Genomic DNA, 57,671 nt, shown 5'->3' on the forward strand with positions numbered 1-57,671 from the left:
CAGATTAAACAATACCGGCGTGGTTTTAATGAGCGTCGCGACGCCCGCGTAAGAGAGGAACATCAGCACAGCGTCGCCAATAAAGACCGCCAGCGCTGCCATGTAGCCGCCACGAATACCGTGCGCTACGCCCGTTTTCAGGACAAAGAAGGTATTTGGCCCTGGCACCAGAATAATAAAAATCGCCCCGACCACATACGTCCAGTAATTTAGTACGCCAAAATCTGCGAACACCCTGCTCTTCCTTACACTATATTAACCATGGTGGCGTTATGGTAACGCACGCCACATGGCCAATAAAGGACTATTCAGTTAACTTATGATTAACCCCGTTTACGCGGCATCATGCGCAGTAGCGTATTGTCTTTCCAGACATAATGATGCGCCAGGGCCGCCAGGGCGTGCAGGCCAATCAGCCAGTAACCAATATTCGCCAGCAAAATATGATATTCCTTCATCATATCGACAATTTCGAAGTTCGATTCCGCCGCATGCGGCATGGTTAGCCCAAAAGCAAACCATGGATTCCCCCGGTTATACATCATCACCAGACCAATAACGGGCAAGGCGATAAACAGCAGGTAAATCGCCAGGTGCCCCAGATGTGCCATTCCTGTCATCATCGGCTTGGGTTTCGGCACAATCGGCGGTGCCGGACGTTTCAGGCGAATCAGCAGACGCGCCACCATCAGAACCAAAATAGCGATGCCGCAGGAGACGTGCACCATGTTGATAACCGGACGCGCGCTACGCGGAAAGTAACCACGGAATTCCATCGCACAATAGGCAATGATTACCAGTAAGAAGACCAGCCAGTGAATGCCTATTTGCAGGCCTGAGTATTTATCGCGCATCGCGCCCCCTGATAAGTAACTAACAAAAAAGCAAAATAGCCGCTTTTACTTAAAAATTCATTAACTTTTCAGCAGTTACTTACGTCCTGTTCATCTGATTGCTGCGTGACTAACAAAATGGGGTTGCCCATCCGCAGATGGTGGACTAAGCCTGGATAAGTAAAAAAACCGTATCACCCCGAACTGACGGAGAATATCATGAGTAAAATTGGCATTAACGGATTTGGGCGTATTGGTCGACTGGTCTTGCGCCGTTTGCTGGAAACCTCAAGCAGCAATGAAGTCGTCGCCATTAACGATCTTACGTCGCCAAAAGTACTGGCATATTTGCTGAAGTACGATTCCAACTACGGGCCGTTCCCGTGGAGCGTTGATTTCAATGATGATGCACTTATTGTTAACGGTAAAACAATCAAAGTCTTTGCTGAAAAAGAGGCAAAAAATATCCCCTGGAAATCAGAAGGTGCTGACATTATCGTCGAATGCACCGGCTTCTACACTTCGGCTGAAAAATCACAGGCGCATATTGATGCCGGCGCAAAAAAAGTGCTGATTTCTGCCCCGGCGGGCGACATCAAAACGCTGGTTTACAACGTGAACGATGACACCCTTAACGCCAGCGACACGATTATTTCGGTGGCCTCATGTACCACTAACTGCCTGGCGCCAATGGCAAAAGCATTGAATGATGCATTCGAGATTAAAGTGGGCACCATGACCACCATCCACGCCTATACGGGAACACAGGCACTGGTCGACGGGCCACGCGGGAAAGATTTGCGCGCCTCTCGCGCCGCGGCAGAGAATATTATTCCGCACACCACCGGCGCAGCGAAGGCGATAGGCCTCGTTATCCCTGCTCTCGTCGGCAAGCTAAAAGGACATGCTCAGCGCGTACCGACGAAAACCGGTTCGGTGACCGAACTGGTTTCGATTCTGGGTAAAAAAGTCACCGTCGATGAAGTCAATGCTGCCCTGAAGAAAGCGACAGAAAATAATGCGTCGTTTGGCTACACCAACGATGACATCGTATCGACCGATATTATCGGCACGCACTTTGGTTCGGTCTTTGACGCCACCCAGACCGAGGTGACCGAAGCCGGCGACCTGCAACTGGTCAAAACCGTAGCCTGGTACGATAACGAGTACGGGTTTGTGACCCAGTTGATTCGCGTACTGGAAAAATACGCCAAACTGTAAATAGCCATCGCCCGGAAATATTCCTTTCCGGGCGTTATTCGTGGTCATTTAGCGCAGAGCGCGTGTGGTCGACATTTCCCGCAGCGTGGCATCTTCCGTTAACTGTTTCCAGGCCTGCTCAACCGCTAGCGGTATATCCACATGAGCAATAAAGTTTTTACCGCGTGGCCCATATCCCTGAGCATCATCACGTATACGTGGCAGTTCTCCGATGATTAATGAGAGATATCGTTCTACCGGCCACAACCCGGTGTCATCCCCTTTAAACGCCACGCCGTTTTCGCTGTTGAAGAGCGCCGGCTGGCAGCCGGGATAACTCCGCCAGAGCGGCCTGTTTTCCACGTCCTGCCAGACATGTTCAAACGTCGCCATCGTGCGACGCTGCATAGTGGGGTCTTGTACGACGATCCCCTTACGAAGGGTAATCCCCTGCGCATCTAACATTCGACGGGTAAAACGCGCATTTTCCCCGCAGTTGGTCGATGTATCTTCAACCAGAATATTCTCGCGGGGGATTTTCCAGAATTGTTGGGCAATCTCCGCAAGGATAGCTGCTTCGGATAACCCAGTGGTACGCAAGGTGTTATATCGCGGGTGCCGGGCTATGGCGGCATAAAGAAAGGTTGTTGAGTGGCCGATACCACCGCTAATCAAGAGCGTTTTCCCCTCCTCCATCGCCAGCTGACAGGCCGCATCGATAACCGGAATAACGGCGTTCCCCGCGAGCACCACCAGCTCATAATCATCGGGTTGAGGCCGGGAGGTAAAATCGTTTTGCGCAAGCCAGCTACCCAGTACATTGGCAGCCTCCAGTGTGCAATCGGGTAATTGTGGTAATGGTGTTAGCATAATCCTCCCTCTCTGTGAGTCTGTTAGCACAGGGTAACGCGATTAAGGCTCCGTGACAGAGGATCACTCCGAAAGCGTTATTTTTACCTGGCCTGCATCTTTGTAACATTCTTGAAATAACCAGAAACATCTAAAAACCACGCGGTTGCACCTGAATAAATCACTTATTAAATACCAAAACAAAGATAATAAAACTACATATCACTCACTCAACAAATGATTAGTTCAGCATAATGCCTGCTTTTTGCGCATAACTATCCCGTTCGCGCTTGCTAAAAATGACAGCCACCTCTAAGTTGCTTAACAAACAAGCAACCTTTTTAACATTTTGCAGGTTGCACCTTTGAGATCTCAGGTGGCACCTGATTCTAACTTAATGTGGCGGGAGTTTTCCTTCATGACGACGCAAGAAAGCAGCAGTACGATCCTGAAAAAAAACAAACGAGTCCTGATTGCCAGTTTAACCGGCAGCTCCATTGAATGGTTTGATTATTTTTTATACGGCACCGCCGCAGCGCTGGTGTTTAATAAAATCTTCTTCCCGATGGTCGACCCGGTTATTGGACTCATCCTCTCTTATCTCTCCTTCTCGCTGACGTTCTTTATTCGCCCGATTGGTGGCGTTCTCTTTGCCCACATTGGCGACCGTATTGGCCGCAAAAAGACGTTGGTGTTGACGCTCTCGTTGATGGGCGGTGCAACCGTCATGATTGGTCTGCTGCCGACCTACGATCAAATTGGCATTTGGGCACCTATTCTCCTGATTCTGATGCGTATTATTCAGGGCATGGGGATAGGCGGTGAATGGGGCGGCGCGTTGCTGCTGGCCTATGAATACGCGCCAGAAAAACGCAAAGGATTTTTCGGCAGCATTCCGCAAGCGGGCGTGACCATTGGTATGCTGATGGCAACCTTTATCGTGTCGCTGATGACGCTATTCAGTGAGGAGCAGTTCCTCTCCTGGGGCTGGCGTATTCCATTCCTGATGAGTGCGGTGCTGGTGTTGCTGGGGTTGTGGATCCGTAAAGATATTGATGAAACGCCAGAGTTCAAGAAGGTAAAACAGTCAGGCCAGGTGGCAAAAGCGCCGCTGCGCGATACGCTGACGCATCACTGGCGTGAAGTGTTGATCGCGGCAGGCCTGAAAGTTGTCGAAACCGCGCCGTTCTACATCTTTTCGACCTTCATCGTGAGCTATGCCACGACCACCCTCACCTATCAGAAATCACAGGTGCTGGAAGCCGTTACGCTCGGCGCACTGGTGGCGACGGTGATGATTCCGCTGATGGGGTTGTTGTCGGATAAAATTGGCCGCAAACGTATGTACGCAGGGAGCGTCACACTGCTGGGGCTGTTTATCGTGCCGTGGTTTATGTTGCTGGACACCGGTACCACCTGGGCGATTATGCTGGCGACCGTCGTGATGTTCGGTATTCTCTGGGCCCCGATCACCGCCGTGCTGGGCACACTGTGTTCGGAAATTTTTAGTGCTAACGTTCGCTACACCGGCATTACGCTGGGTTATCAGATTGGCGCCGCGCTGGCTGGGGGTACCGCCCCGCTTATCGCAACGGGTCTGCTGGCGAAATACGACGGGGATTGGGTGCCGGTTGCATGGTATTTGGGCGCAACGGTCACCATCTCGCTGATCGCTATTTTCTTTGCCAGCCGTAGTCGTCGAATTGATGCAGTGAATGCACAGACGTCTGGGTTGTAGTCATGCGTTATGCGGCCCGATACGCAACGCGTTATCGGGCCGTACTTCTCACGGTTATCACACCTACGCGCTAATCTGCTCCATCGCCTGCAGCACACGTTTATCGGAAATTGGATACGGCGTACCCAACTGTTGAGCAAAGAAGCTGACGCGCAGCTCTTCAATCATCCAGCGGATTTCCTGAACATCCTCATCATCCCGGCGCGCAGGCGGCAGTTTATTCAGCCACTGCTGCCATGCCTGCTGCACGCTTTCCACTTTCAGCATCTGAGCACGGTCACGGTGTGGATCGATAGCCAGTTTTTCCAGTCGTTTCTCAATCGCCTGCAAATAGCGCAGCGTGTCACCGAGTCGTTTGAAACCGTTGCCGGTAACAAACCCGCGATAAACCAGGCCGCCCATCTGTGCTTTGATATCCGAAAGCCCCAGCGCCATGGTCATATCCACTCGCCCTTTCAGGCGTTTGTTGATATTGAACACCGCGGTGAGGATCTGCTCGACCTGTTTGGCAATGTCGACGACGGTTTCGTTCAGTTCTGCACGCACTTTGTCATGCAGCTTTGAGAAGCCCTCTTCAGTCCATACCGGGCCACCCGCTTCATCGATCAGTTTGTCGACGCCGCAGGAGATGCAATCATCAATGAGATCCAGCACTTTGCCATACGGGTTAAAGTAGAGCCCCAGTTTGGCTTTATTCGGCAATTTCTCGTGCAGATATTTAATCGGCGACGGAATGTTCAGCAGCAGCAAGCGGCGCAAACCACGCCACATTGCCTGCTGCTGTTCCTGCGGGTTATCAAACAGCTTAATTGCCACGCTTTCACGCTCATCCACCAACGCCGGCCAGGCCTTCACTTTATAATTACCGCGTTTCTGCTCGTAGTGATCCGGCAAATTACCAAAGCTCCAGATATGGAGCCCGCTTTGCTCAATACCATCGTCGGCAACGGCGGAAAGCGTTTCCTGAACTTTCCCTTTGAGGGTATCTTTCAGCGCCTGAAGAGAACGTCCTTCCTGAAGTTTCTTGTTTTTGTCATCCACCACCCGGAAAGTGATTTTCAGGTGATCGGGTACCTGATCCCACTGCCAGGCGTCGCGGTCGACGGTCACACCGGTCATGCGCCGCAGTTCACGTTCCAGGCTGTCAAGCAGCGGCAGTTCCAGCGGTGTGGCGCGACCTAAAAACGCTTCCGCGTAGTTTGGCGCTGGCACAAAGTTACGACGCACCGGTTTCGGCAGCGATTTAATCAACGCAATTATCAGTTCACGTCGCAGTCCGGGTATCTGCCACTCGAACCCACTCTCCTCTACCTGGTTAAGCAGCGGCAGAGGAATGTGTACGGTCACACCGTCCGCATCCGCGCCCGGTTCAAACTGGTAGCTCAGGCGCAGTTTGAGGTTGCCCTGATGCCAGAAATTCGGATAGTCCAGCTTGCTGACCTTTTCCGCCCCCTCTTTGATGAGCATACTCTTTTCAAAATTGAGCAGGTCAGGGGTTTCGCGGCTGGCTTTTTTCCACCAGTTATCGAAATGTCGGGCGGAGATCACGTCGTGGCTGATGCGCTGGTCGTAGAACTCAAACAGCGTTTCGTCATCGACCAGAATGTCACGACGACGCGATTTGTGCTCAAGTTCTTCAATTTCGTTGCGCAGTTTCAGGTTATCGCGGAAGAACGCATGACGCGTCTGCCAGTCACCTTCCACCAGCGCGTGGCGAATAAAGAGTTCGCGACACAACGCCGGGTCAATCTGGCTGTAGTTCACCTTACGCGCCGCGACAATTGGCAGCCCGTAAACGGTCACTTTTTCAGTCGCCATCACCGCCCCCTGCGCCCGCTCCCAGTGGGGTTCACTATAAGAACGTTTAATCAGGTGCTGGGCAACCGGCTCCACCCATTCCGGGTCGATGCGCGCAGCGATACGGCCCCACAGGCGACTGGTTTCTACCAGCTCGGCAACCATGGTCCATTTCGGCGGTTTTTTGAATAAACCGGAACCGGGGAATATCGAAAAGCGCGCATTACGTGCGCCGGTAAATTCCTGTTTATCGGCGTCTTTCATCCCGATATGAGAAAGCAGACCGGTGAGCAGCGCAATATGGATTTCGCGATATTCAGCCGGTTCGCTGTTGACAGGAATACCCAGCTCTTTCACCACCTGGCGCAACTGAGTGTAGATATCCTGCCACTCGCGCACGCGCAAATAGTTGAGGAAATCCGTGCGGCACTGGCGGCGGAAGGCATTCGATGACAGCGCTTTTTGCTGTTCGCCGAGATAGTTCCACAGATTCACGAATGCCAGGAAGTCAGACTCTTTGTCGTGGAAGCGACGATGTTTCTCATCGGACGCCTGCTGTTTATCCATCGGGCGTTCACGCGGATCCTGAATAGAGAGCGCAGAAGTGATGATCATCGCTTCGCGCACGCAGCCATGTTTCTGCGCTTCCAGCACCATACGGGCCAGACGCGGGTCAACCGGCAGTTGCGAGAGCTGACGGCCCAACGGCGTCAGTTTATAGGCGGTGTGCTGTTCGTCCGTGGTGATGGCACCCAGCTCTTCGAGAAGACGCACGCCATCCTGAATATTGCGTTTATCCGGCGCTTCCACAAATGGGAAGGCGGCAATATCCCCCAATCCCAGCGCGGTCATCTGCAAAATAACCGATGCCAGGTTGGTGCGCAAAATTTCCGGGTCGGTAAATTCCGGGCGCGACAGGAAATCATCTTCCGAATAGAGTCGAATACAGATCCCTTCCGAGACACGCCCGCAGCGTCCTTTACGCTGGTTTGCGGATGCCTGGGACACGGGTTCAATCGGCAGACGCTGCACTTTGGTGCGGAAGCTGTAGCGGCTGATACGCGCAGTGCCCGGGTCAATCACGTATTTTATGCCTGGCACGGTCAGCGAGGTTTCAGCAACGTTGGTCGCCAGCACAATACGACGCCCGCTATGCGGCTGGAAGACGCGGTTCTGTTCACTGTTGGAGAGTCGTGCGTACAGCGGCAGGATTTCCGTATGGCGCAGATCTCGCTTGCTGAGCGCATCGGCGGTATCGCGAATTTCACGCTCGCCGCTCATAAAGATCAGAATATCACCCGCACTTTCACGCCCCAGCTCATCCACGGCGTCAAAAATGGCCTGCAACTGGTCACGCTCGGTGTCATCCGCCTCTTCGACAATCGGGCGATAGCGCACTTCCACCGGATACGTGCGCCCCGAAACTTCGATGATTGGCGCGTTATTAAAGTGGCGCGAGAAGCGTTCAGGATCGATGGTCGCCGATGTGATGATAATTTTCAGATCGGGACGGCGCGGCAGCAGCTCTTTTAAGTACCCGAGCAAAAAATCGATGTTCAGGCTGCGTTCGTGTGCTTCATCGATGATGATGGTGTCGTACTGCATCAACAGTCGATCCTGCTGGATTTCCGCCAGCAGGATACCGTCGGTCATCAGCTTCACCATGGTGTTGTCGCTGACATGATCGCTAAAACGAACTTTATAGCCGATACAGCCGCCCGGCTCCGTTTTCAGCTCTTCCGCGATACGATTCGCCACAGTACGCGCCGCCAGACGACGCGGCTGGGTATGGCCAATCAGCCCTTTGATTCCGCGCCCCAGTTCCATACAAATCTTTGGCAACTGGGTGGTTTTCCCGGAACCCGTTTCCCCGGCGACAATCACCACCTGGTTGTCACGCACCGCCTCAAGAATAGCCTGTTTTTTCTGGCTAACCGGCAGGTTATCCGGGTAGGTAATGTCAGGGCGTGCGGCTTCGCGCAGCAGGAATTTACCTGCTGCCTGTTCAATCTCTTTCGCCATTTCCTGGTAAATGGCCTGTTGTGCATCAGGATTTTGAACCTTCTTCACACCGTGCAGGCGACGGGCAAAGCGCTGTTTATCGCGCAGCGTCAATGTGTCGAGCCGCTGATTCAGCGTCGCGAAGGTAAGTTTTTGTTGTTCTGTCATAGCGTTATCGGGCATCAGTGTGCCGGAAATGTTCTCGTCATACGTTCCCTTCAGGATACCACACCTGGCCTGACATCGAACGGTTTTCCCGGTGTGCGACATAAAGAGGAAACTCAGTTATTCAAAAAAATCGAACAGAGGATTCGATATATTGCGCTATCCCTGTGGCAGGATTGTGAATAAAGTGTCTGCAAGCAACCGGGCAAGGCCCGTCACTCAAAGTATAAAGGAAACACCCATGAGCAAAGTATTGGTTCTGAAATCCAGCATCCTGGCAGGCTATTCTCAGTCTAATCAGCTGTCCGACTATTTTGTTGAGCAGTGGCGTGAAAAACACAGCGCGGACGAAATTACCGTTCGTGACCTGGCGGCTAACCCAGTCCCGGTACTGGATGGTGAACTGGTTGGCGCACTGCGTCCGAGCGACTCCCCGCTGACGCCGCGTCAACAGGAAGCTCTGGCCCTGTCTGACGAGCTGATTGCTGAACTGAAAGCCCACGATGTTATCGTTATTGCGGCGCCGATGTACAACTTCAATATCTCGACTCAGTTGAAAAACTATTTTGACCTGGTAGCTCGTGCTGGCGTGACCTTCCGTTACACCGAAAAAGGCCCTGAAGGCCTGGTTACCGGTAAGAAAACAGTGGTGATCACCAGCCGTGGCGGCATCCATAAAGATACCCCGACTGACCAGGTTACCCCGTATCTGTCTACCTTCCTGGGCTTTATCGGCCTGACCGACGTGAAATTCGTCTTTGCGGAAGGCATCGCATATGGCCCGGAAATGGCGGCCAAAGCGCAGGCAGACGCAAAAGCGGCCATTGACGCCGTGGTTGCAGCGTAAGCATTCAGAGGCCTCCCGCGAAAACGGGAGGCTTTTTTATTTAACCCGCATTTTTCGCAATGCTGTCCAGCGTTGCCAGTACGTCTTCAGAGAGCACTAAATCCCCTGCCGCCATATTTTCCCGCAAATGCCCCACCGAAGAGGTGCCAGGAATCAACAGGATATTAGGCGAACGCTGCAACAACCACGCCAGCGCCACCTGCATTGGCGTCGCGCCCAGACCTGCCGCCACGTCAGAGAGCGTTGAGGATTGTAGCGGCGTAAAACCACCGAGCGGGAAGAACGGCACGTAAGCGATACCCTCCTGTGCCAGCGCATCGATTAACGCGTCATCGGCGCGGTGTGCAATGTTGTATTCGTTCTGTACGCAGACGATTTCCGCAATTTTACGCGCTTCAGCAACCTGCGTCGGCGTGACGTTGCTCAGGCCGATATGCTTCACCAGCCCCTGCTGCTGTAGTTCAGCCAGCACGGTAAAGTTGGCTTCTATAGACCCCTCTGCCGGGCCATGACCGTCGCCGAGCATCACGCGCAGGTTAACCACATCCAGCACATCAAGGCCAAGATTGCGCAGATTATCGTGTATCGCCTGTTTGAGTTCTTCCGGTGAAAATGCCGGAAGCCATGACGCATCCTTTCCGCGACGGGCACCAATTTTGGTGACAATGGTCAGGTCATCCGGATACGGGTGCAAGGCTTCACGGATAATCTGGTTTGTCACGTGCGGCCCGTAAAAGTCACTGGTGTCGATATGGTTTACACCCAACGCCAGCGCTTCACGTAATACCGTAATGGCAACATGGCGATCTTTTGGTGGCCCGAAAACGCCGGGCCCTGCCAGTTGCATTGCGCCATAACCCAGTCGTTTTACCGATTTTGTACCAAGAGTAAACGTTTCACTGTTGTTGCTCATAACACCCTGTCCTGTATAAGGCAGATTAAGAGCCCACAGTATAGAAATGAACGTGCGGGGAGGAAATGTGTAATAAATGCGAATGTGTAAAAAAACATGCCGGATGTGGCGCTCGCGCCACATCCGGCACAACAACCATTAGAACGTTTTCTTGACGTTCAGCATCACACCTTTATCGCTGATGCCGTCCTCTTTCCAGTGGTAAGCATCCAGGTTCAGCGAACTTTCTTTGCTGCTGTACTTCACGCCAACGCTCGCCAGGCTGTTGATGCCGCCGCCCTTCTGACCATCATCGACGTTAAAGTGCTGGCTACCTGCCCCGGCAAGACTTGCCGTACGCTGACTCCTGGCATAGCTCAGGTTTGGCCCACCCTCGAACGTGGCGTTTGCGCTCCAGCCCTCTTTCCCTGCGTAGTCCAGTTTCAACCCGACGATGCTGTCCACCGCCGTTTCGCTGCCACTGTTCATATTCAGGTTAAAATCACCGGCGTTGCGTTCCTGATAACCGCCTTCCAGCGTGTGGCGCAGTTTCATGCCAACATATGGCGTGATTTTCAGCCCTTCGCGAGGTTCAAAGGTTTTCGCCCCTTCGCTGCGGAATTCAAGGTACTGCTGCTTGACGTTGGTATCGGCTGTTTTGCTGATGTCACCGTAAGCCACGGTTCGGCTACTGTCGAGCTGGTGAATATCGTAGCGCAGCGCGTTATTCCAGATCATACCATTGTCAAAGGACATCTGATGTTTCAGGCCGAAGAACTGGCTATAGCCGCCTGTCACGCCATTGTCGCCTGCTTTCTGAGCACCATCGCCGTCCAGACGTGCAATACCATATTCCATGCTCAGACTCTGGCTTGCACTCAGATCGAGCGTTTTACGCAGTGCCAGCATGTCGTACTCGGTGTTATTGCCCAGCTCCGCACGCGGATCACCTTTCGCCACGACGTTGAAAGCCAGACCGTTGCCCATCTTCGGTGCCGCATCGGCCAGCATGCTGAAGCGGTTACTTAACACGCGCGCTTCTCGGAACACGGTGGTGGCCTGGCTGCCACTGATTTGCTTCAGGGCGCTGTTCAGTTCAGCAGTCGTGCCAACGTTGAGACTGGTGTACAGATCGTTGTTGGTGTAGCCCGCGTCCAGCGCCTTTGCCACGTCATTTACACTGCCATCCGTCACCACGTCGGTGTAAGCATTTTTCGTCATCTTCACATCGACGTTGCCGCTGGCATCGGTGCTGCCCTGTGCATTCCACACCACGGAGGTGGACGTGATGGCGTCGGCATCCGTCAGGTTGCTGCCCTGCACCACGTTATCGAAGGTGACGGTGGTCGCTGACGTACCAGCGGTGAAGCCGGTGTTAATCTCTACGCCATTCATACTGGCGTTGTTAACTTTGAGCTTACCGGCGCTGCCGTCAGCGTTGGTTCCCACAACGTAGCCGTTGAGGTTGTTGGTCGCGCCAGCTTCGCCACTTGAATTATCAGCAAACGATGTCACCGTGGTGTTCGGTACATCCGGCAATGTGTAATCACCATAATGGACTTCGGTGTTATTACCGTTGTTGCCATTAATCCCTTCCACGTTCACGCCGTCACCCTGTTTAATCAGGCCAGACCCGGTTACGCCATCAGCGATCACGACTGTACCGTTGTTAACAACATGCCCCTGTGAACCCAGCACACTGAAAGCAAAAGTATCATTGGCATAAATATTAATAGTGCCGTTGTTCTCAATAACCGCGTCAGCCGTAGCGTTAGCATCCAGTTGCATACCAATCAGGCCGGTATCGGTCGAGCCTTCTGTTCCCAGGTTAATGGTGCCGTTGTTAACCAGTTGCGCATTATTGCTTCCTTCCATCGCGACGGCATTGTTGCCGCTGATATTCATGGTGCCGTCATTTTGCGCGACATAGTTGTTATGGGTGAATTTAACGGCGCTGGCGTTGGCACGGTCGAAATTAATCTCACCTTCACTCATGTTCCAGAAGAACGCGTCGGTCGCCGCTGCATTACTGGCACTAACAACGACAGATTTAGCGGTTGAATCCACTTTACCGTTGTTGATAAAGCGCCCATTGCCGCCCCATATATTGACCGCGCCGTTATTGGAAGAGTCCTTCAACGACATATGCCCGGTGTTGTACAGCGTACCTGACTGGTTCAGGTGGATGGCATTTTTGTTGTTATCGAGAACAAATTCGCCGCTGTTATTAAATACGGCGTTATTGTTGATTTCTAACATGCCAGCATTGGTGCCGCCACTGCTCTCGCCAAGAATCCATTCACCTTCGTTATTCACCACCGCGCCGTTGGCTAATTTAGAACCGTTTTTAACCGTACCACCCTGCTGGTTATTAAAGGTGCCGTTCTGCTGGTCAATACGACCGGTGATGGTGCCGCTATTGTTAAAGACGCCCGCTTTCTGCACCAGTTTATTTAAAGTACCCGTATTGTTCACCAGTGATTTATTGGCACCGGCATACATTGTCACCTGGCCGGTCACCGTCGCGTCATTGTTCAGAGTACCATTGGTAATATCGATATTTGTCAGCGTGCCCTCGTTATTAACCACCCCACTTTCGTTAAGTTTAATCAGACTACTGATACTCCCTGTACTGGTATTATCAAGCTCACCACTCATCACGGTTATCATCTGACCGGTTATGGTCCCGGCATTTGTTACTGCGCCTGGCGTATCATCTGTGATAATTACCGGTTTCGTGAAATTAATTGACTGACCTTCTGCTGTGATACTATCGCCACCGGAATAAAGCAAGCTTACAAACGGATCGGTTGGATTATATTCGCTACTGCTCTGACACACACCAAAGGTACAAATAGTGCCGTAATTGATAATTATCCCTGAGCCATCAGAATAAAACGCCTGGCCAACATCGGTGTCGATATTAATAGTCCCAGTTTTGTCATTAATTGCAACACCCGAATTAATAGCACCCATGGCAAACAATTGATTATTCTGTTGTTTAGTGGCTCCTTCATCAGACGTCAGGTTGATCTCACCCTGATTAATGACAGTACCGTCTGCCATTGCCAGCATACCAAAGCCTTCGTTATTGACATTGATTGTGCCGGTATTAAGCCCAGATCCGTCTCCCCACCCATAACCACTGCTTGACGTGCCAATCAGCATGCCACCGCTCATCAGATATACTGTATTCGTCTGCCAGTAGGCTTCGCTGATAATGTTACCGTTGTCATCAAGCGTTGGGGTAAATCCGTCAACATTGATTTCGCCCGCATTGGTCGCTGTGCCTTTTGCTGCGGCAACACCGTAGGTTCCTGCACCATGCAGATTGATAGTTGCACCGCTCTGATTTTCGACTTCCCCATAGCTGCTTGCAAGCATCGCGTAGTAGGTTCCTTTAAGCCATCCCAGCGGATAAGCTCCTTCACCCCCGTCACCACTTGGAGAAACAGTGGATGTGAGATTAATAACCCCACCCGAAGCATTGGTGGCGTGGCTATCCTTACCATTAGAGCGCATTACCGCTGTTTTACCGTCGCTCGCACTGCCAGCTCCGGTTCTGACACTCATGGTTCCAGAATTTATGATCCTGGCACCGCTAACGGCAGTCATGATTTCCTTCGCCGTCGAGGCATTAATAGTTCCTTTATTCGCTGCGCTGGAACCAACACCATTTGCCATTATGATCGAGTTATCACCAAAAAAAGCAGGATCGCGAACCGGGCTAAAAATATCCGTAACGGAATTTTCGTCAAGTGTAACCTGCCCGCCTCCCGTGACATAAAAAAGCCCGGTTGTACTGCGCACCGATGTAATATCAAGAACAGAGTGCCCACTGATATTTACCGTACTCTTACCTGAGACATAAACACCATTAATAACATGACCACCGGTATCCCCAGTTATGTTAACACCGCCACTCAGATTAATGACATTATCATCCCCGGTGACAACTACACCATCCAGTTCAGGCTGTTCGTCGTGTGCAGCACCAAATAAAGGTGAGTAGGCTTCAATATTTAAATTACCATTTAAGTTAATGATATTATTTTCACCGGTAATAACTAATCCGTTGAGATTGTCATCCGATTTAGTCGGCAATGTGCTCATATCTGAGGCCAGGTTGATGTCACCCTCCAGCGTGACCAGGCTGTCATTTCCGGCAATACTTATACCCGTCGCCCCCTGGAAATTACCGCTGTCATCCCGCTCATGCGTGACATTCATATCTCCACGCAGAGATACCAGTTCACGATCGCCAACAAGGGAAACACCGGTAGCATTTTGCGAAACACTAATTTCACCGATGTTACCGAACTGCTCATCATCGCCGTCGATCAGCACACCGACCGAATCTTTGTCGATAACGGTGATTTTACCGGTATTGCTAATTTTGGCGCGTTCACCTTTGATATCAATGCCGTGCGCGGCACCGCTGACGTAAAGATCGCCGTTCTGAAGAACGCTGGCATCATCACCCATGACTCGCGTTCCAACCGTATTTTTCCCATCGACGGTCATATCTCCGGAAATTTCAAGTTCGTTGCTATTGCCCGATATTTCTACGCCCGTCGCATTTTCACCTGCAATACTTAGCTCATAAGTTGTCAGCGTGATGCTGTTACCGCTGCCGCTCACATCTAACCCGATTGTGGCGTCATTGACAGACATCTTGCCCGAAAGGGAGATACTGCCCTCATCACCCGCGACGCTTACACCAGTTCCGCTATTATGGGTAGTGATATCACCTACGCTGACAAAAGTGGCGTGGTCGCCGTCGATCAGCACACCGAACGGGTTTCCCTCATGACCCGCCTCGCCAACCGTGATATCACCAATATTCATAAAGGTGGCGTCACTGCCATCCAGTAATACGCCGATGGATTTATCATCCACTACGGTGATATTCCCTTTATTGCTTACAATAGTGCCGTTACCCGCAACGTCGATGCCGTGAGCGCCGCCGCTAACGTAAAGATCGCCTTCCTGCTTAATAAGCGCGTCATCACCGATAATTTTGGTCGCCACTGAGTTTTCGCCATCGACGGTCATGTTGCCTTTATTATCGATAACAGCATCATCACCGTTAATCAGACTCCCGGTACCACCGTTGGTAAATGTCCCGTCGCCCTCGGTTGTAATCGTTGCGCTATTTCCGTTAACAATAACCGCAGTGCCACCGTCAACTTCCGTTTCACCATTGTTATTAATAGTAATATCGTCGCCCGTCAGGATACCGACGACAGAACCTTCGCCAATAGCGGTAGTTTTCCCGTCGTTATTGAGGACTACGTTGTCGCCTTCCACGGTCATTACCGTACCGCCATTCAATGCCGTGTTGCCACCATGATCCGTAATAGTGGCGTCGCTGACCTTAATCTCATCTCCCGTGCTGCCATCAACCACTACGCCGGCTTCTTTGGTAATATGAATTTTACCCTCCTCGTCGTAGCGCCACGTGATATCACCTGACGCATTGACGCCCCCGAAGACCACCGTATTGCTGGCCTCATCGACCTGCCACTTTTTGACGATAGTCGAGTAACCGTCTTTTGAGGTCAGGGTAAAGCTCCCATCCGCGTTCTCGGTATAGGTAAAAGTTGCGTTGCGGATTTGCACCGTTTTTTCAGCTTGATCCCAAGTGACATTGTTGTTGTATTTAATGGGGTCGGGTTTGTCATCCGGCGGTGTTACATCATCGTCTCCACCATCATCCGGCGGCGTCACATCATCGTCTCCACCATCATCTGGCGGCGTCACATCATCGTCTCCACCATCATCGGGCGGCGTCACATCATCGTCTCCACCATCATCGGGCGGCGTCACGTCATCGTCTCCGCCATCATCGGGGGGAATAACGTTATCGTCAGGATTGATCGGCGGCGCAGGGGGTTGGGTTGTGTGGGAGTGATGCCCGTCGTTATCTGTTAGTTCAATGGCGGCGAATGTAGTCAAAAGCGCAGTACCGCCCACGGCGAGCCAGGGATAGAGATTATTTTGTGATTCGCTAAGGCACTCAGCAGGCAGATTTTTGCGTTCGAGTTGATTAAGTTTTTGCGTATCACCCGGGCAAACGACTTTTGCGATTTTACGTTCCGCAGAGGCGCTTTCCGCATCAATAATATCAGCGGCCCACCCCTGCCCGCTTAAAGCTAAAGCGATACAGGCAGACAGTAATGTCTTCTTTTGCATGAGAATTCCCTTCCTTGTTGAAAAAATAAAGACCAATAAAAACAAAAGAGGTGGCTGCATTTAAGTTTCTAAAACCAAACGCGACCCTGACGAAAGCCAAACTTGTAAAAGTTTATTTATAACAATAGAAATTATCAACTTAATGCTTTTTTAAGAAAAACTAAATATATAATGCACGTGAATCAAACCATTTAATAATGTAAGATATTTCGCATTAAATCGTGCAAGCTTCGCTCATTCAATAAGTTTCACCCTCTGTTAAAGGGAATTATCATTAACATTCACCGTTCAAAGTTATTAGAACGGTGAATGTTATTTGAATCCCTCGCCCCTAAATAGCATCCTTACCAGAATAAAAAAGGCAGATATCAATTATCTGCCCTTTTTATTCATTGCGCCGACTTGGGTCGTAAACTTTCATCAAATATCAGTCGCTTTCGCCCCTCTTCCACCGCGCGTAGGGGTTCAACCTGATGCATCGTTTTTTTACAGCGTTCTACCAGTACCTGATATTCACGCGTCCCCTGTTTCTTCCACGACATCTCCTGCTCGCTGAGTTCGCGGATAGCTTTAGCCGGGCTACCAATAATTAGATGATTCGCAGGCATCTCCGCTTTTGCTTTCACAAAGGCCGCCGCACCGACGATACTGTTCTCGCCGATCACCGCACCATCCATCACCACCGCATTCATACCAACCAGCGCGTTACGGCGCACAATGCAGCCATGCAGTATGGCGCTATGTCCGATATGGCCATCTTCTTCCACCACCGTATCCTGCTCCGGGAAACCGTGCATCACACAGTTATCCTGAATATTCGCGCCATCTTTTACCACGATACGGCCAAAATCACCGCGCAGACTGGCGTTTGGCCCAACGTACACACCTTTACCCAGGATGACGTCACCAATTAATACCGCGGTCGGATGAACATAGCTCTCGTCCGGCACTACCGGGGTTAAGCCATCAATCTGATACACTGGCATAAGACCTCCCTTCACTCACCGGCAACCCGCCAAATCGTTGATAAAATAGCGAGCCCGGCGCAGGTAGCTCGCCGACCGGAGTTTCGCCTTTTTCGCTGACAAAAGCCAGCGCGGCGGGAGCCACACGTTGATAAATGTTGATACAGAGCTGACGCGCGGAACCACCGAGCCAGTGTGCCGGAAGCAACTCCTCCGGCAACAGCGGGTCTTTCAGCACCACGCGTCGATAAAAGTGAATCAAAAGCAGTTGAATCTGGAATCCACGTTCCGGCGTAAGTTCATCCCCCTCTCGCAGCAACGGCAGCAATGGGCGGAACAACTGGATAAACGTGTCGTACATGGCATTCTGCTCGGTCAGTTGCCAGCACTCTTCCACGCGTGCGCTCAACGCTGCGCGCGACAGAGCCAGTGGCGAGTGGGCTTCAAAACAGATAACGTTTTCCGCGACACCCGCTTCATGCAGCAACGACTGCACATCAGCCATTTTCTGCGACGGTGACGCCATCAGGCTAGGGGCAAGCGTGCCAAATCCCTGCCAGATAAGCTGTTTTTTGACGTCTGAGAGCGTTGCGCGATCGAGACCTTCGGACAGTAATAGCAGCCAGGTGCCATCCCAGGCGGGCGTTTCCGCACGGTAGATTTTATTTTCCGCGCGGCGAGTCAAGCGCTGACCTTTATCGCTCAGGCGATAAAAGCTGCGGCGGCCGATACGTTCCACATCCAGCCAGCCCTCTTTATTGAGACGAAACAGCGCGGTACGGACAAATCGTTCTCCAAATCCGAGACCTTCAAGCATCGCCGCCAGGCTGCCCAGCCAGACGGTACCACCGCGATGCAACAGAGAATCACCGTACAGCGAGGCGATCAATGACGTGCCGCTAATGGGCACCGATGACACAGCCTGCTGAATGAAGGTATCAATTTTAGTCATCTGATTCATCCTGTTGTTATTGTTTTGATTTATGAATCATAGCATAGGTTTCCCCTCACCCCGGCCCTCTCCCAAAGGGAGAGGGAGAAGACCGCACCAGACAGTTCCCTCTCCCTGAGGGAGAGGGTTAGGGTGAGGGTGAAAGTTACACGCTGGCAATCTTACGCAAATCAAACACTCTGCACGCTTTGCCTTCCGAACGCGGGATCGCACCACAGTTAACGATCGTCACATCGGTGGAAATCCCGACCATCGACTTAATGCGGTGACGTAACTGGTGGCACACCTGACAGCGCTGTTCATGGCTCAGGTACAAACTGCTCTCTTTCAGCTCAACCTGAATCGACAGGGAGTCCAGATGCCCACGACGATTCACTTCCAGCTGATAATGTGGTGAAAGATGTTCAAACTTCACAATCTCTTCTTCCAGCTGTGACGGGAAGACGTTCACGCCACGAATAATCAGCATATCGTCGCTGCGCCCGCTGATGCGATCCATACGACGCATGGTGCGTGCGGTGCCTGGCAGCAGGCGTGTCAGATCGCGAGTACGATAACGAATTACCGGCAGCGCTTCTTTGGTCAGCGTCGTGAACAGTAATTCGCCATGTTCTCCATCATTTAGCACCGTGCCATCATTCGGGTTAACGATTTCGGGATAGAAATGATCTTCCCAGATGGTTGGGCCATCGGCGGTTTCAATACACTCCATTGCCACCCCCGGCCCCATCACTTCAGACAGGCCATAGATATCCAGCGCGGTAATCCCCAGACGGCTTTCAATCTCTTTACGCATCGCCATCGTCCACGGCTCAGCACCAAATACGCCAACGCGAAGTGAGCACTGAGTTGCATCGCCGCCCATTTGACGTTCCAGTTCTTCAATCAGATTCAGGCAGTAGGAAGGCGTCACCATAATCATATCCGGCTGAAAATCGCGGATAAGCTGCGCCTGTTTTTCAGTCTGGCCGCCGGACATTGGGATAACCGTCGCCCCCAAACGTTCTGCACCGTAGTGCGCGCCCAGCCCGCCCGTAAACAGGCCATAGCCGTAGGCGACGTGGATTTTATCTTTCGGTGTGCCGCCCGCCGCACGCAAAGAGCGCGCGACAATATCGGCCCAGATATTGATATCATTCTGGGTATAGCCGACCACGGTCGGTTTACCGGTGGTACCGGAAGAAGCATGCACGCGCACCACCTGCTCCATCGGTACGGCAAACATGCCGAACGGATAGTTATCGCGCAGATCCTGCTTGGTGGTGCACGGGAATTTTTCGATGTCCTTCAATTCTTTGAAGTCATCCGGGTGAACGCCCGCTTCATCGAATTTGCGGCGATACATCGGCACATTTTCGTAGGCGTGATTGAGAGTCCACTTCAGGCGTTGCGTTTGCAGTGCCTGCAGCTCGTCCAGCGATGCTTTTTCGATTAGGTCCAGCTTTGTATTTGTTGTCATTATAGGGTACTCGCAGGTAAAAATTAGCTCACACACGCTCCAGGATCATGGCGATGCCCTGACCCACACCAACACACATCGTACACAGGGCGTAACGGCCCTGACGGCGTTGCAGCTCAAGGCTGGCGGTAAGCGCCAGTCTCGCGCCACTCATGCCCAACGGATGGCCTAAGGCGATGGCGCCTCCGTTTGGGTTAATATGCGGCGCCTCGTCGGGCAGCCCTAACTGTCTGAGCACGCCCAGCGCCTGCGCGGCGAAGGCTTCATTCAGCTCAATAACATCCATATCAGTGATACTTAAACCCGCACGCTCCAGCACTTTACGTACCGCAGGTACCGGGCCCAGCCCCATCAGACGCGGCTCAACGCCCGCCGTCGCCATCGCGACGATACGCGCACGTGGAGTCAGGCCCTGCGCGATAGCCTGCTGTTCGCTTGCAACGATCAAAGCCGCCGCACCATCGTTGACACCAGAGGCGTTACCTGCGGTGATGACGCCATTCGCACGGAACGGCGCTTTTAGTTTGCTTAGCTGTTCCAGCGTCGTTTCCGGGCGCAAATGTTCGTCATCCAGCACATCGGTAAACGTGCCCTTTTTTCCCGGCACGCGCACAGCGACAATTTCTTCGGCAAACACGCCGTCGCGCTGGGCTTTCGCGGCACGCTGTTGGCTGCGATAAGCGAAAGCATCCTGATCGTCGCGACTAATATTTAACAATTCAGCTACATTCTCTGCCGTTTCCGGCATGCTGTCAGTACCAAAGTGTTGCTGCATGAGCGGGTTCACAAAACGCCAGCCGATGGTGGTATCAAACAGTTCGGCCTGACGCTGGAAAGGCGCGGTGGCCTTGCCCATCACAAACGGTGCGCGCGACATCGACTCGACGCCACCCGCCACCAGCAGGTCGGCGTCACCGGCTTTAATCGCGCGGGCGGCAAAGCCAATCGCATCGAGGCCAGAACCGCATAAACGGTTGATGGTGGTGCCGGAAACATCCTGCGGATAGCCCGCCAGCAGCAGCGCCATACGCGCCACATCACGGTTATCTTCCCCGGCCTGATTTGCGCAGCCGAGGATCACGTCATCAATACGCGCGGGATCAAGCTTTGGGTTACGCACCAGCAGTTCGCGCAGCGGAACCGCCGCCAGATCGTCAGCCCGCACGCCTGAGAGCGCACCTGCATAGCGGCCAATCGGGGTACGAATTCCGTCACAAATAAATGCATCACGCATCAGGCTTCTCCTGTTACCGTGCCGCCGATGCGGTGGGATTTACCGCGAAACAGGGCTACCGTTTTTTGTTGTTGGTTCACAATTTCGATGTCATAAACGCCAGTCTGTTTCCCCTGATGTTTTACCCGTGCAGTGGCGGTCAGTTTGTCGCCTGCAAATCCTGGGCGCAGGAAATCAATCGAGCAGGCTGAAGCCACTGCCGCCAGCCCCTGACTGTTACAGGCGTAGGCAAAAGCGGTATCCGCCAGTGAAAACAGTTGCCCGCCGTGGCAGGTCTGGTGGCCGTTCAGCATGCTCGGCACAACAGTCATGGTGAGCACTGCAAACCCTTCATCCATTTCGATGATGTCGATGCCCAATGCCTGTGCGCAGGTGTCGCGCGCATACATCGCGTGGGCATTTTGCCATGCGTTACTCATGGTGATTCTCCAGCAGCGCACGCTGGCGCAGTAAGGAAGATGGACGGTAGCGCTCTTCGCCGTAATGGGCTTGCAGGTTTTCCAGCACGCGCAGCACGCGTGCCCAGCCAAGTTCCGCGCCCCACTGCAACGGCCCTTTCGGGTAATTAACACCAAGACGCATCGCCGTATCGATATCCGCTTCACTGGCAACCTGTTTCTGCACCGCATCCAGCGCTTCGTTCGCCAGCATCGCGACCGTGCGCCACACCAGAAGCCCAGGGTAATCGGTAACTTGCAGCACTTTTTTGCCCTGCTTCTGGAAGTAGTACACGGCTTTATCAGTATCAACCTGAGCGTTAGTCTGCGCGGCGGCCAGCACCACGACGTCCTTCTCGATTCGGTCAAAGACCACCACCGGGCGCTGATGTCGGGCTGCCAGTGCCAGCGCAGTTTCTCCCTGCGTTTCAATCAGCAGAAGATCGTCAATTGTGACACTGTCACCGTTTTCTGTGATCTCGCCAGGAACGGCTGAAACCGCTGCCAGATACGGGTCAGAGACGGCTTCAACCGGCCAGTGATATACGCCTTGCCCGCTCTTCTTGCCCAATCGCCCACCCAACACCAGTTCCTGTTGCAGCAGCGACGGTAAGAAGCGGCGGTCCTGCCAGAAAGCGTTGAATACTGAACTGGTGACCGCAAAGTTAACGTCATGACCAATCATGTCGGTCAGCGCCAGCGGCCCCATCGGAAACCCGCCACCCTCGCGCAGCGCGGCATCAATCACTTCGGGTGCCGCAACCTGTTCTTCCAGTGCACGCCAGGCTTCGGCGTAGAACGGACGCGCAATGCGGTTAACGATAAAGCCCGGCGTTGAACGGCAGCGCACCGGCGTTTTACCCCACGCCGCGACACAGTTGCATAACGTTTCTGTCACCTCTGTCGACGTCGCCAGACCGCTCACCACTTCCACCAGCTTCATCACCGGCGCCGGGTTAAAGAAGTGCAGCCCCGCCACGCGTTCCGGATAAGGAACATCTGCCGCAATGGCCGTAATTGAAATGGATGAGGTATTACTGGTGAGCAGCGTCTGCGGCGGGCAAATTTCCGCCAACTGGCTGAAAAGCGCTTTTTTCACATCCAACCGTTCTGAGGCCGCTTCAATCACCAGGTTAGCCGGTGCAAGCGAAGCGATATCCGCCACCGCAAAGATTTTTTTCAGCGTTTTTTCGCTCGCTTCGGCGCTCAGTTTGCCGCGCGAGACGCGGGAGTCCAGTCGCTGGCGAATGCCATCGATGGCGCGTGTGAGCGCGTCGTGATTGATATCAAACAGCAGCACGTCGTGCCCCGCCGCCGCCGCCACTTCCGCGATACCCGCCCCCATCGTGCCGCTGCCAATCACACCAACCGTTTTGATTTCATGGCTCATGGCTTATTTCCCGCTGAACTGTGGTGGACGTTTCGCCAGAAACGCGCTGACGCCTTCGCGATAGTCATCGCTGCGTCCGGCCATACGCTGGAAATCACGCTCCATATCGAGTTGCTGATCCAGCGTGTGAGTTTCGGACGCCAGCAGCGCTTGCTTGATCAGCCCTAAACCGTAGGTTGGCTGTGTGGCTAAATGGCGTGCCAGCGTCAGGCTGGTGTCTGCCAGTTCGGCGTCATCCACCACCTGCCAGATCATGCCCCACTGCTGTGCCTGCTCGGCGCTCATTTTGTCGCCTAACAGTGCCAGCCCCATTGCACGCGCACGTCCGGCAGTGCGCGGCAGTAACCAGGTTCCACCACAATCGGGAACCAGCCCCAGCTTGCTGAACGCCATTACGAAATTGGCCGAACGCGCGGCAATCACCATGTCGCAGCCCAGTGCCAGCGTTGCCCCCGCACCTGCTGCCACACCGTTTACGGCCGCAATCACCGGTTTCGGCAGTTTTGCCAGGCGGCGCACCAGTGGGTTATAAAAACGTTCAACGGACATGCCCAGATCCGGTGCCGGGCCGTTAGGATCGACATTACGATCGTTCAGATCTTGCCCCGCGCAAAAACCGCGCCCCGCGCCGGTGATCAGCAAACAACGGATGGTCTCGTCGCGTTCCGCCTGCTTCAGGCACTCGGCAAGTTGCTGATGCATCACATCGTTAAAACTGTTGAGACGTTCCGGGCGATTAAGCGTAATGGTCATTACGCCCTGCTCAACATGACTCAAAATAAAAGCATCCACGATTAACGTCCTTTAAATTCTGGTTGGCGTTTTTGCAGAAAAGCGTTGATGCCTTCCTGACGATCTTCGGTCGCGCTCAGCAGGGTAAAAAGCTGGCGCTCCTGTTGCAGACCCGCATGCAACCCGACTTCCTGCGACTGCCGCAGCGCCTGTTTTGCTGCCTGTAACGCCAGCGGAGAATGGCGGGCGATGGTTTTTGCCAGTTTCAGGGCATATTCGAGGGTTAAACCCGCCGGGTAGACGTCGCTCACCAGCCCGGCCTGCTGCGCCTGATGAACGTCAATCGCTTCACCCGTCAGCACCATTCGGCTGGCAAGCGCCTTGCCGACGCAGCGAATTAAACGCTGGGTACCGCCTGCGCCCGGCATAATGCCGAGCGAGATTTCCGGTAAGCCGAAACGGGCGTTATCACCCGCAACCACCGTGTCACACAGCAGCACGAGTTCGCAGCCTGCGCCCAGCGCATAGCCATTGACGGCGGCAATCAGCGGTTTATTGAACGCATCGATACGCGCCCATAAACGCGGACGAATATCGTTGAGCGTGGCGGGCATATCGTTAGCCGCCATCTCGTTGAGATCTGCGCCGGCTGCGAAGAAACGGTCATTGCCAAAGATGACGCAGGCAGAAATTTCCGGATCGCGCGCGGCGTTTTCCAGTTCGCTGGCAATTTGCGCCAGCAAGGCATTGTTCAGGGCATTGCGCGCCTGCGGGCGATTCAGCGTCAGCAGCAACACACGTTCGTGACGGGCAACGATCAGTTCGCTCATGCCAGCCCCTTCGCATCGAAGTCGACAATCACGCCGTCGCCTTTTGGCAGCGCCTGACAGCTCAGAACATAGCCTGCCGCCACTTCATCTGGCTCAAGGCTATAGTTGGTCGCCATCTCCACTTCGCCGCGTAACACTTTGCATTTACAGGTGGCGCAGACACCGCCTTTACAGGCGTAGGGCAGATCCGCGCCCTGACGCAGTGCGGCATCGAGAATGCTGTCATCCTCTGCATTCAGAGAGATCTGCCGGTCACGTCCATCATGACGAATCGTTACGCTGCGGCCTTCAGCCTGTACAGTCGAAACGCGTTTAATCGTGCTACCCGGTGTGTTGAAGCGCTCCAGGTGAATCGCCTTCTCCGGCATGCCTAACTCGCGCAGCGCGATTTCCGCGTCATCCATCATCGCCGCCGGGCCACAGATAAACGCTTCATCAAGCTGGTCGAACTGCACCAGATTGCGGGCCAGCGCGTGCAGTTTTTCACTGTTGATATGGCCAGAAAGCAGTTCGCTCTCCACGGTTTCCTGGCTAAACAGATTGATCAGTTGCAGGCGTTGCGGGTATTTGTCTTTCAGGTCGGCCAGCGCCTGACGGAACATCATGCTCTGGCTGCTGCGGTTACCGTAGATCAGCGTGAACTGGCTATTTACTTCTGTGGTCAACGTGGATTCAATAATCGCCAGCATTGGCGTGATGCCAGAACCGGCGGCAATCGCCAGATAGCGGGCGGTGCGCTCGGCCTGCGGTTGATAGCCGAAGTGGCCCTGCGGCACCATCACCTCAAACGCCATACCTTGCTTGATATCGCTCTGGGCGAAGCGGGAGAAACGCCCGCCTTCAATGGCTTTCACCGCAACGCTAATTTGCCCCGGCGTACCGGTACGGCAGATGGAGTAGCAACGACGCAGCTCTTCACCACCAATGCGGGTTTTCAGCGTCAGGTGCTGACCAGGACGGAAAGCGTAAGCCTCCCGCAACGTGTCGGGTACGGCAAAAGTAATGGTCACCGCATCGCGGGTTTCCGGTTCCACTTTTGCCACCGTAAGCGAATGAAACGTCGTCATGGCAACCTCAAATACATTTGAAATAGTCGAAGGGTTCGCGGCAGCTATCACAGCGGTAGAGTGCTTTGCAGGCTGTCGAACCAAATTCGCTAATGAGCGAGGTGTGCGTGCTGCCGCAGCGCGGGCAGACCACATCCTCAGGAACCGATGCATGGCAGGCATGGGCCTGCGGCGGGCTAATGCCATACTGGCGTAAGCGTTCACGGGCATCGGCGTTCATCCAGTCGGTGGTCCAGGCAGGGTCAAGTTGCAGCACGATATTGACCGGCGTGAAGCCGTGTTCGGTCATCACGTCGCGAATAGCGCCCAACAAATGTTCGGTTGCCGGGCAGCCGGAGTAGGTCGGCGTAAAACCGATCTCCCAGCCGTCACCCTGCGGTGCGACGCTGCGCACCATCCCTAAATCGGTGATGGTGAGTACCGGGACTTCCGGGTCGGGGATCTCGCTCAACAGGCGCCAGATCTCATGCACTTTCGACGGTGCTATCGCGGCAATTCGTTGCACTATGACCTCCTGGTTACCACTGAAGCGCGGGGTAGATACGTTGCAGATATTGCATTTCCGCCAGCATCGGCCCCAGATGTTCGGTATGCAGACCTTGCTTGCCCCCGGTGCGGAAAGCCTCTTCTTCCGGCAGTTGCAGGCAGGCATCCGCAAGCGCGCTGCGCACGGTGGTCTGCCACTCGTCTTTCAGCTCGCGCACATCCACGGCGATGCCCTGCTCAATCAGTTCCTGCTCAACGGCATCCACTTCAAAAAGTTCGCCAGTAAAGCGCCAGATGTTGTTCAGCGCCTGCTGCATTTTCTGCGCGGAATCCGCAGTGCCGTCGCCCATACGCACCAGCCAGCCGCGGCTGAATCGCAGGTGATAACGCACTTCTTTAAGAGACTTGGCAGCAATGGCAGCAATTTGCGCATCGCGGCTCTGCACCAGGCGGCTGTAAAGCGCAACGTGCCAGGCGTCCATCAGAAACTGACGGGCGATGGTGTCGGCAAAGTTGCCATTCGGTTGTTCCGCCAGCAGCAGATTACTGAACTGGCGCTCTTCGCGACCGTAAGCCAGTGTGTCTTCATCGCCGCTGCCGTAACACTCAGCGGCATAGCTCAGGAAGTTGCGGGCCTGGCCGAGTAAATCGAGGCCGATGTTCGCCAGCGCCAGGTCAATTTCCAGCTCCGGCGCATGGCCGCACCAGGCGCCAAGACGCTGCGAGAGCACCAGGCCGTTGTCACCCAAACGTTGGGCATAAATCGCGACGGAATTTTGTGTCGTCATCACCAACCTCACATGTGCTCGATGCCATCAGGGATGGTGTAAAACGTCGGATGGCGATAGACCTTGCTTTCCGACGGGTCGAAAAATTCACCGCGTTCTTCCGGCTGCGAGGCGACGATTTCGCTCGCTTTCACTACCCAGATAGAACAGCCTTCGTTGCGACGGGTGTAGGCATCGCGCGCGTTTTCCAGTGCCATCGCGTCATCGGCGGCGTGAAGGCTGCCTACATGGCGGTGGGATAACCCCTGTTTGCTGCGAACAAAAACTTCATATAACGGCCAGTAAACATTGCTCATCGTGCTTCTCCTTATGCCGCGTTGCGGGTTTGTTGTTTTTGCGCATGCGCCAGCGCGGCTTCCCGCACCCACGCGCCCTCTTCCCAGGCTTTGCGTTTTGCGGCCAGGCGTTCGTGGTTACAGATGCCTCGGCCATGGATCACGTTGTTAAACTCATTCCAGTCAATTTCACCAAACCGGTAGTGGCCGGTTGCTTCATCAAAACGAAGGTCAGGATCAGGAATAGTCATCCCCAGCATTTCAACCTGCGGCACGGTGTTATCAACAAAGCGCTGACGCAGTTCGTCATTGGTAAACAGCTTGATGCGCCACTCCAGGCTCTGGGCACTGTTCGGCGAGTTATCGTCGTTCGGCCCGAACATCATTAGCGCCGGCCACCAGAAACGGTTGATCGCGTCCTGCAACATCTGGCGCTGAGATTCGCTCCCCTGTGCCAGCGCCATGCAGGCTTCATAGCCCTGACGCTGATGGAAGCTCTCTTCTTTACAGATTTTCACCATCGCACGGGCATACGGGCCGTAAGAGGTACGGCACAGCGCCACCTGGTTAACAATCGCCGCACCGTCAACCAGCCAGCCAATGACGCCGATATCGGCCCAGCTCAGGGTGGGATAGTTAAAAATGGAGGAGTACTTCATGCGTCCATCGAGCATCTTCTGGTAGATGTCTTCACGCGCACAGCCGAGGGTTTCTGCTGCACTGTAGAGATAGAGGCCGTGCCCCGCTTCATCCTGCACCTTCGCCAGCAGAATGGCTTTGCGACGCAGCGTTGGTGCACGGGTGATCCAGTTGCCTTCCGGCAACATGCCGACAATTTCAGAGTGGGCGTGCTGACCAATCTGGCGGATCAGCGTTTTACGGTAGGCGTCGGGCATCCAGTCCTGCGGTTCGATGGCCGTCTCCTGCGCGATGCGCTGGTTAAAGCGTTGTTCTTCTGTCACGTCATCACCTTTATGATTCTAAATTCACTCACTAACCTAATACATCTGAATCACTTTCTTTCTTAAAAGTTACACATTAGTTAAATAAAACCACAAATTTTGTTTGTGCATTATGTGACAACACTCGCAAAGCATTTCACAATAACCTTTATAAACATCAATTTAACTTAGAACACAAAATACGCAGCGATCACAATGTTAAAAAAACATTAAAAATCAGCTTGCGATTTACGATTCGCAATTTAACTATGTATAAGTAAATCACGTAACATTTGGAGATTAGCGATGCAGCAGTTAGCCAGCTTCTTATCCGGCGCATGGCAAACCGGCCAGGGGCGCGCCCGTACGATTCACCATGCCATCAGCGGCGAAGCACTGTGGGAAGTCACCAGCGAAGGGCTGGATATGGCGCAGGCCCGCCGTTATGCCATTGAGCAAGGCAGCAAAGCGCTCCAGGCGATGACCTTTATTGAACGTGCCGCCATGCTGAAGGCCGTGGCCAAACACCTGTTAGCGGAAAAAGAACATTTCTACGCGCTGTCAGCGCAAACCGGCGCGACGCGCGCAGACAGTTGGGTGGATATCGAAGGCGGGATCGGCACCCTCTTTACCTACGCAGGTCTCGGCAACCGGGAACTGCCGGACGACACGCTGTGGCCGGAAGATGAACTGATACCTCTTTCGAAAGCGGGCGGATTTGCCGCACGCCATGTGCTGACCTCAAAATCAGGCGTAGCCGTTCACATCAACGCCTTTAACTTCCCCTGCTGGGGCATGCTGGAAAAACTGGCCCCGACCTGGCTTGCCGGGATGGCGGCGATCATCAAACCGGCCACCGCCAGCGCCCAGCTCACCCAGGCGATGGTGAAATCAATTATCGACAGTGGCCTGGTGCCTGACGGTGCGTTAAGCGTCATCTGCGGTGGCGCGGGCGACCTGCTCGAAAAGCTCGACAGCCAGGACGTGGTCACCTTCACCGGTTCCGCAGCCACCGGGCAACAGCTGCGCGTGCATCCCAACATCGTGGCGAAGTCGATTCCGTTCACCATGGAAGCCGACTCTCTGAACTGCTGCGTGCTGGGCGACGATGTCACACCAGAGCAGCCGGAATTTGCTCTGTTCATTCGCGAGATTGTTCGCGAGATGACGGCCAAAGCGGGGCAAAAATGTACCGCGATTCGCCGTATCATCGTGCCGCAGAATCAAATCAATGCCGTCAGTGACGCCCTGATTGCGCGTTTGGGGAAAATCGTTGTCGGCGACCCGGCGCAGGAAGGCGTGAAGATGGGCGCGCTGGTGAATATTGACCAGCGTCAGGATGTGCAGGAAAAAGTGGACTTGCTGGTGGCCGCGGGATGTCAGATTCTGCTGGGTGGTAAAGCGGACGACAAAGCCGCTGGCGCATTCTTCCCGCCGACATTGCTGCTCTGCTCGCAGCCAGATGAAATCAGCGCAGTCCATTCGGTTGAGGCCTTTGGCCCGGTAGCGACGCTGATGCCGTATCAGAACCGTGACCACGCGCTGGCGCTGGCACGGGCGGGTGAAGGTAGCCTGGCAGGCACGCTGGTGACCGCCGACGGCGTATTAGCGCGCGAGTTTATTCTCGGCGCGGCACGCGCGCACGGGCGTATTCAGGTACTCAACGAAGAGTCCTCAAAAGAATCGACCGGCCACGGCTCCCCCCTGCCGCAACTGGTACACGGTGGCCCGGGGCGCGCGGGCGGTGGCGAAGAACTGGGCGGCTTACGCTCTGTAAAACACTACATGCAGCGTACCGCTATTCAGGGTAGCCCGACCATGCTCGCCGCCATTGGCAAACAGTGGGTACGCGGCGCAGCAGTCACGGAAGATCGGGTGCATCCGTTCCGCAAATACTTCGAAGAGATCCAGCCCGGCGACAGCCTGCTGACCCATCGTCGCACGGTCACTGAAGCGGACGTGGTGAATTTCGCCTGTCTGAGCGGCGACCACTTCTACGCCCACATGGACAAACTCGCCGCCGCCGAATCGCTGTTTGGCGAGCGCGTAGCCCACGGTTACTTCCTGATTTCCGCCGCTGCGGGCCTGTTTGTTGACCCTGGCGTCGGGCCGGTTATCGCCAACTATGGCATGGAAAATCTGCGCTTTATCGAACCGGTCAAACCGGGTGACACCATCCAGGTGCGTCTGACCTGTAAACGTAAAACCATCAAGCGACAGAAAACGGCGGAAGAGACACCTACCGGTGTGGTGGAATGGTCGGTTGAGATTTACAACCAGCACCAGCAGGCGGTCGCGCTCTATTCGATCCTGACGCTGGTCGCGCGGCAGAGCGGGGATTTCTAAGGCGCCCCCTCACCCTAACCCTCTCCCACAGGGAGAGGGAATCGACCGCACTCATGTCTCCCAATGAGCAGGTTTTCACCCTCTCCCTGCGGGAGAGGGCCGGGGTGAGGGAGAGCCCCCACAACCATGCCTCTCCGGAGGCATTTTTTATATCTGGCAAAACTGCCAAACAACCTGGCAGGAGCAGGCAAACCACTTCACAGCAAGGCTGTTAGGGTGAAAGCGTTAAAAACCGCCCGCAGAGAGCGGTAGCGAGCGAGAAACACAACAACAAGACGAGGTTTAAAATGGGAAGCTCCGCTATTTTTTCTCCCCGCAAGACGGCACTGGCTCTGGCCGTAGCCCTGTTTTGCGCCTGGCAATCGCCGGTTTTCGCCCACGGCGGCGAAGCGCACATGGTGCCGATGGATAAAACACTGGCCGATTTTGGCGCTGATGTGCAATGGGATGACTACGCACAAGTTTTCACGCTGATTAAAGACGGCGCGTACGTTAAAGTGAAACCGGGCGCTAAAACCGCGATCGTCAACGGCCAGACGCTGAATCTGCAGGTGCCGGTAGTGATGAAAGACAACAAAGCCTGGGTTTCTGATACCTTCATTAATGACGTATTCCAGTCTGGTCTGGATCAAACCTTCCAGGTAGAAAAAGCCCCTCACCCCCTCAACGCGCTGAGCGCGGATGAAATCAAGCAAGCCGTTGAGATAGTCAAAGCATCGCCAGATTTTAAACCGAATACCCGTTTTACCGAGATCTCACTGCGCTCGCCTGAGAAAGCCGCCGTGTGGGCCTTTGCACTGGAAGGCAAAGCCGTGACAGAACCGCGTAAAGCGGATGTCATCATGCTGGATGGCAAACACATCATCGAAGGCGTGGTTGATCTGCAAAATAAAAAGATTCTCTCCTGGCAGGCCATCAAAGACGCGCACGGCATGGTGCTGATTGATGACTTTGCCAGCGTGCAAAACATCATTAACGCCAGCACAGAATATGCTGAAGCACTGAAAAAACGCGGCATCAACGATCCTAAAAAAGCCATTACCACTCCGCTCACCGTGGGCTACTTTGACGGCAAAGACGGCCTTAAACAGGATGGACGCCTGCTGAAAGTGATCAGTTATCTGGATGTCGGCGACGGCAACTACTGGGCGCACCCGATTGAGAACCTGGTTGCGGTAGTTGACCTGGAACAGAAGAAGATTGTGAAGCTGGAAGAAGGCCCTGTGATCCCGGTGCCGATGGCCGCGCGCGCCTATGATGGGCGTGACCGCATTGCCCCGGCGGTGAAACCGCTGGATATCATTGAACCAGAAGGTAAAAACTACACCATCACTGGCGATATGATTCACTGGCGCAACTGGGATTTCCACCTGAGCATGAACTCTCGCGTCGGGCCGATGATCTCGACCGTCACCTTTAACGACAACGGCACCAAACGCAAAGTGATGTACGAAGGATCGCTGGGCGGGATGATTGTGCCTTACGGCGATCCGGATATCGGCTGGTACTTCAAAGCGTACCTGGATTCCGGTGACTACGGTATGGGTACCCTCACCTCGCCTATCGCGCGCGGCAAAGATGCGCCGTCTAACGCCGTACTGCTGAACGAGACCATCGCTGATTACACCGGCACCCCCACCGAGATCCCGCGCGCAATTGCTATTTTCGAACGCTATGCCGGGCCGGAGTATAAGCACCAGGAGATGGGCCAGCCGAACGTCAGCACCCAGCGTCGTGAGCTGGTTGTGCGCTGGATAAGTACCGTAGGCAACTATGACTACATTTTCGACTGGATCTTCCACGAAAATGGCACCATCGGTATCGATGCAGGTGCCACCGGTATTGAAGCAGTGAAAGGCGTGAAGGCCAAAACTATGCACGACCCAAGCGCGAAAGACGATACCCGTTACGGCACGCTGATCGACCATAATATTGTCGGCACCACGCATCAGCACATCTACAACTTCCGCCTCGACCTCGACGTTGACGGTGAGAACAACAGCCTGGTGGCAATGGATCCGGTAGTGAAACCAAATACCGCAGGCGGCCCGCGCACCAGTACCATGCAGATTAACGAGTACGGCATCAGTAATGAGAAGGACGCCGCGCAGAAATTTGACCCGGGTACCATTCGCCTGTTGAGCAATCCAAATAAAGAAAACCGCATGGGTAACCCGGTTTCCTATCAGATAATCCCGTATGCAGGCGGCACGCATCCGGTTGCCAAAGGCGCACAGTTCTCTCCAGACGAGTGGATTTATCATCGCCTGAGCTTTATGGATAAACAGCTGTGGGTGACGCGCTATCATCCGGACGAGCGCTTCCCGGAAGGGAAATACCCGAACCGTTCAACGCACGACACCGGGCTCGGTCAGTACACCAAAGACAATGAGTCGCTGGACAACACCGATACGGTCGTGTGGATGACGACCGGCACCACGCACGTCGCCCGCGCCGAAGAGTGGCCGATCATGCCAACGGAATGGGTGCATACGCTGCTGAAACCGTGGAACTTCTTTGATGAAACGCCAACGCTGGGGGCGACGAAAGAGAAGTGATGGAGTGAGTTGCAGGAACGGCGCTTTGCGCCGTTTCTGATTGTTGACGCTGTGCGCTTTGTTGATGCCGGATGCGGCGTAAACGCCTTATCCGGCCTACATAATATTCCAGAAAACCCGTAGGCCGGATAAGCGTAGCGCATCCGGCACACTTAGCTCGCCAATGCCCGGAGCAAACACCTCCGGGCACAACATCAATTATTAATACCGCACACACACCGATTTCGTTTCACACCAGCCATCCAGCCAGTCCGGCCCGAAGTCGCGTCCGGTGCCCGACTGCTTCATCCCGCCAAACGGCAGGTTGGCATCGATTAAGGTGTGGCTGTTGACCCATACTGTGCCAGCTTCTAAGCGGTCGCCATATTCCAGCGCCTGTGACAGATTTTGCGTCCAGACGCTGGCGGTCAGGCCATATTCGGTGTCATTCGCCAGGCGCAGCGCTTCTTCGCCATCAGCGACGCGTACCAGGTTTACCACCGGGCCAAAGACTTCTTCACGGGTTAAACGCAGCTTCGCGTCCGGGTTAACCACCAGCGTCGGCGCAACATAGTAACCGTCGCCCGCCGGGCCGTTTGCGCCGCGAATCAGCTCGGCATTATGCGCCTGAGCATCATCAAGGAATGAGAGCACTTTATCGCAATGCAGGCGCGATACCAGCGGGTTGATGTGCGCCGAGGGTGACATGCCCGGCCCCACCTGCAACGACTTCACCGCCTGCTCAAAACCGCTGACCAGCGTGTCGAACAGCGGCGCTTCGATATAAATGCGCGAACTGGCGGCACACACCTGGCCTTGGTTGAGGAAACTCCCGGTCATCAGGCCTTCAATCACCCACTCCGGGTTGGCATCTTTCAGCACAATCGCCGGATTTTTACCACCCAGCTCCAACGTCACGCGGGTCAGACGATCGGCAGCGGTACGCGCGATCTGCTTGCCCGTTGCGGTCGAGCCGGTAAAGCTCACTTTCGCCACATGGGGATGTGACGTCAGCGCCGCGCCACACACTGCACCAGACCCCGTCACCACGTTAAATACACCTTCCGGGATCCCCGCTTCCACCGCCAGCTCAGCCACGCGCAGCATGGTGAGCGGCGTAGTTTCCGACGGTTTGATCACGATAGAACAGCCGGCCGCCAGCGCGGGCATCACCTTCCACATACCAATCATCAGCGGGAAGTTCCACGGCACCACGCCCGCAACCACACCCACCGGCTCTCTACGCGTCCACGCCTGATAGCGTGCGCCCTGCGGCAATGGAATGGAGAGATCCAGTGTTTTACCGGCAATCTTCGTCGTCAGGCCTGCGGTGTAGCGCATCCAGTTGAGCGTGCATCCCACTTCAAACGCGCGGGAAATAGCAATGGATTTACCCTGCTCCAGCGTCTCCAGTTGTGCCAACTCTTCGCTATGCTGCTCAACCAGGTCGGCAAAGCGCAGCAGAATGCGTTCACGCTCGGCAGGTAAGCGCCCCGCCCATACGCGCGACACAAACGCTTTCCACGCCGACATCACCGCGAGGTCAACATCCGCCTCGCTGGCATCGGCAGTCGAGGAAATGGCCTGCCCGGTCGCCGGGTTAAAAATCGTCAGCCGTTTATCGCTCTGTGACGGCACCTGCTGGCCATCGATCCAGAGACCGTGCTGGCGGTCGAGAAATTGTTGTACGTTATTAAGTACCGCTACGTTTGCCTCTGACATAGATTTTCCTTATTACTTACCCATCGTGATTTCAGTCTACTCACTCTGTGACAATGGCGCTTTTATCCCCGTGACATTCGCTTTGTCTGCTGTGACAGGCTCCGCAAATAGCGACAATAGTCGACTCTCCCTCTATAACTTGTGAGACTTCTTTCCTATAGTCAGCGTCATTAGCTTCGTTTAGCGCAACATAAATGCAACACTGATAAAACATTTAACAGAGCGATAAAGAGCCATGACCCCCGTTGTAAATCGTGAATTTGAGCAGTGGCTGAACCAGATTAATCAGGTATGCGGCAATTTTGCCGGGAATCCGTTGGCGGACAATTTTGTCGGCAAACTGGAAACCAGCTATGCCAAAGGGTTGAAACTCAGCACCGTCACCACCCGTGGCGCATCGCTTTTTCGCACCTCGCAGGAAATTAAAGGAGGTGATGACGCCTGGTTTTATACGGTGTTTCAGTTGAGTGGCCAGGCCATGATGGAGCAGGACGCGCGTCAGGTGGTGATTGGCGCGGGCGATATCTCTCTGATTGACGCCTCTCGCCCGTGCTCGCTGTACTGGGAACAGGATTCGCGACAAATTTCACTTCTGCTGCCGCGCCCTCTGCTGGAGCAGCATTTTCCACATCAGAAGATCGGCTGCGCCGAGCGCTTGCCCTCTAACCTGCCAATGGTACAGTTGAGCCACAGCCTGTTGCAGGAGAGCATGAACAACACGGCGATGTCGGAGAGTGAAAGCGAAGCCGCATTACAGGCGATGGTGTGCCTGCTGCGCCCGGTGCTGCATCAGCGTGAATCCACCCCGCCGCGCCGCGAGCGCCAGTTTCAAAAGGTCGTCACGCTGATTGACGATAATATTCGTGAAGAGACGTTGCGCCCGGAATGGATCGCTGGTGAGACGGGAATGTCGGTGCGCAGTCTGTACCGCATGTTTGCCGATAAGGGGCTCGTCGTCGCGCAGTATATTCGCAACCGTCGCCTCGATTTTTGCGCCGAGGCGATTCGTCACGCCGGGGAAGATGAAAAACTGGCCGGAATTGGTTTTAACTGGGGTTTCACCGACCAGAGCCATTTTTCAACGGCCTTTAAGCAGCGTTTTGGCCTAACCCCAGGGGAATACCGCCGTAAGAGCCGCTGATTACTTACGCATCCACTTGCCGTTCAGCCCCTGCACATACTCACCGGGCTGCGCTTTAGCGATCAACTTTTTGCCCGCCAGTTTTGCCACTTCATCGACCGGAATATTGTTGGTTTCCGCCAGTTGCTGATAACTCTGGCTTCTCGCCTGATTGATGTTTTGCACCAGTGTGACCGTCTCTTTATCCTGCTTTAAGGCCGCGATATAACCGCTTTGCGTCTCACCGACGCGCCCCTGTTGGCGGGCTTCATTCAGGGTCAGCGCCATCGCTTGTACGCTGAAAAGCCCCAGCGCCAGCAGTGCCCATATGCGTTTTTTCATCATCCTGACCTCAGAACAAATCGCTGCGTGATTTCAGTAGGTTTTCCACGTCTTTATCGACTTTAATGTGGATCTCATGCTCGATTTTCACATTCATATTGATGGTTATCGGCTCTTTTGGCGCGGCCACTTCAATGCGTGGCGTGCAGCCCGACAGCAGGGTGGTTGCCAGCAAACTCAGCATGGCGATGGTGATTTTCATTATTGCTCCTTACATTCCTTGCCGCCGTCACACCGCGATACCGGAAGCGTCGCGTGTTGCTCAAGCCATGACTGAAGATTGTCGCCAAAGCGCAGGCTTCGCCACAAATCAAAAACGTTTTCATGATGCGTGTAATTTAAATGCACCGTGTTACTTTTGCCATCAACACGACTGGTGCCACTGATTCTCGCGTCCAGGGTCAGCATCCCGAGGTTATCTAAATTGATTTTCGTCCACGAGCGGGAAATTTCCATATAGCGCAGCCAGTTGATGGCCGCGCCAGCAGCGATATTATCCTCGACAATCGCATCCGCCATGTCTTTATCGACACGCAGCGTCATCGGGCCGGGATTATTCAGCCAGCCGTCTTTGATTATCCATTTGTCGTTATTTAGCCACAACGGTAGCGCGCCGTTCACCGCCCCCGACATGGCGAACTGCTTGGTATTTACCGCACTAACCAGCTCGCTGGTTGAGATATTTTGCAGGCGCAGCAGCGCCGGATCATGTTGCGGCATGCGAAGCTGTTGCATGGTGAGTTTTCCGCCCAGAATATCGACGCTGACGTTGCTTAACTGGAGTGGCGATGCCTCGCTGTACGGCCAGGTGCCCTGTAAATCGGCGGTGACGTTTTTCGCCGTGACCTGGTTGACGATTTCGGCGATACGCAGTGAGACGGGGTGACGCGTGCCTAAATCCCAGACGCCCTCTTTAAAGCGGAACGGTAGCACAAAATCAACGCCGTTCACCTGGTTATCCGGCATCCAGGCGCTACCGCCCTTCAGCACGCCGTGTCCGCCCGCTTCAAAACCTTGCCCGGCGGCGGCGGAAAACGCCACCTGCGCATAAAGCTCGCCATCGCGCAGCGCCATTTTGAGATCAGGCGGAACGAGCGGCTGGAAGACAGTTAACGACTGCTTCGGCCACCACGCCTGACCGCGCAGACGTTCGCCATCCCAGCGGCCACTGAGCTGTATCGGGCCAATCGCCTGCGCGCGCAGATTACCTTTGAACAGGAAAAATGTCGGGTCGCGCCCGTCAACGCTGAATTTGAACGTCGATGGCGGCAGAACGCTGCCCCCGGTAAAGGTGGTTTCTGCAGCATCCAGTGAGAGCGCGCCTTTAAAGGAGGGGTGCTGTTCATCACGCTCCCAGTGGATGGGCTCCTCCAGCACCAGACGCGGCTTCGCCATCGTCATGGTGCCGTACTGCAATTTATCGAACCCGGTGGAGAGCGTATTGAGCACGATTGCGCTATCGCGCCACATGCCGGTGCCCTTCACGTCCCAGCGCGCCTGCATCGGCGTAAAGTGTCCATCGCCCCAGTAGCGCCACGCCCAGGTGCCTTTATCCGGCAAAAAGTTGTCGGCTTTACCGTCGAGATGCAGAACAAAATCCCCTGCCGCGTCTTCGTGGGCTTTTAAAATCGCCTGTAAGCGGCCATCCACCCCCTGTCGCGCAACTTTGACCCCCGCCAGCGGCCAGCGAATGTCGTCGATGTTCAGAGAGTCAATAATTCGGCCCCGCGAGCGCAGCAGCGCGCCGGGCAGGAAGGTCAGTGTTGGGTCGGTGAGCGTACCCTTCAGATGCGCAGGCAGCACCGCATAAAGAATTAAATCCCCCTGCTTGGCTTCGCCCGTTAGCTGCAACGGCATATCGCTATTGTCCATGCTGAGTTTGCCGGGGCCAATGGTCAGCACGGCGTTGCCCTTACCCGCATCGCCTGAAGTCAGTATGTTCAGGCGGCCGGCGATTTGCATCTGCTCCAGTCCTTTCTGCCATTCATCAATTTTCAGACCCACGCGCCCGCTGAGCGGAATGCCTTCCTGAAACGGCCAGCTCCAGCGGCCATCGCTCAGGGTGAGTTGCTGCTCGGTGAGCGTCCATGGAAGATCAAGCAACGGATCCGGTTCGCCGCGCGCCATCGCCAGTAACTGGCCCTGATTACCGTTCCAGTCCAGTTCTGCATCCACCAGCGGGGAGACCTGTGGCAACTGGAACGTCGATTCAACATGTCCTTGCACCGGTAAACCTTCCGGTACCAGCGGCATGGTAAATTTCCCCACCAGTTTCAGCGGCGGTTCATTGTCCATCACCTGCGCTTCAAACTGGCTGACAGTCAAGGCTTGCCCTTCAAGGCGTGCACTGAGCTTCGCGTCCGGCCCGTCATAATGAATTTCCTGACGCTGCGGCGTCAGAGAAAGTGCAAGCTTGCCCTGCCATTTTTCCCATGGAGCCAGGCGCAGATTATCAATGGTAAGCCAGGTGTTCGGCAGCATTGACTGCCACTCTGCCAGCGTACGCGGCGCGCCGGGGACGGCATCTGTCTGCGGCAGTTTGCTAAAGCAGGCGGAATCGATGTTGACGCTACCGGCATGCAACTGCCAGCGGCTGGGATGCGACAGAGAAACGTTCTCCAGACGCGCCAGTGTGCAATCACCGGCAAAATATCTCAGGTCAGGGATCTGGAGCCCGCTGCGGGTAAATTTGGGGCTTTGTTCAAAAGCGATACGGGTTCCGGTCGGTAGCCAGATCCCGACGAGCGTCGGCACCCAGTAACCCAGCGTCATCGCCAGGGTTAACGGCAGCAGAATAATAAGCAGAAGAAGCGCTAAAGCGGCTTTGTATTTACCCTTCATGGGTTAATTAATATCCAGATTTATCAAGCGTAAAAGCCGTGTATGACCAATATTGTGTCATGCCAGACCTGATAGATAAAGCTTACGTGCATTAATAGCGTAGCCTGCGCTGGCGAAACGGGAGTATTTAAGTTGAAACTTACCGCGTGAGCCACATATAGAGAGAAGCGTTTTTATCAAATGCAAACCGAATCAGAACCGGAGATTATTATTTGATACGGAAAAGAATAAAGGTCTTATACTGACCTTCAGGATCGTCTCTATCAGACTGGTTATCAACTATTTTTTATAAATTGTAAGATAATTTTAGCCATGCTAATCTGGCTCAAAAATCACCGGAGAAAAGTCTTATGAAAATCGCCGTATATAGCACAAAGCAGTACGACAAAAAGTACCTGCAAAATGTGAATGAGGCTTATGGCTTTGAGCTTGAATTTTTCGACTTTCTGTTAACGGAAAAAACCGCCAAAACGGCCCACGGCTGCGAAGCGGTGTGTATTTTCGTCAATGATGACGGCAGCCGCCCGGTGCTGGAAGAGTTGAAGAAAAATGGCGTTAAGTACATCGCCCTGCGCTGTGCGGGCTTTAACAACGTCGATCTCGATGCGGCTAAAGAGCTTGGCCTGCGCGTGGTGCGCGTTCCGGCCTATTCACCGGAAGCGGTAGCTGAACACGCCATCGGCATGATGATGACGCTGAACCGCCGTATTCACCGCGCGTATCAGCGTACCCGTGACGCCAACTTCTCGCTGGAAGGATTAACCGGATTCACCATGTACGGTAAAACCGCTGGGGTGATTGGTACCGGGAAAATCGGTATTGCGGCACTGCGCATTCTTAAAGGTTTCGGCATGCGTCTGCTGGCGTTCGACCCGTATCCGAGCGCTGCTGCACTGGAACTGGGCGTTGAATATGTCGACCTGGCGACGCTGTTTTCTCAATCGGACGTTATCTCCCTGCACTGCCCACTGACGCCAGAAAACTATCATCTACTGAACGCCGATGCGTTTGCGCAGATGAAAGACGGCGTGATGATCGTCAACACCAGTCGTGGTGCGCTGATTGATTCTCAGGCTGCGATTGATGCGCTGAAAAACCAGAAAATTGGCTCGCTGGGGATGGACGTGTACGAGAACGAACGCGATCTGTTCTTCGAAGATAAGTCTAACGACGTGATTCAGGATGACGTGTTCCGTCGCTTGTCTGCCTGCCATAACGTGCTGTTTACCGGCCACCAGGCTTTCCTGACCGCCGAAGCACTGACCAGCATTTCTGAAACCACGCTGGAAAACCTGCGCCAGATCGACAAAGGCACAGATTGCCCGAACGCCCTGGCGTAAGTGCGCACCGTTTGCCGGGTAGCGTTTGCCCGGCAAACGAAGAGAACGCTTGTAGGCCGGATAAGGCACCGCCGTATCCGGCAGCCTTGTACAAGGCCCGATGCGCTACGCTTGTCGGGCCTACGTAAGAGCAGACGGCAATTCAACACGCCAGCCACTGCACTTCGCAGTCGCTTGTTCCGCAAAAAAGCAGACTTCGCTCCGGCATCTGTAGCCACCCCGCAGGAAACACCACATCACGTAAGTCGTCGCGCTTGCTCTCCCCCGGCAGGAAATCATCCCGACAGGCAATGATCTCGATTGGCGAACTTTCCCCATTGCGATAATCAAAGATAAACCTGGCCGCGTAGTAGTGGCGGTTCAGTTCCGAATCAAAATGCGCTACGTGCGCCAGCGCCTCTACTCGCCCATCTGGCAGTAAGCGGGCGCTGTTCACCCCGCACCAGTCCATACTCTCGACATGGTGCAGCAATGTGGCTTTCGTGATTGACGCCTCATTGAGATCGTTGAGTGACGCCACGATCGTCCAGCCAATCGTCCCGCGGCCGCCGATCGCCCCCTGAGGCCGGGTGAACACCAGTACACGTCGGTCGGGTAACGAGAGAAGCCGGATATCTTTCATTCCCCATGGCCCCGTTGCTATCAGATGCATTTGGGAGATTGACGGCCCGGCCCAGAACTGCGTTCGCCAGCGTACAGGCTGGTGAGATGTATCAAATTCCACTTCCACTCCGCCCATTACGAGCTGGTTGTCTACCCAGGCTACAAAGGGATCCTGAAGCGCAAAGCGTGGCGCATCCTCCAGCAATGATGCATCGTTATGACCATCCCATGCGAAGAAACAGACCAGCGACATTTCGCTCGTGCGCGCTTCCACACGTGCGGCAATCATCCACCGATCCGCGTCGCAAAACGGCACGGAGGGATTATAGACATCCATGCCTTTCACACCATGAAAGCGAATTTTTCCACATTTTCGCGGCGTTCGTTGCGCGAGATAGCGCTGATAGAGGCAGCTGACGCGGGCAACCATTACGCCAGCCTCAGATGACGCCACAATGCATCCAGCGGCCAGGTCGCCAGCGCGGTGCACTCATCCGCTGCGCCATACCACACGTGCAACACATCGTCACGCATCAGCGCCCCGCAGGTGAACACCACATTGCCAAAAAAGCCTTCCAGCTCGTACGGCGCGGCGGGCTCCAGCAAGGGCACCGGTGATTTCGCCAGAATTTTGGTGGGATCGTTTAGATCGAGCAGCAGCGCGCCGAGGCAGTAGCGCTGGTCAGCATCTACACCGTGATAAATTTCCAGCCAGCCGCGTTCGGTTTTTATAAGCGGCGCGCCGCCACCGGATTTGCGCGCATCCCACTCATCACCGGAGCGCCCAAGCAGGTGGCGATGATTGCCCCAGTGCAGCATATCCGGGGATTCGCAGATCCAGATTTCCGGGTGACCAAAGTGACACGGTGCCGGGCGGGTCAGCGCCATATAACGACCGTTCACTTTTTCCGGGAAGAAACAGACGTCGCGGTTATCCGGGCACAGGATCAGCCCTTTCTTCTCAACGGTGACAAAATCGCGCGTTGTCGCCAGCGCGGTAGAAATCCCAAGCGATGAAACCGCAGAATAATTAATATACCAGGTGCCTTCGATTTCAGTGATACGCGCATCCTCGCAGCCAAATTCTTCATACTGCGTGTTGGCGATAATAAAAGGATGATCGTCAATGGTGAAATGCACGCCATCATGGCTACGCGCCAGACGCAAATGCGACATAGACGTCAGCCAAACCTGCGCCCTGTCGCTTTTCAGCACAATGGTTCGTGGGTCGCTGAAGTCATAACGCTCGTCGCGTCTGTCAAATGCGGTGGTCGATTCCACCCAGCCCGCGTCTGTTTTTTCCAGCAACGGAACGACTATCAGATTGGGATCCTGGCTAATCACGCTTTCCGCAACGCGTAACAGCAGAATGATTTCATCGCCAAATTCGGTCACGCCGGTATTGAACACACATTCTACCTTTCTGCCCGGCTGCGAGGGCACGATGTCGGCCGGGGTAATCAGCGGGTTATTACTGTGCCTGTTCATAAACTCTCCTTTTAATTAAACAGTGATTCTTCCCAATTTCGGGGGCGTCATCGCCATACAGGATATCGGCGGCAACGGAATGCCAGGGGTTAGGGACTGACTCACCAAAATTAATGGCGACCCATACCTGTTCGCTGGCGCTGCGGCGTGTAAACCAGATACACGCATTGGTCAGCGCGAGCGGCCCCTGCTGACCGTGGATTAACGCCTCCGTTTGGCGGCGAAGGGTGATGAGGTGCTGATAGCGGTGCCAAAGTGATGCCTCGTCCATTTGCTGAGACCGGGCATTCAGCAGCGCGATATCGCCGTTGACGGGCATCCACGGCGCAACCGTTGAGAAACCGCCAAATGGCGCATCCCGCCAGGGAATGGGTGCACGTGATCCGTCACGGGAGTGCTCAAGCGCCAGCGTTAACGCCGTTTCGGGTGATTTTCCCGCGTCCAGCGCAGTCTGATAATGGGTGATCCCCTGGATATCAAACAATTGATCGGCGCGTTGCGCACGATAATCCGTAAGCCCAAGCTCCTCCCCCTGGAAAATAAAGGGCACGCCGCTAACGGTCAGTTGAAGCGCCAGTACGGCCAGCGCCCGCGCGGTATCGCGCTCGTTTTCACCAAAGCGACTGATCATGCGTGACATATCATGGCTGGAAAAAAAGAGCGTGGGCAGGCCGGATTGCTGCTCTAGTGTGGATTTCAGCGCCGCATAGAGATTGGCGACATTGAAGGTTTTCTGGCTGCCGATGTTGAAGTTAAACACCACGTCCATAAGCGTCGGGCGTTGATAACGCTTCAGTACGGTCAGGTCGTCGCTGCCAATCTCACCAATCAGGAAAAATTCCCCCTGCTGGCGAATATAACCACAAAGCCGTTCAAGGGTGGCGATAATACCGGGTTGGTTGATGTCGAATGCGTGTTTCTGTTCACCCTTTTCTTGCGGGTTATCAGCCAGCACACCGTCGGTGGTCAGGAAGTTAATCACGTCGAAGCGAAAACCATCGACGCCCTGCGCTATCCAGTAATCAATAACCCGATGAATCTCCTTCTCAACCTGCGGATTCGCCCAATTCAGGTCAACCTGCTGCGGGGCGAATTTATGGTAATAGTACTGGCCGGTATCGGGCTCAGCAGTCCACGCGCTTCCCGAGAAAAACGACTGCCAGTTATTAGGCTGGTCGCGAAAAATAAAGTAATCGCGATAGCGGCTCGCCGGGTTATTCCACGCATCCTTAAACCACGGATGTTCAGACGAAACGTGGTTCACCACCAGGTCAATAATGACGCGAATTCCCCGCGCATGGCAGCCAGCCACCAACTGGCGAAAATCGTCCATATTGCCAAAACGTTCATCGACCGCGCAGTAGTCGCTGATATCGTAGCCGTTATCCACCAGCGGTGATGGATAGAACGGCGTAATCCACACCGCACCTATGCCAAGCGACTGGAGATAATCAAGTTTTGAGATAAGGCCGGGGAAATCTCCCAGGCCATCGCCATTACCGTCACAGAAGGACGGCAAATAGATTTGATAGCAGGTGGCAGCCTGCCACCAGGGTTTACTTTCCATAGCATCTGCCCTATTTCAGTGACAACGACATTCCTTCGAGGAAGTATTTGCGAAACACAATAAACAGAATGACGACAGGCAACATTTGCACGACCGACCCCGCGAGCACCGGGCCGAGGTAAACACCATACGATTTACTGAATGTTGCCAGCAGCACGGAGAACGGCATTTTGTCCACTTCGCGCATCACGATAAGTGGCCACAGGAAGTTGTCCCACGAGCTGGAAAAAGTGAACAATGCCACGATCGCCAGAATGGATTTGTTCAGCGGCATCATCACGTGACGCAGGATCCCCCACAGGCTGGCGTGGTCGAGGCGTGCGGCGTAGAGATAATCGTTTGGCGTCCCTTTAAAGCTTTGTGACACCATGAAAATCCCCCACGCGCTCATGGCGTAAGGCAGGATCATCGCGCTATAGCTGTTGATAAGGCCCAGTTCCCGCATCAGCACAAACTGCGGGATGATGAACATAAAGACCGGGAACACCATCTGTACAATCAACAGGTTACGGAATGCATTTTTGCCACGAAACTCGGTTTTCGCCACCGCATAGCCCACCAGCATGGAGGTGATTGTCACGCAGGCGGTAATGGTTATTGAGACGAACAGCGAGTTGCATAACGTGCGTAAGAACGGCTTATCCGCACGATTGCTGTTATCAAACAGAAAGGTGTAATTTTCCAGCGTTAAATGGCCGGAGAACAGCCCGGTGGTATAGATTTCCGCCGTCGGTTTCAGCGACGAAATGACCATCCAGACAAATGGATAGAGCCAGGTAAGCGCCAGCAGAAACATCACGGCGTGGATTACAAGACTCAAAGGCGTGAGCTTTTTCATTCACACGATCTCAATATTTTTTTCGTACAGTTTGCGGAAGAGCCATATCGCCAGGAAGCTGCACGCCGCCACGATAATCGACATGGTCGCCGCCCAGGTGGGCTTCATCTTCTGGAACGCCACTTCGTACATCACTACCATCGGGCTGGTGGTGCTGTTAAGCGGCCCGCCACCGGTAATCAGGTAGGGTTCGGTAAAAATGGCGAAGGCGACGGTCATGGCGAGCACCACGACCATCACGATTTGCGCATTCATCATCGGTAACGTAATTGCCCAACTCTGTTTGAATTTTCCGGTTTTATCTAACAGTGCCGCACTGTAAATATCTTTTGGAATTGCCAGCATGCCGGAATAAAGAATAAGCCCGTAGTAGCCGACAAATTTCCAGGTCACGATCAGCGCAATAGATAACATCGCACAATCCGGGTTGGTAAACCACGGAACCGAGACGCCCGCCCATTCACGTAAAAATTGATTTACCGGGCCGTATTCACTAAACAATTTAGAAAAAACGATGGAGTAAGCCACACCCGATGAGATATTTGCCAACAAAAAGCTCAGGGCAATAAATGATTTGCCATATTTAATTCTTTTCAACCCCGCGGCGAAAAGCATGGAAGAGATAAATACAATCGGCAGATACCACATCAGGAAACGACAGACGTTCCACATCGATTGCCAAAATAATTTATCCTGCATCACGCCAAAGAGATTTTGCAGGCCAATAAATTTCGGCGTACCAATAAATTGCCACTGGGTCACGCTGAGAACCGCCAGCCAGGCCAGCGGATAAAACCAGAATAACAGCGAATATCCAATCCAGGTGGAGGCCAAAAGGCCTCCGGTGCGGGAATCATATCCAGCCATGACTTCCCCTTATTTCGCCAGCAGGGTGTTAATTTCCTGGGATGATTGTTCAAGTGCTTTAACGGGATCGGTATTTTCGAAAATAACCTGTTCCAGCATCTGCGTCATGCTGCGCTGAACTTCGGTGGTTTGCGTGGTGGCAACCGGCGGTAGCGCAACATCCACATAGGACGCAATCTCTTTTTCCAGCGGATTTTTGTCGAAGTAGCTGACAAAAGTCGGATTGCTGAGCAGGTCGGCGCGAGCCGGCGGCATCCCGGTCAGTTCAAGCCAGGTACGATCGTGCTCGACGTTGCTGAACACCCACTGCATAAACGCCCAGGCTTCAGCTTTATGCTTACTGGAATTGAAGATAACCATCCCTTTACTGTCGCCGAAGGTATGCGGATGCGCAGTCCCTTTTTCCGTCAGCATCGGGCCAATCTGAATGGATTTGAGGACTTCCGGGTACTGTTTACGGTAGCGCGCGAGATCCCACGGGCCACGCGCAGAAGCCAGTACCTGCCCGCTTGCCAGCGGATCGTCCGCCGAGGTGAAGTCGTAGCTGCTCCATTTACTGTCGAAGACTTTTCCCATAAACGTCAGCACGGACAACCCGGAGGGATCGTTAAACTGAGCTTTATTATCAATAATATAAGATTGGCCATTGCTTTGCGCATAGTACAGCGGGATGAGATCGAACCAGCGTTCCCACCAGTTTTTACCGGCAGTGAGTTGAATGGTGTAGCCGTGGTTATCCTGCGCGCGTTTTTCCGCCAGTTGATAGAGTTCGTCGTAGCGGGTTGGCACATGGTCAAAACCATACTGCTTGAGCAAATCGCCACGCCACCACCAGACAATCGGGTTGACGTAAATCGGCAGTACCGTCTGTTTGCCGTTGAGTTTCCATGCCGGAAGAATATTCGTCATTTGACGATTTTTGATGAGTTCTTCATAGCCCGGCATTTTTGACAGATCTTCCGTTTGACCAATTTCATCAAGCTGGCTGGCAAAACCGATAAATATATTGCTGGATAAATCGGGTTCCGTTCCTGAAGCCAACGCATTCATAATGGCTTCTTCGGAACTATTTGCCGCAGGAATAGTTGTAAACTCGACAGGAGTATGAGCCGGATCTTTATTCCACTCTTTTACCATCGTATTCCAGAATGCTTCTTCATTTTCATTCGGTGCCACCCACATTTTAATCGGTGTTTTCGCTGATTCTTCCGCTGGTTTTTCATCTGGCCCACAGCCAGATAATGACAACATCAGCAATGCTGACGCCGTTAATTTAGCCATCATCGCGGTCTTCACAATATCTCTCCTCTTCCCTAGAAAGGACAATTAAATCGTAAAAGCTGATTTTGAATGAGGCGTAAATTAGCACTCTGTTTTTCTGTTTAACGTTAAACACATCACAAAACGATTTTTGTTTAACGTTAAACTCAGCGCCAGTTGCATTTAAAAAAGACAAATACATAGAACGCAAGAATATATAAACAAGAAATATAGATTATTAAATGAAAATAAATCCACGTGATAACACAGTGACACCACGCATTACGATTAAATCTTTAGCGACAATATTAGGCGTGTCGCACACCACCGTCTCTAATGCATGGAATAACCCGGAAAAGCTGTCGCCAGAATTACGCGATCATATTTTACGTTATGCCAGCGAAATAGGTTTTCAGGGGCCGGACAAACTGGCGCGCGCACTGCGTACCGGGAAAGCCAACACCATTGGTGTGATTTTTAACGATTCAATGAGCTATGTGTTTATCGATCCCCATGATATTGCGTTGATGCGCGGCATTGCCTCGCGCTGCGAAGCGCAGGACGTCAATCTGGCGTTGATTCCCCTGCGCAAACCGCGACAAACCGGAACAACGCCGCTCACGGCGCTGGTCGATGGCTATATCCTCAATGCCACCCACAACAGCGCGGATGTTATCCAGCAAATTCTGGCTCGCGGTCAGCGCGTGGTGACACTCGATTTCCAGTTTCCAGGCTACAGCAGCGTCTCCATCGATAACGCAGGCGCGATGCACGACATCGCCAACTATCTGTTAAGCAAAGGGCATCGGCGCTTTGGCATTATCGCCTTCGCCTCGCAGGCCGATACCCTCGGAATGCGATCGCTCAGTGAAGCCGTTATCGGTGATAACACCCTGATGCTCACTCGCGTTAATGCGTGCCGTGACGCCTTTCTCGCTCATGGCATCGATGTCGATCGCTGTTGGCTGTATGAAACCCGCCACGATGAGGATCACGGCGAAGCCGCCGCCCAGGCGCTGCTGACCCCCCACCCCGATATCACCGCACTGATTTGCCTTTCAGACCGTTTTGCCGTCGGCGCGATTCGCTATTGCCACCGGGCCGGGTTGGCGGTGCCAGATCAGGTCGCCGTTACCGGCTTCGATAACCTGGCGGTCAATGTCGATGGCGTAGGGCTTACCACTATCGCGCAGGATGCCGAGCGTAAAGGCGAAATCGCCGTGGAACTGCTTTTGAGCACCGGGCCCGTCACCCACCATGAACTGCCAAGGCAGCTCGTTATCCGGGAATCGGCCTGAAATTTTAGTTAAACCGAAGAGTAGATTATGGACGAACTAACGTGTTTTAAAGCCTATGACATTCGTGGCGAAGTGGGCGTCAACCTGACCCCGGATATCGCCTTTCGCATTGGTCGCGCCTGGGCCGCGTGGCTACATCCACGGCGGGTGGTTGTTGGCGCCGATATCCGCCTGAGCTCTGAAAGCCTGAAAAGCGCACTGATCGACGGGCTCACAGCCAGCGGCGTTGATGTTATTGATATTGGTCTGAGCGGTACCGAGGAAATCTACTTCGCCACCCGTGAACTCCGTGCCGACGGCGGTATACAGGTCACCGCCAGCCACAACCCGGCTCACTATAACGGCATGAAGCTGGTGCGCGAAGAGGCGCGTCCGGTCAGCAATGATAATGGCCTGCTGGACGTTAAAGCCCTCGCCGAACAGAATCACTTTCCCCCCACCGTTCATCGCGGCCAGGTGATTCACTACGATAATCGCCCGGCATGGGTCGCCTGTCTGCTGCGCTTTATGCACCACGCGCCGGTGCGCCCGTTACGCATTGTGGTGAATGCGGGGCACGGTACCGCTGGCCCGGCGTTGGATGCGCTGGACGCCGGGTTGAAATCGCGCGGTATCAACGTGGAGTTTATCCGCATCCACCATCAGCCCGATGGCACCTTCCCGGCGGGTATTCCTAACCCGATGCTGGCTGAAAACCGCGAGGTGACCCGCCAGGCCGTCATCAACCATCGCGCTGATTTTGGCGTCGCCTGGGACGGTGATTTTGACCGCTGCTTCTTCTTTGACGAGCGCGGAGAATTTGTTGAGAGCTACTACCTGGTGGGCTTGTTCGCCGAACATTTTCTCCAGCAGGCGTCGGGAGGCACCATCCTTCTCGATCCGCGTCTGACCTGGAATACCCTGGAAATGGTCACGCAGCGTGGCGGAAAACCGATTATCAGCAAAACCGGTCATGCCTTTATCAAAGCGCGTATGCGCGAGGAAGATGCTATCTATGGCGGCGAGATGAGCGGCCATCACTATTTCCGTGATTTTGGCTACTGCGACAGCGGCATGATCCCGTTGCTGCTGATGTTACAAATTATCGGCCGGGATACGTGCTCCCTTTCCTCTTTAGTGACGCTGGCGCAGGCGCGTTTTCCGGTTTCCGGCGAGCTGAACATGACCGTTACCGATCCGGAATATGTGATGGCCTGCGTGGCTGCGCATTACCAATCTCAAGCCGCGCAGCACGACGACTGCGACGGTCTGAGCCTCGATTTCGCCAACTGGCGCTTTAATTTACGTGCATCGAATACCGAGCCGTTGCTGCGACTGAATGTGGAAACGCGCGCGGATGGCGTCTTACTGGCTGATAAAACAGACGAACTTCTCACGTTGATTGCCGCATATGGAAAAGTTAAGGAGAGCCAATGACCGCGCTGAGTCTTAAAAACATTCACAAGGTTTATGATAAGAGCACCATTATTGAGAACCTTTCTCTGGAGATCGCTTCCGGGGAATTCATCGTTCTGGTGGGGCCGTCGGGATGTGGGAAATCCACCCTTCTGCGCATGATTGCCGGGCTGGAATCGCCAGATGGCGGTACGCTAAAAATGGGCGATCGCGATGTCACTGAAGTGGCTGCCGGGAAGCGAAATCTGTCGATGGTATTTCAGTCCTACGCGCTTTATCCGCACATGACTGTGAAGGAAAACCTCTCGTTTGGGTTACGCAACTTACGCACGCCAGCCGATGAAATCGACAAGCGCATCACCCATGCGGCGACTATGCTTAAGCTCGATGAAATGCTCGACCGTTTACCGCAAAATTTGTCCGGCGGCCAGCGCCAGCGCGTGGCAATTGGCCGCTCAATTGTCCAGCAGCCTGAACTGTTTCTGTTTGATGAACCGCTCTCTAACCTGGATGCCGCCCTGCGCGTTGAGATGCGACAAGAGATCCAGCAACTGCATAACACGCTGAAAAACACCATGATCTATGTGACCCACGATCAGGTCGAAGCCATGACCCTCGCTGACCGGATTGTGGTGTTGTATAAAGGGAAAATTGAGCAGGTCGGTACGCCGCTGGATCTCTACAATCATCCGGCAAACCTGTTTGTCGCGGAGTTTATCGGCACGCCGAAAATCAATATCTTGCCTGCGGTCTGGCGGGCTGGCGCGCTGCATATTGCCGACGCGCTGACTTTCCCCCTCTCCCGCCCACTGGCAGGCATGAGCGACGGCGATAAAGTATTCGTCGCCATTCGCCCGGAACACATTCAGTATCAGCAGGAAGGTGATTTCGCCATAACGGCAAAAACACGGCTTTGTGAGCTTCAGGGCGACTCTACCCTGGTGTGGATGGATCTTAACGGACATTCACTTTGTCTGAAATCATTCCAGCAGTTGAGCTTCGCACCGGGTACAAGCTTATCGCTTACCGTACAGGAATCACATCTGCATCTCTTTGATGCACTAGGGAAAAGAGTCGCAGAACGTTAAAGCATTTCGATGCGAGTATCCGATATTAACGATGCTCGCATAAGATTTCCCCTAAGCACTTTCAGATAATCCCCACAGACGCTGTTGGTTGTAAAGTTACACTCAAGAAACATTGATAGTGTGAATAATCTCTCGGGGATACTAATGAAAAGAAAGGTCTGCCTGGTAGCAGCCGTTGCACTGCTGGCGGGATGTGTCTACAACAGCAAAGTCTCAACAAGCGCAGAACAGCTTCAGCACCACCGTTTCGTACTGGAAAGCGTGGATGGAAAAGCCTTAACCAACGTTAAAACGCCGCTGGAACTCAGTTTCGGCCAGGAAACGGCCATCATCCATCAACTGCACGTTTCCGGCAATATGTGTAACCAGTTCAACGGCACGGGACGCGTGTCCGACGGTGGTGAGTTGAAAGTGAAAGAACTGGCGATGACACGCAAGCTCTGCACCGACCCCGAGCTTAATGAACTGGATAAAACGATCAGCACCATGCTTTCACAAGGCGCACAGGTTGATTTGACCGAGTCGCAATTGACCCTGGCCACGGCGCAGCACACGCTGATTTATAAACTGTCTGACCTGGTGAATTAACCGGGTTAGTAATTTCCACAGCTTCCGACGGCGAGGGATTGCTCGCTGCAACGTTTCCCGTTAGGTAATGCGCACATGCCGATACTGGAACCGTCGAGCTGTCTTGCCACAGAAAGTGACCCGCCAATCATGGCGCAATTAGCCTGCCCAGAATTGGACATTGCCGCTCTCATCCCTGGCGAAACGTGTGCGGCGGTAGCCTGCTGAACGGGCTCACTGCTGCACGCCGACAATAATAAGGCCGCACACCCCACGAAAAACGCTGCTCGCATGTGTCTCTCTCCGTAACAAAATAATTAGCAAACCTATGCATAATAGGCATCACACGCCGGCCCGTCGAGAGAGGGAACGCGCATTTATGCGCTCCAGAAACATTTTCTGTCAATTTTTATGACCAGAATCATCTGATGTGGGTCACTGACCCGCATCAAGGACACAAAAGCAAAAATGATTCAGCCTGACGTTTGCTAGACTTTATAAGAAATCATCCCCAGTAACGTCGCGGATTTTTGTTGGCTTTATGACGTTCAGAATGATGTTTATCAGGTTCGCGGATTTTTCCCCGAGCGTCTTTTTGCGCAATGTAAGGTGTTCTCAATGATCACAGTTGATGGTAATGGCGCAGTAGCGAGCGTCGCGTTTCGCACCAGCGAAGTTATCGCGATTTACCCCATTACACCCAGTTCCACGATGGCTGAGCAGGCTGACGCCTGGGCAGGCAACGGCCTGAAAAACGTATGGGGCGATACGCCTCGCGTGGTAGAGATGCAGTCGGAAGCCGGGGCCATCGGCGCGGTGCACGGTGCATTACAAACCGGTGCTCTTTCCACCTCTTTCACGTCATCGCAGGGATTACTGTTGATGATTCCAACATTGTACAAACTGGCCGGGCAGTTAACGCCGTTTGTACTGCACGTCGCCGCGCGTACCGTCGCCACTCACGCGCTCTCTATTTTTGGCGATCACTCTGACGTGATGGCCGTTCGCCAGACCGGGTGCGCCATGCTGTGCGCCGGTAGCGTACAGGAAGCGCAGGATTTCGCGCTGATTTCCCATATTGCCACGCTGAAGAGCCGCATTCCGTTTATTCATTTCTTCGATGGATTCCGGACGTCGCACGAAATTAACAAAATCGTACCGCTGGCCGATGACACCATTCGTGGGCTGATGCCAGAGGAAGAAATTGCCGCGCACCGCGCCCGGGCGCTGAACCCGGAACATCCGGTTATCCGTGGTACATCGGCCAACCCGGACACCTATTTCCAGTCTCGCGAAGCCACTAACCCGTGGTACAACGCTGTTTATGAGCACGTCGAGCAAGCCATGCGCGATTTCGCCGAGGCGACCGGACGCGAGTACAAACCGTTTGAATACTACGGCCACCCGCAGGCGGAACGCGTCATTGTGATTATGGGTTCCGCCATCGGCACCTGCGAAGAGGTGGTCGATGAACTGCTGACGCGCGGTGAGAAAGTGGGCGTGCTCAAGGTGCGCCTCTACCGTCCTTTTTCCGCGCGACACCTGTTACAGGCTCTGCCGGAAAGCGCACGCAGCGTGGCAGTGCTCGATCGCACGAAAGAGCCCGGCGCACAGGCCGAACCGCTCTATCTCGACGTAATGACCGCGCTGGCGGAAGCCTTTAATCAGGGCGAGCGCGAAACGCTGCCGCGCGTCATCGGTGGCCGCTACGGCCTTTCCTCGAAAGAGTTCGGCCCGGAATGCGTGCTGGCTATATTCAGCGAGCTCAGCCAGGCGAAACCGAAACCACGCTTCACCGTCGGGATTTATGATGACGTGACTAATCTGTCTCTGGCGCTGCAAGAAAACAGTCTGCCGTCGCGCGCGAAGCTGGAAGCCCTTTTCTATGGTCTCGGCAGCGACGGTAGCGTGTCGGCGACGAAAAACAATATCAAGATTATCGGTAACTCGACGCCGTGGTTCGCGCAGGGTTATTTCGTCTACGACTCGAAAAAAGCGGGCGGCCTGACCGTGTCACATTTGCGCGTCAGCGAGGAACCGATTCGTTCAGCTTATCTGGTCGCTCAGGCCGATTTTGTCGGCTGCCACCAGCTCCAGTTTATTGATAAGTACCAGATGGCGGAACGCCTCAAACCTGGCGGTATTTTCCTGCTCAATACACCGTATCAGGCGGATGAAGTATGGGCGCGGCTGCCGCAGGAAGTACAGGCGGTGCTGAATCAGAAAAAAGCACGTTTTTACGTGATTAACGCTGCGAAAATCGCCCGTGAATGCGGCCTGGCCGCGCGTATTAACACGGTGATGCAGATGGCGTTCTTCCATCTGACACAAATCCTGCCGGGCGATAGCGCGATTATGGAATTGCAGGGCGCGATTGCCAAAAGCTACAGCAGCAAAGGCCAGGATCTGGTTGAGCGTAACTGGCAGGCGCTGGCGCTGGCCCGCGAATCGCTGTTTGCGGTGCCGCTGGAGCCGGTCGTCGCCAGCAGCCCGAACCGGCCACCGGTCGTTTCCGACGCCGCGCCTGATTTTGTGAAAACCGTCACCGCCGCGATGCTGGCGGGGCTGGGCGATGCCCTGCCCGTCTCTGCGCTGCCGCCGGATGGCACCTGGCCGGTAGGCACAACGAAATGGGAAAAACGCAACATTGCCGAAGAGATCCCAATCTGGAAAGAGGAACTCTGTACCCAGTGCAACCACTGCGTCGCTGCCTGCCCTCACTCGGCAATCCGCGCCAAAGTGGTCTCCCCGGACGCAATGGAAAACGCCCCTGCCTCCCTGCACTCTCTGGATGTGAAATCCCGCGATATGCGCGGTCAGAAGTATGTTCTGCAGGTTGCGCCGGAAGATTGCACCGGCTGTAATCTGTGCGTCGAAGTGTGCCCGGCCAAAGACCGTCAGAACCCGGACATCAAAGCTATCAATATGATGTCACGTCTGGAACATGTGGAAGAAGAGAAAGTGAACTACGACTTCTTCCTCGGCTTGCCAGAAATCGACCGTAGTAAACTGGAACGTATCGATATCCGTACGTCACAGTTGATCACCCCGCTGTTCGAATACTCCGGTGCCTGTTCCGGCTGCGGTGAGACGCCGTATATCAAGTTACTCACCCAACTGTATGGCGACCGTATGCTGATTGCCAACGCCACCGGGTGTTCTTCCATTTACGGCGGGAACCTGCCCTCTACGCCGTATACCACCGATATTAATGGTCGCGGCCCGGCATGGGCGAACTCACTGTTTGAGGATAACGCCGAATTCGGTCTTGGCTTCCGCCTGACGGTCGATCAACATCGCCAGCGCGTGATGCGTCTGCTGGACGGCTTTGCAGAGCACATTCCGGCAGAATTGAATGCGGCGCTGCACTCCGATGCCACGCCGGAAATTCGCCGGGAACAGGTCGCACAGCTTCGCGCGGCACTGGCCAATGTCGATGGCGCGCAAGAGTTGCTGACGGATGCCGATGCGCTGGTCGAGAAATCGGTGTGGCTGATTGGCGGCGACGGCTGGGCGTACGATATTGGCTTTGGCGGTCTGGATCACGTGATGAGCCTGACCGAAAACGTCAATATTTTGGTGCTGGATACCCAATGTTACTCCAACACCGGCGGTCAGGCATCGAAAGCCACCCCGCTCGGCGCAGTCACGAAATTTGGTGAACACGGGAAGCGCAAAGCACGCAAAGACCTTGGCGTCAGCATGATGATGTACGGTCACGTTTATGTCGCGCAGATTTCGCTGGGCGCGCAGCTTAACCAGACGGTGAAAGCCATCCAGGAAGCGGAGTCGTATCCTGGCCCATCGCTGATTATCGCCTACAGCCCGTGTGAAGAGCATGGTTACGACCTGGCACTGAGTCACGATCAGATGCGTCAGTTAACCGCATCTGGCTTCTGGCCGCTGTTCCGGTTCGACCCGCGTCGTGCCGATGAAGGGAAAATCCCGCTGATGCTCGATTCTCGCCCGCCATCAGCAGCGCTGGATGAAACGCTGATGAATGAGCAGCGCTTCCGTCGTCTTAACACGCAGCAACCGGAAGTGGCAGAACAGCTCTGGAAGGATGCGGCAGACGATCTGCAAAAACGCTATGACTTCCTGGCGATGCTGGCGGGTAAAGCAGAAAAACCGACAGCCGGGGAATAAGTTTTTTCTCAATCCGTAAAAAAAAGCCCGAATAGTTATTCGGGCTTGTCTTTTATAAAGACGAAAATAAAAACGGCACACGTTAATCAATCAGTGTGTGACAATAAAGGCATATAACGGCTGCATCTTACTGCGAAAATACTGCATTGTATAATTTTTATTTTATATATATTTAATGAATATATTCACCATAATTATTACTGTTTCACAGGAATTATATTCTTGAGATTTTACTTATTCCGTAACAATTGTTTTTTACCATCTCTTCTTTGACTCAATTAGCATGCGTAAGTTCCCTGATGGGAATCGAGTGTATAAAAACAATCTAAAGGAATAATTAAATGAAAAGAAAAGTACTGGCCCTTGTCATCCCTGCACTTCTTTGCGCAGGCGCCGCTCACGCAGCAGAAATTTATAACAAAGATGGCAACAAATTAGATCTTTATGGCAAAGTGGATGGTCTGCATTATTTCTCTGATGACACCAACAGCGATGGTGATATGAGCTATGTGCGTCTGGGTTTCAAAGGCGAAACGCAGATTAACGATATGCTGACCGGCTATGGTCAATGGGAATATAACGTTCAGGCGAACAATACTGAGTCCAGCAGCGATCAGTCCTGGACGCGTCTGGCCTTCGCGGGCCTGAAGTTTGGTGAATACGGTTCCTTCGATTATGGCCGTAACTACGGTGTCCTGTACGACATTGAAGGCTGGACAGATATGCTGCCGGAATTTGGCGGCGACTCCTATTCGAAAGCGGATAACTTTATGACCAACCGCGCCAATGGCGTGGCCACTTACCGCAACAGCGACTTCTTTGGTCTGGTTGATGGCCTGAACTTTGCGCTGCAGTATCAGGGCAATAACGAAGGCAATAACTGCAAAGAATATTACTGTGGTTCCAACGAAGGAACGGGTAATAGCAATGGCCGCAACATCCGTAACGAGAACGGCGACGGCTGGGGTCTGGCATCTACCTACAATATTGGCATGGACTTTAGCGTTGGTGCCGCCTACGCCTCTTCTGACCGTACCAATGACCAGGTTAACGCAGGCATCCCGGCAAATAGCGCCTATGCTGGCGGCGATAAAGCCGACGCGTGGACGGTGGGTATGAAATATGACGCCAACAATATCTATCTGGCGACCATGTATTCTGAAACCCGTAACATGACCCCATACGGCAGCACCAGCAGCGATAATGGCGGCGGTATTGCAGACAAAACGCAGAACTTCGAAGTGACCGCGCAGTACCAGTTCGACTTCGGTCTGCGCCCGGCCGTTTCCTTCCTGATGTCTAAAGGGAAAGACCTGCAAACCACCAACGGCGTGGGTGATAAAGATCTGGTCAAATACGCCGATGTGGGTATGACCTACTTCTTCAACAAAAACATGTCTACCTACGTTGATTATAAAATCAACCTGCTGGATGAAGACGACGCGTTCTACACCAGCAACGGTATCTCTACCGACGACGTGGTCGGTGTCGGCCTGGTGTATCAGTTCTGATAATATTTACCCGCTGGAAACGGCGGGTATTTTCTAAACCCGGAACTTTTCATTTCAACCCGTCAGTTTTTCTTCACCTTTTTGCAGGTTATATTTTTTATAACACGACAGGAGGGGCAAGATGAAAACCGTCGAATCATACCTACAGATTATGAAAAAGCGATGGCTACAGGAACCCAAAATTAAACATTATTTTTTGGTATTCTATTTAACGCCAGAGCAACGCTATGAACGCCTAAAAGAGATCATGGCACCGGTAAGTCGAAAATAGAATATATTCAGTAAACAAATGAAATCAGCGTTATCGTGGCGAGCCCGTTATGATCCGGCTCGCCAGCCAGTTTTATTGCACTTCAGCGACGTTATTTATTTCGCCTTTAAAACCGGTTTTCGCTATCGCCGCGAGCAGTCGCTGATTATCAAAGTTATCAGGCACCGTCACCAGCGCCTGACGCGTTTTCAACGAGGCTTTCGCTTTAATCACACCGTCGGTGCTACGTAATGCCTGATTAATGGAAATCACGCACAGCGAACAGTTCATTTCACCCACATCGATGGTTACCAGCTTATCTCCCGCCCAGCTTACGGGCGCGGCCAGTAACAGCGCGATGCACAGTAACTTTTTCATTCCATCATCTCCCAAATCCAGGGCAGCACATACGGATACGTGAGCAAAGCCAGTACCAACGGCACCGACAACCAGTACAGCCACACCAGCACCC

Annotated in this window: 44 protein-coding genes and 1 pseudogene (2 of these 45 cut by a window edge); 13 read left to right on the forward strand and 32 right to left on the reverse strand. The window is 53.9% G+C overall.

Annotated features, from left to right (window positions below; translation table 11 throughout):
• Together leuE and cybB are read right to left on the reverse strand one after the other, a co-directional pair.
• Positions 1 to 234, reverse strand: partial view of a leucine efflux protein LeuE gene (gene leuE, locus DBY68_RS03815; protein ID WP_108474159.1) — the 5' portion only. 405 nt of this gene lie to the left of the window's left edge; 234 of the gene's 639 nt are visible here — the first part of the coding sequence; its start codon is at positions 232 to 234; the stop codon falls past the left edge of the window.
• An 89-nt stretch (positions 235 to 323) separates the two neighbouring features.
• Positions 324 to 854 carry a cytochrome b561 gene (gene cybB, locus DBY68_RS03820; RefSeq protein ID WP_108474158.1) on the reverse strand — a complete coding sequence of 177 codons (531 nt, stop codon included), beginning with the start codon at positions 852 to 854 and terminating at the stop codon, positions 324 to 326.
• A gap of 198 nt (positions 855 to 1,052) precedes the next feature.
• Between cybB and gap the strand changes: the two genes are divergently transcribed.
• Positions 1,053 to 2,054, forward strand: coding sequence for a type I glyceraldehyde-3-phosphate dehydrogenase (gene gap / locus DBY68_RS03825; protein WP_108474157.1), 1,002 nt, complete (start codon positions 1,053 to 1,055; stop codon positions 2,052 to 2,054).
• A gap of 48 nt (positions 2,055 to 2,102) precedes the next feature.
• On the opposite strand, the gene DBY68_RS03830 is transcribed toward gap, so the two are convergent.
• Positions 2,103 to 2,903 carry a YdcF family protein gene (locus tag DBY68_RS03830; protein ID WP_304598575.1) on the reverse strand — a complete coding sequence of 267 codons (801 nt, stop codon included), beginning with the start codon at positions 2,901 to 2,903 and terminating at the stop codon, positions 2,103 to 2,105.
• 397 nt (positions 2,904 to 3,300) lie between these two features.
• Here DBY68_RS03830 and DBY68_RS03835 point away from each other — a divergent pair, with 397 nt between their 5' ends.
• Positions 3,301 to 4,620, forward strand: coding sequence for an MFS transporter (locus DBY68_RS03835; RefSeq protein ID WP_108474156.1), 1,320 nt, complete (start codon positions 3,301 to 3,303; stop codon positions 4,618 to 4,620).
• Between the two features lie 63 nt (positions 4,621 to 4,683).
• On the opposite strand, the gene hrpA is transcribed toward DBY68_RS03835, so the two are convergent.
• Complete coding sequence (hrpA, locus tag DBY68_RS03840) at positions 4,684 to 8,586, reverse strand: ATP-dependent RNA helicase HrpA (RefSeq protein ID WP_108474399.1); 3,903 nt, start codon at positions 8,584 to 8,586, stop codon at positions 4,684 to 4,686.
• A gap of 238 nt (positions 8,587 to 8,824) precedes the next feature.
• Between hrpA and azoR the strand changes: the two genes are divergently transcribed.
• Complete coding sequence (gene azoR, locus DBY68_RS03845) at positions 8,825 to 9,430, forward strand: FMN-dependent NADH-azoreductase (RefSeq protein WP_108474155.1); 606 nt, start codon at positions 8,825 to 8,827, stop codon at positions 9,428 to 9,430.
• 40 nt (positions 9,431 to 9,470) lie between these two features.
• Here the strand turns inward: azoR and DBY68_RS03850 are convergent, their stop codons facing one another.
• The 15 genes and pseudogenes from DBY68_RS03850 to paaA form a co-directional block, all read right to left on the reverse strand.
• The gene (locus tag DBY68_RS03850; protein WP_108474154.1) at positions 9,471 to 10,343 is read right to left on the reverse strand and encodes an aldo/keto reductase family oxidoreductase; all 873 of its coding nucleotides are present in this window, start codon (positions 10,341 to 10,343) and stop codon (positions 9,471 to 9,473) included.
• A gap of 138 nt (positions 10,344 to 10,481) precedes the next feature.
• Positions 10,482 to 16,517: an autotransporter outer membrane beta-barrel domain-containing protein gene (locus tag DBY68_RS03855; RefSeq protein ID WP_108474153.1), complete on the reverse strand. Its 6,036-nt coding sequence runs from the start codon at positions 16,515 to 16,517 to the stop codon at positions 10,482 to 10,484.
• A 389-nt stretch (positions 16,518 to 16,906) separates the two neighbouring features.
• On the reverse strand, positions 16,907 to 17,503 hold the full coding sequence (paaY, locus tag DBY68_RS03860; RefSeq protein WP_108474152.1) for a phenylacetic acid degradation protein PaaY: 597 nt from the start codon (positions 17,501 to 17,503) through the stop codon (positions 16,907 to 16,909).
• Positions 17,476 to 18,434, reverse strand: a pseudogene (gene paaX / locus DBY68_RS03865) (phenylacetic acid degradation operon negative regulatory protein PaaX). The gene paaY and the pseudogene paaX overlap by 28 nt, the downstream one beginning before the upstream one ends.
• 145 nt (positions 18,435 to 18,579) lie before the next feature.
• Entirely contained in the window at positions 18,580 to 19,893 is a 1,314-nt protein-coding gene (paaK, locus tag DBY68_RS03870) for a phenylacetate--CoA ligase PaaK (protein WP_108474150.1), read from the reverse strand.
• 28 nt (positions 19,894 to 19,921) lie between these two features.
• Positions 19,922 to 21,127: a 3-oxoadipyl-CoA thiolase gene (gene pcaF / locus DBY68_RS03875; RefSeq protein ID WP_108474149.1), complete on the reverse strand. Its 1,206-nt coding sequence runs from the start codon at positions 21,125 to 21,127 to the stop codon at positions 19,922 to 19,924.
• Positions 21,127 to 21,546, reverse strand: a complete 420-nt coding sequence (gene paaI / locus DBY68_RS03880) for a hydroxyphenylacetyl-CoA thioesterase PaaI (protein WP_108474148.1) — start codon at positions 21,544 to 21,546, stop codon at positions 21,127 to 21,129. Before paaI ends, pcaF begins: the two co-directional genes overlap by 1 nt.
• Complete coding sequence (locus DBY68_RS03885) at positions 21,539 to 22,954, reverse strand: 3-hydroxyacyl-CoA dehydrogenase (protein WP_108474147.1); 1,416 nt, start codon at positions 22,952 to 22,954, stop codon at positions 21,539 to 21,541. The genes paaI and DBY68_RS03885 overlap by 8 nt, the downstream gene beginning before the upstream one ends.
• Positions 22,955 to 22,957: 3 nt before the next feature.
• Entirely contained in the window at positions 22,958 to 23,746 is a 789-nt protein-coding gene (gene paaG / locus DBY68_RS03890; protein ID WP_108474146.1) for a 2-(1,2-epoxy-1,2-dihydrophenyl)acetyl-CoA isomerase PaaG, read from the reverse strand.
• Between the two features lie 2 nt (positions 23,747 to 23,748).
• A complete protein-coding gene (gene paaF, locus DBY68_RS03895; protein ID WP_108474145.1) occupies positions 23,749 to 24,516 on the reverse strand; it encodes a 2,3-dehydroadipyl-CoA hydratase PaaF in 768 nt (255 codons plus the stop codon).
• Complete coding sequence (paaE, locus tag DBY68_RS03900) at positions 24,513 to 25,583, reverse strand: 1,2-phenylacetyl-CoA epoxidase subunit PaaE (RefSeq protein ID WP_108474144.1); 1,071 nt, start codon at positions 25,581 to 25,583, stop codon at positions 24,513 to 24,515. Before paaE ends, paaF begins: the two co-directional genes overlap by 4 nt.
• 7 nt (positions 25,584 to 25,590) lie before the next feature.
• Positions 25,591 to 26,088 (reverse strand): 1,2-phenylacetyl-CoA epoxidase subunit PaaD, encoded by a 498-nt coding sequence (paaD, locus tag DBY68_RS03905; RefSeq protein WP_108474143.1) that lies wholly within the window; start codon positions 26,086 to 26,088, stop codon positions 25,591 to 25,593.
• 13 nt (positions 26,089 to 26,101) lie between these two features.
• A complete protein-coding gene (gene paaC / locus DBY68_RS03910) occupies positions 26,102 to 26,857 on the reverse strand; it encodes a 1,2-phenylacetyl-CoA epoxidase subunit PaaC (protein WP_108474142.1) in 756 nt (251 codons plus the stop codon).
• Between the two features lie 8 nt (positions 26,858 to 26,865).
• Positions 26,866 to 27,153 carry a 1,2-phenylacetyl-CoA epoxidase subunit PaaB gene (gene paaB / locus DBY68_RS03915; protein WP_015964556.1) on the reverse strand — a complete coding sequence of 96 codons (288 nt, stop codon included), beginning with the start codon at positions 27,151 to 27,153 and terminating at the stop codon, positions 26,866 to 26,868.
• A gap of 11 nt (positions 27,154 to 27,164) precedes the next feature.
• On the reverse strand, positions 27,165 to 28,094 hold the full coding sequence (paaA, locus tag DBY68_RS03920; RefSeq protein ID WP_108474141.1) for a 1,2-phenylacetyl-CoA epoxidase subunit PaaA: 930 nt from the start codon (positions 28,092 to 28,094) through the stop codon (positions 27,165 to 27,167).
• 285 nt (positions 28,095 to 28,379) lie between these two features.
• Here paaA and paaZ point away from each other — a divergent pair, with 285 nt between their 5' ends.
• Complete coding sequence (gene paaZ / locus DBY68_RS03925; protein ID WP_108474140.1) at positions 28,380 to 30,419, forward strand: phenylacetic acid degradation bifunctional protein PaaZ; 2,040 nt, start codon at positions 28,380 to 28,382, stop codon at positions 30,417 to 30,419.
• Positions 30,420 to 30,706: 287 nt separating this feature from the next.
• On the forward strand, positions 30,707 to 32,977 hold the full coding sequence (gene tynA, locus DBY68_RS03930) for a primary-amine oxidase (protein ID WP_108474139.1): 2,271 nt from the start codon (positions 30,707 to 30,709) through the stop codon (positions 32,975 to 32,977).
• 201 nt (positions 32,978 to 33,178) lie between these two features.
• Here tynA and DBY68_RS03935 read toward each other — a convergent pair whose 3' ends face one another.
• Positions 33,179 to 34,678 carry an aldehyde dehydrogenase family protein gene (locus DBY68_RS03935; protein ID WP_108474138.1) on the reverse strand — a complete coding sequence of 500 codons (1,500 nt, stop codon included), beginning with the start codon at positions 34,676 to 34,678 and terminating at the stop codon, positions 33,179 to 33,181.
• A gap of 235 nt (positions 34,679 to 34,913) precedes the next feature.
• On the opposite strand from DBY68_RS03935, the gene feaR reads away from it, so the two are divergent.
• Positions 34,914 to 35,819 carry a transcriptional regulator FeaR gene (gene feaR / locus DBY68_RS03940; RefSeq protein ID WP_108474137.1) on the forward strand — a complete coding sequence of 302 codons (906 nt, stop codon included), beginning with the start codon at positions 34,914 to 34,916 and terminating at the stop codon, positions 35,817 to 35,819.
• Here feaR and DBY68_RS03945 read toward each other — a convergent pair whose 3' ends face one another.
• Genes DBY68_RS03945 through DBY68_RS03955 form a run of 3 tightly spaced genes read right to left on the reverse strand, consistent with a single transcriptional unit; the run spans position 35,820 to position 38,981 of the window.
• Positions 35,820 to 36,143 carry a YdbL family protein gene (locus DBY68_RS03945; protein ID WP_108474136.1) on the reverse strand — a complete coding sequence of 108 codons (324 nt, stop codon included), beginning with the start codon at positions 36,141 to 36,143 and terminating at the stop codon, positions 35,820 to 35,822.
• A gap of 7 nt (positions 36,144 to 36,150) precedes the next feature.
• Positions 36,151 to 36,342, reverse strand: coding sequence for a YnbE family lipoprotein (locus DBY68_RS03950; RefSeq protein WP_108474135.1), 192 nt, complete (start codon positions 36,340 to 36,342; stop codon positions 36,151 to 36,153).
• Entirely contained in the window at positions 36,342 to 38,981 is a 2,640-nt protein-coding gene (locus tag DBY68_RS03955) for a YdbH family protein (RefSeq protein ID WP_108474134.1), read from the reverse strand. Before DBY68_RS03955 ends, DBY68_RS03950 begins: the two co-directional genes overlap by 1 nt.
• A 350-nt stretch (positions 38,982 to 39,331) precedes the next feature.
• Between DBY68_RS03955 and DBY68_RS03960 the strand changes: the two genes are divergently transcribed.
• A complete protein-coding gene (locus DBY68_RS03960) occupies positions 39,332 to 40,321 on the forward strand; it encodes a 2-hydroxyacid dehydrogenase (protein ID WP_108474133.1) in 990 nt (329 codons plus the stop codon).
• 142 nt (positions 40,322 to 40,463) lie between these two features.
• Here the strand turns inward: DBY68_RS03960 and DBY68_RS03965 are convergent, their stop codons facing one another.
• Genes DBY68_RS03965 through DBY68_RS03990 form a run of 6 tightly spaced genes read right to left on the reverse strand, consistent with a single transcriptional unit; the run spans position 40,464 to position 46,968 of the window.
• Positions 40,464 to 41,378 carry a DUF1861 family protein gene (locus tag DBY68_RS03965; protein WP_146745432.1) on the reverse strand — a complete coding sequence of 305 codons (915 nt, stop codon included), beginning with the start codon at positions 41,376 to 41,378 and terminating at the stop codon, positions 40,464 to 40,466.
• Complete coding sequence (locus DBY68_RS03970; RefSeq protein WP_108474131.1) at positions 41,354 to 42,412, reverse strand: glycoside hydrolase family 130 protein; 1,059 nt, start codon at positions 42,410 to 42,412, stop codon at positions 41,354 to 41,356. The genes DBY68_RS03965 and DBY68_RS03970 overlap by 25 nt, the downstream gene beginning before the upstream one ends.
• Entirely contained in the window at positions 42,396 to 43,979 is a 1,584-nt protein-coding gene (locus DBY68_RS03975) for an alpha-glucosidase (RefSeq protein ID WP_108474130.1), read from the reverse strand. Before DBY68_RS03975 ends, DBY68_RS03970 begins: the two co-directional genes overlap by 17 nt.
• 10 nt (positions 43,980 to 43,989) lie before the next feature.
• Positions 43,990 to 44,817, reverse strand: coding sequence for a carbohydrate ABC transporter permease (locus DBY68_RS03980; protein WP_108474129.1), 828 nt, complete (start codon positions 44,815 to 44,817; stop codon positions 43,990 to 43,992).
• On the reverse strand, positions 44,818 to 45,684 hold the full coding sequence (locus DBY68_RS03985; protein ID WP_108474128.1) for a sugar ABC transporter permease: 867 nt from the start codon (positions 45,682 to 45,684) through the stop codon (positions 44,818 to 44,820). It abuts the gene before it with no gap.
• Positions 45,685 to 45,693: 9 nt separating this feature from the next.
• Entirely contained in the window at positions 45,694 to 46,968 is a 1,275-nt protein-coding gene (locus DBY68_RS03990) for an ABC transporter substrate-binding protein (RefSeq protein WP_108474398.1), read from the reverse strand.
• 218 nt (positions 46,969 to 47,186) lie between these two features.
• Here DBY68_RS03990 and DBY68_RS03995 point away from each other — a divergent pair, with 218 nt between their 5' ends.
• From DBY68_RS03995 to hslJ, 4 genes are all read left to right on the forward strand, one after another.
• Positions 47,187 to 48,242: a LacI family DNA-binding transcriptional regulator gene (locus DBY68_RS03995; protein WP_108474127.1), complete on the forward strand. Its 1,056-nt coding sequence runs from the start codon at positions 47,187 to 47,189 to the stop codon at positions 48,240 to 48,242.
• 27 nt (positions 48,243 to 48,269) lie between these two features.
• Positions 48,270 to 49,658 carry a phosphomannomutase CpsG gene (locus DBY68_RS04000; RefSeq protein WP_108474126.1) on the forward strand — a complete coding sequence of 463 codons (1,389 nt, stop codon included), beginning with the start codon at positions 48,270 to 48,272 and terminating at the stop codon, positions 49,656 to 49,658.
• Positions 49,655 to 50,725 carry a sn-glycerol-3-phosphate ABC transporter ATP-binding protein UgpC gene (ugpC, locus tag DBY68_RS04005; RefSeq protein WP_108474125.1) on the forward strand — a complete coding sequence of 357 codons (1,071 nt, stop codon included), beginning with the start codon at positions 49,655 to 49,657 and terminating at the stop codon, positions 50,723 to 50,725. The genes DBY68_RS04000 and ugpC overlap by 4 nt, the downstream gene beginning before the upstream one ends.
• A 144-nt stretch (positions 50,726 to 50,869) precedes the next feature.
• Positions 50,870 to 51,313 carry a heat shock protein HslJ gene (gene hslJ / locus DBY68_RS04010; protein ID WP_108474124.1) on the forward strand — a complete coding sequence of 148 codons (444 nt, stop codon included), beginning with the start codon at positions 50,870 to 50,872 and terminating at the stop codon, positions 51,311 to 51,313.
• A gap of 5 nt (positions 51,314 to 51,318) precedes the next feature.
• Here hslJ and DBY68_RS04015 read toward each other — a convergent pair whose 3' ends face one another.
• Positions 51,319 to 51,585, reverse strand: a complete 267-nt coding sequence (locus tag DBY68_RS04015; protein WP_015964583.1) for a DUF333 domain-containing protein — start codon at positions 51,583 to 51,585, stop codon at positions 51,319 to 51,321.
• A gap of 325 nt (positions 51,586 to 51,910) precedes the next feature.
• Between DBY68_RS04015 and nifJ the strand changes: the two genes are divergently transcribed.
• Positions 51,911 to 55,438: a pyruvate:ferredoxin (flavodoxin) oxidoreductase gene (gene nifJ, locus DBY68_RS04020; protein WP_108474123.1), complete on the forward strand. Its 3,528-nt coding sequence runs from the start codon at positions 51,911 to 51,913 to the stop codon at positions 55,436 to 55,438.
• Positions 55,439 to 55,779: 341 nt separating this feature from the next.
• Positions 55,780 to 56,949 (forward strand): porin OmpC, encoded by a 1,170-nt coding sequence (ompC, locus tag DBY68_RS04025; RefSeq protein ID WP_108474122.1) that lies wholly within the window; start codon positions 55,780 to 55,782, stop codon positions 56,947 to 56,949.
• A 343-nt stretch (positions 56,950 to 57,292) separates the two neighbouring features.
• Here the strand turns inward: ompC and DBY68_RS04030 are convergent, their stop codons facing one another.
• Both DBY68_RS04030 and DBY68_RS04035 read right to left on the reverse strand, forming a co-directional pair.
• Complete coding sequence (locus DBY68_RS04030) at positions 57,293 to 57,577, reverse strand: heavy metal-associated domain-containing protein (RefSeq protein ID WP_108474121.1); 285 nt, start codon at positions 57,575 to 57,577, stop codon at positions 57,293 to 57,295.
• Positions 57,574 to 57,671, reverse strand: the 3' end of a protein-coding gene (locus DBY68_RS04035) for a hypothetical protein (RefSeq protein WP_229837647.1). 259 nt of this gene lie beyond the right edge of the window; 98 of the gene's 357 nt are visible here — the last part of the coding sequence; its start codon lies beyond the right edge, outside the window; it ends in the stop codon at positions 57,574 to 57,576. Before DBY68_RS04035 ends, DBY68_RS04030 begins: the two co-directional genes overlap by 4 nt.

Source organism: Pseudocitrobacter sp. RIT415, from assembly GCF_003057695.2.
Taxonomy (GTDB): Bacteria; Pseudomonadota; Gammaproteobacteria; order Enterobacterales; family Enterobacteriaceae; genus Pseudocitrobacter; species Pseudocitrobacter faecalis.

Excerpts from the sequence above, each read along its gene's own strand:
- DBY68_RS03850 (WP_108474154.1), bottom strand. The coding sequence starts at position 10,343 with ATGAGCAACAACAGTGAAACGTTTACTCTTGGTACAAAATCGGTAAAA.
- hrpA (WP_108474399.1), bottom strand. The coding sequence starts at position 8,586 with ATGACAGAACAACAAAAACTTACCTTCGCGACGCTGAATCAGCGGCTC.
- DBY68_RS03955 (WP_108474134.1), bottom strand. The coding sequence starts at position 38,981 with ATGAAGGGTAAATACAAAGCCGCTTTAGCGCTTCTTCTGCTTATTATT.
- paaE (WP_108474144.1), bottom strand. The coding sequence starts at position 25,583 with ATGACGACGTTTCATTCGCTTACGGTGGCAAAAGTGGAACCGGAAACC.
- DBY68_RS04015 (WP_015964583.1), bottom strand. The coding sequence starts at position 51,585 with ATGCGAGCAGCGTTTTTCGTGGGGTGTGCGGCCTTATTATTGTCGGCG.
- hslJ (WP_108474124.1), top strand. The coding sequence starts at position 50,870 with ATGAAAAGAAAGGTCTGCCTGGTAGCAGCCGTTGCACTGCTGGCGGGA.
- gap (WP_108474157.1), top strand. The coding sequence starts at position 1,053 with ATGAGTAAAATTGGCATTAACGGATTTGGGCGTATTGGTCGACTGGTC.
- paaB (WP_015964556.1), bottom strand. The coding sequence starts at position 27,153 with ATGAGCAATGTTTACTGGCCGTTATATGAAGTTTTTGTTCGCAGCAAA.
- paaY (WP_108474152.1), bottom strand. The coding sequence starts at position 17,503 with ATGCCAGTGTATCAGATTGATGGCTTAACCCCGGTAGTGCCGGACGAG.
- pcaF (WP_108474149.1), bottom strand. The coding sequence starts at position 21,127 with ATGCGTGATGCATTTATTTGTGACGGAATTCGTACCCCGATTGGCCGC.
- paaC (WP_108474142.1), bottom strand. The coding sequence starts at position 26,857 with ATGACGACACAAAATTCCGTCGCGATTTATGCCCAACGTTTGGGTGAC.
- DBY68_RS03975 (WP_108474130.1), bottom strand. The coding sequence starts at position 43,979 with ATGGAAAGTAAACCCTGGTGGCAGGCTGCCACCTGCTATCAAATCTAT.
- azoR (WP_108474155.1), top strand. The coding sequence starts at position 8,825 with ATGAGCAAAGTATTGGTTCTGAAATCCAGCATCCTGGCAGGCTATTCT.
- DBY68_RS04000 (WP_108474126.1), top strand. The coding sequence starts at position 48,270 with ATGGACGAACTAACGTGTTTTAAAGCCTATGACATTCGTGGCGAAGTG.
- DBY68_RS03935 (WP_108474138.1), bottom strand. The coding sequence starts at position 34,678 with ATGTCAGAGGCAAACGTAGCGGTACTTAATAACGTACAACAATTTCTC.
- DBY68_RS03885 (WP_108474147.1), bottom strand. The coding sequence starts at position 22,954 with ATGAGCCATGAAATCAAAACGGTTGGTGTGATTGGCAGCGGCACGATG.
- paaZ (WP_108474140.1), top strand. The coding sequence starts at position 28,380 with ATGCAGCAGTTAGCCAGCTTCTTATCCGGCGCATGGCAAACCGGCCAG.
- DBY68_RS03835 (WP_108474156.1), top strand. The coding sequence starts at position 3,301 with ATGACGACGCAAGAAAGCAGCAGTACGATCCTGAAAAAAAACAAACGA.
- tynA (WP_108474139.1), top strand. The coding sequence starts at position 30,707 with ATGGGAAGCTCCGCTATTTTTTCTCCCCGCAAGACGGCACTGGCTCTG.
- paaF (WP_108474145.1), bottom strand. The coding sequence starts at position 24,516 with ATGAGCGAACTGATCGTTGCCCGTCACGAACGTGTGTTGCTGCTGACG.
- DBY68_RS03960 (WP_108474133.1), top strand. The coding sequence starts at position 39,332 with ATGAAAATCGCCGTATATAGCACAAAGCAGTACGACAAAAAGTACCTG.
- paaK (WP_108474150.1), bottom strand. The coding sequence starts at position 19,893 with ATGACAACAAATACAAAGCTGGACCTAATCGAAAAAGCATCGCTGGAC.
- DBY68_RS03990 (WP_108474398.1), bottom strand. The coding sequence starts at position 46,968 with ATGATGGCTAAATTAACGGCGTCAGCATTGCTGATGTTGTCATTATCT.
- DBY68_RS03985 (WP_108474128.1), bottom strand. The coding sequence starts at position 45,684 with ATGGCTGGATATGATTCCCGCACCGGAGGCCTTTTGGCCTCCACCTGG.
- DBY68_RS03980 (WP_108474129.1), bottom strand. The coding sequence starts at position 44,817 with ATGAAAAAGCTCACGCCTTTGAGTCTTGTAATCCACGCCGTGATGTTT.
- feaR (WP_108474137.1), top strand. The coding sequence starts at position 34,914 with ATGACCCCCGTTGTAAATCGTGAATTTGAGCAGTGGCTGAACCAGATT.
- ugpC (WP_108474125.1), top strand. The coding sequence starts at position 49,655 with ATGACCGCGCTGAGTCTTAAAAACATTCACAAGGTTTATGATAAGAGC.
- paaI (WP_108474148.1), bottom strand. The coding sequence starts at position 21,546 with ATGAGTAACGCATGGCAAAATGCCCACGCGATGTATGCGCGCGACACC.
- ompC (WP_108474122.1), top strand. The coding sequence starts at position 55,780 with ATGAAAAGAAAAGTACTGGCCCTTGTCATCCCTGCACTTCTTTGCGCA.
- DBY68_RS04030 (WP_108474121.1), bottom strand. The coding sequence starts at position 57,577 with ATGAAAAAGTTACTGTGCATCGCGCTGTTACTGGCCGCGCCCGTAAGC.
- DBY68_RS03830 (WP_304598575.1), bottom strand. The coding sequence starts at position 2,903 with ATGCTAACACCATTACCACAATTACCCGATTGCACACTGGAGGCTGCC.
- DBY68_RS03970 (WP_108474131.1), bottom strand. The coding sequence starts at position 42,412 with ATGAACAGGCACAGTAATAACCCGCTGATTACCCCGGCCGACATCGTG.
- DBY68_RS03995 (WP_108474127.1), top strand. The coding sequence starts at position 47,187 with ATGAAAATAAATCCACGTGATAACACAGTGACACCACGCATTACGATT.
- DBY68_RS03950 (WP_108474135.1), bottom strand. The coding sequence starts at position 36,342 with ATGAAAATCACCATCGCCATGCTGAGTTTGCTGGCAACCACCCTGCTG.
- DBY68_RS03945 (WP_108474136.1), bottom strand. The coding sequence starts at position 36,143 with ATGATGAAAAAACGCATATGGGCACTGCTGGCGCTGGGGCTTTTCAGC.
- nifJ (WP_108474123.1), top strand. The coding sequence starts at position 51,911 with ATGATCACAGTTGATGGTAATGGCGCAGTAGCGAGCGTCGCGTTTCGC.
- cybB (WP_108474158.1), bottom strand. The coding sequence starts at position 854 with ATGCGCGATAAATACTCAGGCCTGCAAATAGGCATTCACTGGCTGGTC.
- DBY68_RS03855 (WP_108474153.1), bottom strand. The coding sequence starts at position 16,517 with ATGCAAAAGAAGACATTACTGTCTGCCTGTATCGCTTTAGCTTTAAGC.